Source organism: [Clostridium] polysaccharolyticum (assembly GCF_900111595.1).
GTDB classification, from domain to species: Bacteria; Bacillota; Clostridia; order Lachnospirales; family Lachnospiraceae; genus Clostridium_AI; species Clostridium_AI polysaccharolyticum.
In genome coordinates, this window is the sequence record NZ_FOHN01000022.1 from 1 (window position 1) to 48,119 (window position 48,119).

General features: G+C 36.8%; 35 protein-coding genes and 1 tRNA gene. 5 read left to right on the plus strand and 31 right to left on the minus strand.

Annotation, left to right across the window (positions count from 1 at the left end):
• A partial coding sequence (locus tag BMY85_RS12010) for an integrase core domain-containing protein (RefSeq protein WP_143066379.1) occupies positions 1-264 on the plus strand: 264 nt, incomplete at its 5' end.
• Between the two features lie 228 nt (positions 265-492).
• Here the strand turns inward: BMY85_RS12010 and BMY85_RS12015 are convergent.
• Positions 493-2,019 carry an AMP-binding protein gene (locus BMY85_RS12015; RefSeq protein ID WP_177180771.1) on the minus strand — a complete coding sequence of 509 codons (1,527 nt, stop codon included), beginning with the start codon at positions 2,017-2,019 and terminating at the stop codon, positions 493-495.
• A 480-nt stretch (positions 2,020-2,499) separates the two neighbouring features.
• On the opposite strand from BMY85_RS12015, the gene BMY85_RS12020 reads away from it, so the two are divergent.
• Both BMY85_RS12020 and BMY85_RS12025 read left to right on the plus strand, forming a co-directional pair.
• Positions 2,500-3,219, plus strand: a complete 720-nt coding sequence (locus BMY85_RS12020) for a tRNA threonylcarbamoyladenosine dehydratase (protein WP_092478524.1) — start codon at positions 2,500-2,502, stop codon at positions 3,217-3,219.
• A complete protein-coding gene (locus BMY85_RS12025) occupies positions 3,206-4,033 on the plus strand; it encodes a tRNA 2-thiocytidine biosynthesis TtcA family protein (protein WP_092478525.1) in 828 nt (275 codons plus the stop codon). The genes BMY85_RS12020 and BMY85_RS12025 overlap by 14 nt, the downstream gene beginning before the upstream one ends.
• Before the next feature lie 60 nt (positions 4,034-4,093).
• Here BMY85_RS12025 and BMY85_RS12030 read toward each other — a convergent pair whose 3' ends face one another.
• The 4 genes from BMY85_RS12030 to cysK form a co-directional block, all read right to left on the minus strand.
• Positions 4,094-4,924, minus strand: coding sequence for a MetQ/NlpA family ABC transporter substrate-binding protein (locus BMY85_RS12030; RefSeq protein ID WP_330387282.1), 831 nt, complete (start codon positions 4,922-4,924; stop codon positions 4,094-4,096).
• Between the two features lies 1 nt (position 4,925).
• Entirely contained in the window at positions 4,926-5,615 is a 690-nt protein-coding gene (locus BMY85_RS12035) for a methionine ABC transporter permease (protein WP_092478526.1), read from the minus strand.
• Positions 5,615-6,424: a methionine ABC transporter ATP-binding protein gene (locus BMY85_RS12040; RefSeq protein ID WP_092478527.1), complete on the minus strand. Its 810-nt coding sequence runs from the start codon at positions 6,422-6,424 to the stop codon at positions 5,615-5,617. Before BMY85_RS12040 ends, BMY85_RS12035 begins: the two co-directional genes overlap by 1 nt.
• A 195-nt stretch (positions 6,425-6,619) precedes the next feature.
• A complete protein-coding gene (cysK, locus tag BMY85_RS12045) occupies positions 6,620-7,546 on the minus strand; it encodes a cysteine synthase A (protein WP_092478528.1) in 927 nt (308 codons plus the stop codon).
• Positions 7,547-7,759: 213 nt separating this feature from the next.
• Here cysK and fliK point away from each other — a divergent pair, with 213 nt between their 5' ends.
• Positions 7,760-9,637: a flagellar hook-length control protein FliK gene (fliK, locus tag BMY85_RS12050; RefSeq protein ID WP_092478529.1), complete on the plus strand. Its 1,878-nt coding sequence runs from the start codon at positions 7,760-7,762 to the stop codon at positions 9,635-9,637.
• A 48-nt stretch (positions 9,638-9,685) separates the two neighbouring features.
• Here the strand turns inward: fliK and BMY85_RS12055 are convergent, their stop codons facing one another.
• From BMY85_RS12055 to argJ, 24 genes are all read right to left on the minus strand, one after another.
• Complete coding sequence (locus BMY85_RS12055; protein ID WP_092478530.1) at positions 9,686-10,120, minus strand: RrF2 family transcriptional regulator; 435 nt, start codon at positions 10,118-10,120, stop codon at positions 9,686-9,688.
• A 105-nt stretch (positions 10,121-10,225) separates the two neighbouring features.
• Complete coding sequence (locus tag BMY85_RS12060; protein ID WP_092478531.1) at positions 10,226-13,090, minus strand: rhamnogalacturonan lyase family protein; 2,865 nt, start codon at positions 13,088-13,090, stop codon at positions 10,226-10,228.
• A gap of 287 nt (positions 13,091-13,377) precedes the next feature.
• Positions 13,378-14,889: a methyl-accepting chemotaxis protein gene (locus BMY85_RS12065; RefSeq protein ID WP_177180772.1), complete on the minus strand. Its 1,512-nt coding sequence runs from the start codon at positions 14,887-14,889 to the stop codon at positions 13,378-13,380.
• A gap of 242 nt (positions 14,890-15,131) precedes the next feature.
• Positions 15,132-16,574 carry an Asp-tRNA(Asn)/Glu-tRNA(Gln) amidotransferase subunit GatB gene (gene gatB, locus BMY85_RS12070; protein WP_092478533.1) on the minus strand — a complete coding sequence of 481 codons (1,443 nt, stop codon included), beginning with the start codon at positions 16,572-16,574 and terminating at the stop codon, positions 15,132-15,134.
• Positions 16,575-16,586: 12 nt separating this feature from the next.
• Positions 16,587-18,053 carry an Asp-tRNA(Asn)/Glu-tRNA(Gln) amidotransferase subunit GatA gene (gatA, locus tag BMY85_RS12075; RefSeq protein WP_092478534.1) on the minus strand — a complete coding sequence of 489 codons (1,467 nt, stop codon included), beginning with the start codon at positions 18,051-18,053 and terminating at the stop codon, positions 16,587-16,589.
• A gap of 21 nt (positions 18,054-18,074) precedes the next feature.
• Positions 18,075-18,368, minus strand: a complete 294-nt coding sequence (gatC, locus tag BMY85_RS12080) for an Asp-tRNA(Asn)/Glu-tRNA(Gln) amidotransferase subunit GatC (protein WP_092478535.1) — start codon at positions 18,366-18,368, stop codon at positions 18,075-18,077.
• A gap of 378 nt (positions 18,369-18,746) precedes the next feature.
• Positions 18,747-19,010: a hypothetical protein gene (locus BMY85_RS12085; RefSeq protein ID WP_092478536.1), complete on the minus strand. Its 264-nt coding sequence runs from the start codon at positions 19,008-19,010 to the stop codon at positions 18,747-18,749.
• Positions 19,011-19,193: 183 nt separating this feature from the next.
• On the minus strand, positions 19,194-21,551 hold the full coding sequence (locus tag BMY85_RS12090) for a lipase family protein (protein ID WP_092478537.1): 2,358 nt from the start codon (positions 21,549-21,551) through the stop codon (positions 19,194-19,196).
• 84 nt (positions 21,552-21,635) lie between these two features.
• Positions 21,636-24,020, minus strand: a complete 2,385-nt coding sequence (locus BMY85_RS12095; RefSeq protein ID WP_092478538.1) for a lipase family protein — start codon at positions 24,018-24,020, stop codon at positions 21,636-21,638.
• Between the two features lie 364 nt (positions 24,021-24,384).
• Positions 24,385-24,470: transfer RNA gene (locus tag BMY85_RS12100), tRNA-Ser, on the minus strand.
• Between the two features lie 39 nt (positions 24,471-24,509).
• Positions 24,510-25,481, minus strand: coding sequence for a DNA polymerase III subunit delta (holA, locus tag BMY85_RS12105; protein ID WP_092478539.1), 972 nt, complete (start codon positions 25,479-25,481; stop codon positions 24,510-24,512).
• A gap of 224 nt (positions 25,482-25,705) precedes the next feature.
• Complete coding sequence (locus tag BMY85_RS12110; RefSeq protein WP_092478540.1) at positions 25,706-29,611, minus strand: endo-1,4-beta-xylanase; 3,906 nt, start codon at positions 29,609-29,611, stop codon at positions 25,706-25,708.
• 208 nt (positions 29,612-29,819) lie between these two features.
• A complete protein-coding gene (locus tag BMY85_RS12115) occupies positions 29,820-31,010 on the minus strand; it encodes a radical SAM/SPASM domain-containing protein (protein ID WP_177180773.1) in 1,191 nt (396 codons plus the stop codon).
• A 1-nt stretch (position 31,011) separates the two neighbouring features.
• Complete coding sequence (locus BMY85_RS12120; protein ID WP_092478542.1) at positions 31,012-32,196, minus strand: radical SAM protein; 1,185 nt, start codon at positions 32,194-32,196, stop codon at positions 31,012-31,014.
• Positions 32,193-33,395, minus strand: a complete 1,203-nt coding sequence (locus BMY85_RS12125; protein ID WP_177180774.1) for an MFS transporter — start codon at positions 33,393-33,395, stop codon at positions 32,193-32,195. Before BMY85_RS12125 ends, BMY85_RS12120 begins: the two co-directional genes overlap by 4 nt.
• A 302-nt stretch (positions 33,396-33,697) precedes the next feature.
• A complete protein-coding gene (locus BMY85_RS12130; protein WP_143066381.1) occupies positions 33,698-36,079 on the minus strand; it encodes a DNA internalization-related competence protein ComEC/Rec2 in 2,382 nt (793 codons plus the stop codon).
• 127 nt (positions 36,080-36,206) lie between these two features.
• Positions 36,207-37,151 carry a GerMN domain-containing protein gene (locus tag BMY85_RS12135; protein ID WP_092478545.1) on the minus strand — a complete coding sequence of 315 codons (945 nt, stop codon included), beginning with the start codon at positions 37,149-37,151 and terminating at the stop codon, positions 36,207-36,209.
• Between the two features lie 12 nt (positions 37,152-37,163).
• The gene (locus BMY85_RS12140; protein WP_092478546.1) at positions 37,164-38,582 is read right to left on the minus strand and encodes a sensor histidine kinase; all 1,419 of its coding nucleotides are present in this window, start codon (positions 38,580-38,582) and stop codon (positions 37,164-37,166) included.
• A 134-nt stretch (positions 38,583-38,716) separates the two neighbouring features.
• Complete coding sequence (locus tag BMY85_RS12145; protein ID WP_092478547.1) at positions 38,717-39,412, minus strand: response regulator transcription factor; 696 nt, start codon at positions 39,410-39,412, stop codon at positions 38,717-38,719.
• A 16-nt stretch (positions 39,413-39,428) separates the two neighbouring features.
• Positions 39,429-40,094: a helix-hairpin-helix domain-containing protein gene (locus BMY85_RS12150; RefSeq protein ID WP_092478548.1), complete on the minus strand. Its 666-nt coding sequence runs from the start codon at positions 40,092-40,094 to the stop codon at positions 39,429-39,431.
• A gap of 116 nt (positions 40,095-40,210) precedes the next feature.
• A complete protein-coding gene (locus tag BMY85_RS12155) occupies positions 40,211-40,645 on the minus strand; it encodes a DMT family transporter (RefSeq protein WP_092478549.1) in 435 nt (144 codons plus the stop codon).
• A 60-nt stretch (positions 40,646-40,705) separates the two neighbouring features.
• Positions 40,706-41,899 carry an aspartate aminotransferase family protein gene (locus BMY85_RS12160; RefSeq protein WP_330387284.1) on the minus strand — a complete coding sequence of 398 codons (1,194 nt, stop codon included), beginning with the start codon at positions 41,897-41,899 and terminating at the stop codon, positions 40,706-40,708.
• Positions 41,900-41,911: 12 nt separating this feature from the next.
• Complete coding sequence (gene argB, locus BMY85_RS12165; protein ID WP_092478550.1) at positions 41,912-42,826, minus strand: acetylglutamate kinase; 915 nt, start codon at positions 42,824-42,826, stop codon at positions 41,912-41,914.
• Positions 42,827-42,891: 65 nt separating this feature from the next.
• Positions 42,892-44,109: a bifunctional glutamate N-acetyltransferase/amino-acid acetyltransferase ArgJ gene (argJ, locus tag BMY85_RS12170; protein ID WP_092478551.1), complete on the minus strand. Its 1,218-nt coding sequence runs from the start codon at positions 44,107-44,109 to the stop codon at positions 42,892-42,894.
• A gap of 371 nt (positions 44,110-44,480) precedes the next feature.
• On the opposite strand from argJ, the gene BMY85_RS12175 reads away from it, so the two are divergent.
• Positions 44,481-45,704 carry an argininosuccinate synthase gene (locus BMY85_RS12175; protein WP_092478552.1) on the plus strand — a complete coding sequence of 408 codons (1,224 nt, stop codon included), beginning with the start codon at positions 44,481-44,483 and terminating at the stop codon, positions 45,702-45,704.
• A 202-nt stretch (positions 45,705-45,906) separates the two neighbouring features.
• Here the strand turns inward: BMY85_RS12175 and BMY85_RS12180 are convergent, their stop codons facing one another.
• Both BMY85_RS12180 and BMY85_RS15700 read right to left on the minus strand, forming a co-directional pair.
• A complete protein-coding gene (locus BMY85_RS12180) occupies positions 45,907-47,067 on the minus strand; it encodes a hypothetical protein (protein ID WP_092478553.1) in 1,161 nt (386 codons plus the stop codon).
• 14 nt (positions 47,068-47,081) lie between these two features.
• The coding region (locus BMY85_RS15700) for a hypothetical protein (RefSeq protein ID WP_177180776.1) at positions 47,082-48,119 on the minus strand (1,038 nt) is incomplete at its 5' end.

Consider the following 48,119-nt stretch of genomic DNA (forward strand, 5'->3'; position numbering starts at 1 on the left):
CAATTTACCTCGAAAGAGTTCAGCGATTTCTGTAAAAAGAAGAATATTCAGCAAAGTATGAGCCGTGCAGGCTGTCCATACGATAATGCTCCAATGGAACGATACTACAATACGTTGAAAAATGAGCATATAAATCTGTTCACCTATAAAACAAAGGAAGAACTGGACATGGCGGTAAAAGAGTTTGCTTATGTATGGTACAATCATGTGCGTCCACATTCCTATAATCAAGGGCGTACCCCATATGCAGCAAGGAGTGCATAAAATTTTATACACTAGTGTTACAATTTTGCTTGACTAGAACATATTCTATTTTTTAATGAATAAAATATCTTAAGTAAGAAACTTATACTAGTATACCACACTTTAATGTAAAAAACATAGATGATAAATCAAAAATATTTAAAAATATAGTATTATTTTATCTTTATATACATAACATGACATTTTTTCATCATATATTCTCTATTATTCTATTTTCCTTCATAAAAATCACTCTACTACTAATAGTATTCTCGAAGAATTTACATCTCCTCTTTTCACTTTTCCTGTGTTTCCCCGAGGAATTGCCTCGACAAAATAATATTTTTCCGGACATAGCGTACGCATTTTCTTTTGAAAAAACAGTTTGCGTATTTTCTTTATCATTTCTTCGCAATTATGGAGTTCCTTTGCCACCGCATATGCAACAATCTTTGATTCTCCATCACTCGCTTCAGTTGTTACAACTGCCTCCTTAATACCTGGCTCCTCCAATATTACCTCTTCAATAGGCAATGCACTTTGCCAGACACCATTTACTTTAAATATATCCGAATACCGCCCAACATACCATAAAAATCCATCCTCGTCTTTATAACACATATCACCAGTATTTATGCCATGCTCCGTCAGTACTTCTTTTGTCAGTTTATCATTTTTCCAGTACCTGCTCATTAAACTTCCACCTTTAACGAATAAGGTTCCTGCCTCTAAAGGTTTTGCTAATTGTCCTTCCTTATTTCTTATTTCTGCCATATACCCCTTAATGGCTTTGCCCATGCTTCCATACCGCATTGTATCTGCTGTATTGGAAATTACCACAGTCAGCATTTCCGTAGATCCGTAACACTGGTATACTTCTAATCCTGTTTTATTTTTCCAGTCAATTGCAAGTTTCTTCGGCAATGACTCTCCTGAAGAAGTGCATATCTTACAGCTTGCAAATGCAGTTTTATCCTCATTAATAAGCATTAATAAAGATAAATATACCGATGGAACTGCCTGAAACTTAGTAACATGATATTTTTTAATAATATCTGGAATATCATACATGTCATCTTCGCTGTTAATCACCAGACTTGCACCTTTGGACAAAGGAATATACAGTCCACCTAACCCATAAGCAAATGACATTTTTGAATGCGTATAAAATACATCACTGGAATTTGTATCTAAAACATATTTTCCATATGTTTCTGCTGCTACTGCTATATCCGCATGGCTATGCACTGCTCCTTTGGGTATTCCACTGCTTCCTGACGTAAACAGAACAAAGGCTTCATCATCCTTTTTTGTTACTGCTGCCTGAAAACAATCTGGCATGGAATAAATCTCATCTTTTAACTCCTCATAATTTCTTGCAATATTATTTACCCCTGTTTCTTTTAGAGATTCAAATAATCCTGAATTTGTAAAAATTTTTATAGCATCTGTTCGTCCAGCAATCTCCTCCACTTCCATTCCGGACATTTTGTGATTAATTAATACAGGAATTACTCCTGCTTTTAATGCACCCAAAAAAAGGAAAACAAATTCCGGACAGTCCTGCATATACAGGACAATGGCATCACCTGCCGATATATTGGATTTCAAATAATAATTTGCGTACTTATTAACATATGTATTTAAATCCCTGTATGTGTAGGCCACATCGTTATAGTACAATGCCACCTTAGTTTCCAAATCAAGTCCTAAGTTATCATGTTCTAATAAGTACTGGCTTGCATTAAATTGTTCTGGAATTTTCTCGTATATCATAACATCCTCCAATCTTAATAAATCTCTATTTCTCATTTTTATATCTGTTATGCTGTTTTTAAATGAAATATTTTCTAAGATTAACTATCTTTTGTAGAATGTCAAATATAATATTATAAAATGCTAAAAACTATAAAGACATATTAGAATTCGTGCAGCTCTCTCTCACGCACTAGAACATCATTAAGTATTAGTTAAAAAAATTTTTCCTTCAATAATACTTACTTTAACTGGAATTATATATTATAAGACATAGTATAACACATATTAGGGAAAAGTAGTATAAATTTATAAAAAGAATGTTTTTTTTTTATTTTCATCCATTCTATATCCTTCATTCACTTCTCTAATAAGATTTTGTCCTATATAAACATCTTTCACTCCCTGTAAATGCGATTTCCTTTTATTTCTACTCTTGCTTTTCCCACAGCTTCCGATATAATATTTCTTGTACTAATTACAATTTGAAAGGAATTTACAATGGAAACAGAATTTACAAGAACAGAACTCTTGTTAGGAAAAGATGTCCTTAATGCCCTTGCAAGCAAACGTGTTGCTGTATTTGGTGTTGGCGGAGTTGGCGGTTTTGCCTGTGAAGCACTTGCAAGAAGCGGTGTTGGTACTCTTGACCTATTTGATAAAGATACCGTATCCATAAGCAACTTAAACCGTCAGATTATTGCAACCTATGATACAATTGGTACCTGCAAAGTTGATGCCATGAAGAACAGAATTGCAGGCATTAATAAAAATGCAACGGTAAATACCTACCCTGTATTCTTTCTTCCTGAAAATGCAAATGAATATGATTTTTCCCAGTATGACTATGTAATTGATGCTGTAGACACCGTTACAGCAAAGCTGGAAATCGTGATGCAGGCCAAAAAAGCCGGAACACCTGTAATCAGTGCCATGGGGGCTGGCAATAAATTAGACCCGACCAGATTTGAAGTAGCCGATATAAAAAATACTTCTGTCTGCCCTCTTGCAAAAGTAATGCGGAAAGAATTGAAAAAAAGAGGCATCAATAGCTTAAAAGTGGTATATTCCAAGGAACAGCCTCTTGTTCCTAAATATGAAGCAAAACCTGATACCAGAAAAGTTGCACCAGGAAGTGTTGCTTTTATCCCTAGTGTGGCAGGATTGATTATTGCAAGTGAAGTCATAAAAGATTTAGGAGGACTAAATGGAACGTTATAAAGAGATCGAACGAAGCATCATCAAACGTTTCCGTAAAGAAATCTGGCGGAAATTCATATCTGGAATCAATGATTATGATATGATTCAGCCAGGGGATCGCATTGCTGTCTGTATATCAGGCGGCAAGGATTCCATGCTTCTTGCCAAATGCATGCAGGAAGTACAAAGGCACGGAAAAATGGATTTTTCATTAGAATTTATCGTAATGGATCCTGGCTACAATCAGGCAAACCGCCAGAAAATCATTGATAATGCCAACATAATGAATATACCTGTTAAGATTTTTGATTCGGACATTTTCAATATCGTACATGACATTGAAGATTCCCCTTGTTACTTATGTGCCAGAATGAGACGTGGCTACCTTTACCGTTATGCAAAGGAACTTAAATGCAACAAAATCGCCCTGGGCCACCATTTTGACGATGTAATCGAAACCACTATGATGAGCATGATGTATATGGGACAGTTTAAAACCATGATGCCAAAACTTCATAGTACCAATTTTGAGGGTATGGAATTAATCCGTCCTCTCTATCTTGTAAAGGAATCTGATATTAAATCCTGGGTTCGGTATAATAACTTAGATTTTCTGCAGTGTGCCTGCCGCTTTACCGAAAATACAGATAAAGGCACTCAAGATTCCAAGCGTCAGGAAATGAAACAGCTAATAGAACAGCTTAGAAAAGTCAGTCCCGTAATTGATATGAATATTTTCCAAAGTGCCCACAATGTAAATATTAATACAGTAATTGGCTACCAGTATAACAGTGAAAAACATGACTTTTTAGAATTGTATCCTGATATGAAATAATGCTTACGTGCAAAAGGCAGATGCCAAAGCCTATATATGGCTTGCATCTGCCTTTTTTACTTAAAATACTGGAATAACTGCTCCACTATATTTTTCCTCAATAAAACTTTTTACTTCATCACAAGTGATCGCTTCTGCCAATGCTTTTGCTTTTCCAGAATCTTTATTTTCTTCTTTTACAACAACAATATTGGCATAAGTGTCAGCACCTACCGATTTTGCATCTTCAATTAAAAGTGCATCTTCGTTTACATTTAAGCCTGCCTGCATTGCATAATTTCCATTAATAACCGAAAAATCAACATCTTCCAATACAAGAGGTGTCTGAGCAGATTCAATTTCCTTAAAGGAAACATTATGTGGATTTTCTACAATATCATTTATTGTTGCATTTAGTCCAGCATTTTCTTTTAACTTAATAATTCCGCCTGCTTCTAACATCTGCAATGCTCTTGCTTCATTTGTAGAATCATTTGGTACTGCAATTGTAGAGCCATCCTTTATATCCTCCAGGCTTTTCGTTTTTCCAGCATATAAACCATATGGTTCATAATGAACTTTTGCAATGCTAACCAGATGTCCTTTATTTTCTTTATTAAAGTCATCTAAGAATGGCTGGTGCTGGAAGAAATTTGCATCCAGGCTTCCATCTTCTGTTGCTTCATTTGGCTGTACATAATCTGTATATTCTTTCACTTTTACTGTATAGCCTAACTCCTTAATTTTTTTCTGGAACGCATCCGAGTTTAAAATTTCCGCATGGGGCTGAATGGTAGCTCCCACAATAATTTCTTTACTGCCGTTTCCATTTCTATTTCCACATCCAGTAAAAATGGAAATGCTCCATACAGCAGCAAGTGTCAGTGCAGCAAATCTTTTCATTTTTCTCATACTATTTCTCACCTTTCTTACGTTTATCAATTTTATTGGAGATGTATTGTCCAAGACTTTGTATCATCTGTACAATCAAGACCAAAAGCACAACTGTTGCAATAGCAACATCTGTTTTACTACGATAATATCCATAACGAATGGCAATATCGCCTAAACCGCCACCACCTACAGCACCTGCCATTGCTGTACATCCAACAATGGTAATAGCCCCAAGGGAAATCCCCAGTACAAGGGATGGCATTGCCTCAGGCAGCATTACTTTTCTTATTATCTGCATATCAGTAGCACCCATAGCACGTGCTGCTTCAATAACACCATAATCCAGTTCATTAAATGAATTTTCTACAAGACGTGCCATAAAAGGTGTTGCGGATACAATCAAAGGAACGATTACCGCATCTGGCCCTACTGTAGTTCCTACTAACAGTCTCGTAAGTGGTTTTATGATAACCAAAATAATAATAAACGGAATAGAACGCCCAATATTTACAATAGCACCTATGATTCTATTTACCACTGGCATTGGATGAATTCCATTTGGTGCAGTTACTACTGAAAGGATTCCGATTGGATATCCTAAAATACATGCTGCAAAAGTAGAAAAAACGGTCATATAAAGAGTATCTGAAATCCCCTCCCATAGCATCATTCCAAATTCTGCCATAAAATTTTGAAACCAGACTGCCATTATTCGTCACCTCCTAAAAGACGTTTTGTTACTGGTGACGACGGATTGGAAAATACCTTATCTGTATTACCAGTCTCTACCACACGTGACTGATCAAGTACAGCAACTTTATTACATATTTTCTTAACAACATCTATTTCATGGGTAATAATCACAATGGTAATATTTCTTTCTTTATTAATCTTTTGCAACAGCTGAAGAATTGATTCCGTAGTCATGCTATCCAGTGCAGAAGTTGCCTCATCACATAACAAAATAGAAGGATAGGTTGCAAGTGCTCTGGCAATAGCAATTCTCTGTCTTTGCCCCCCGCTTAACTGGGCAGGATAAGCATTTTCCTTATGATGCAAATCTACAATTTCCAAAAGTTCATCCACTGTTTTCTTCATATCAGCCTTTTTGGCTTTCTTTTTCCTAAAGTAGCTTAATTTTGCATATTCCTCTTGTGTATATCCATCGGGAAGATAATCCTTTGGCGGAATCAGCTCCAAGCCAAAACTGGCATTTCTACGGACATTTCTTTGCATATGCAGGTTAAAGCTCTGAAAAATCATTCCAATATTACGACGGTATTTTAACAATTCTTTTTTCTTCAATTTCGTTATATCCGTTCCATTTATTAAAATTTCACCTTCTGTTGGTTTTTCAAGTAAGTTTATGCAACGAATTAAAGTGCTTTTACCAGCACCGCTCATTCCAATAATACCAAAAATATCGCCATCCTCAATAGTTAGACTGATATCATTTAGAACTCGCTGTGCCGAACTGCCTGTCCCAAACTCTTTTACTAAATTTTTGATTTCTATCATTTTGTTCCTCTTTCTTCTATGTGATGTGATCTTCCAAACTGCATGGAAGCTATTCCCAAAGTGCTGGTTTGCCACATTTTTAGACAACATAAGTGTTTCTAGTATATAATTGATGTGAATGTTTGTCAATCTACTATATCCTTACAGTTTATCCACTTAATTTCACAATAGAAATAATCGTATCTTATTAAAAAATCAGAACAAATCCGTAGACAGATACCGTTCTCCTGTATCAGGGAGCAGTACTACAATCTGTTTTCCTTTATTCTCAGGACGTTTTGCCAGTTTTACTGCTGCATGCAATGCGGCACCTGAAGTAATTCCAACTAAAAGCCCCTCTGTCTTGGCTGCAGTTCTTGCAGCTTCATATGCCTCTTCTGTAGAAATGGTTATTACTTCATCGACCACATCGGCATCATAATTATCTGGAATAAAATTGGCTCCAATTCCCTGTAATTTATGTGGTCCCGGTTTTCCACCTGAAATAATAGGAGAATCCCTAGGCTCAATGGCAACTACCTTCACATCTGGATTTTTCTCCTTTAATCCTGAACCTGTTCCCGTTACCGTTCCTCCTGTTCCAACTCCAGCTACAAAAATGTCTACCTGTCCATCTGTATCTTCCCAGATTTCTTTGGCAGTGGTTTCTTTATGTACCGCTGGATTAGAAGGATTGGAAAACTGCTGTGGAATCATAGCATTCCCGTATTTTCCCTTCAATTCTTCGGCTACTCGAATCGCTCCACTCATACCTTCTGCCGCTGGTGTAAGTACAACCTCTGCACCTAATGCTGTTACTATTTTACGCCTTTCCAGACTCATTGTTTCTGGCATTGTAAGAATAAGGTGCATTCCTTTTGCTGCCGCTACAAAAGCTAATCCAATTCCCGTATTTCCACTAGTTGGCTCAATAATAACCGTTTCTTTATTAATCGTTCCATCCGCCAGAGCATCTTCAATCATAGCATATGCCACACGATCCTTTGCACTTCCTAAAGGATTAAAATACTCCAGCTTTGCAATAATCTCTGCATCATAACCATAATGTTCCTTTAGATTATCCAAAGCAAGTAATGGTGTATGCCCAATTAAGTCTGTTAATTTCCTTGCTATTTTTGGCAATCAAACCACCCTTTCTATTCCCTGTATTCATACTAATTTAGTATACTTTTTTATATCATATTTATACACCAAAGAATGGTTCTCTGTCAATATTTTTTTCATGCTCTATGTAAAAAATGATTTTTGACGATATAATATAATAGAAAAATGTTACTATAAAAACAAAATGGGTTTCCATTTTACATGGAATATAAATAGAAAGGTTGAGACACGATGGATTTATCAAGCAGGAAAATCGGCACTCCTATAAATCAGCGAAATACCACAAGCCAAGGAAATAGAACAATTGGGAAAATGCAGCATTTTGGTGACCGCGTTGCCATGAGACATCTGGCAGAAGGCCAGTTTATTAAGGGAGAAGTAACAGATTTAAGAAACAGCCAGGTTTCCATTCTATTAGAAGACAACACTCAGGTAGTTGGACGTTTAGACAATGTAAACTGGCTCTCCATTGGTGATGTTGGAACTTTTAAAGTGCAAAGCATTGAAAATGGTTCGATTAAACTGCAGGCCATCCCTTTAAGCGATTCTGAAATAGAAAACAATACGATGTTCAAGGCCTTAGAAGAAGCAGGTCTGCCACACAACAGCCGAAACCAGACCATCGTCCTGTCTCTCATCCGAAATCAGCTTCCTATTACCAAGCCTAGCATTCAGAATATTTTACGCCAAAGTTATGAATTAAAAGAAGCAAGCATCAGTACGATTGTCCTCTTAAACAAATATCACATTCCAGCTACTCATGAAAATGCATCCCAGTTCGAGAATTATTTATGTGGCAATCATGCTCTTTCCAATGAATTAACACAATGTTTAGACAATCTTCCATCTTTATTCAGGGAAATGGCTCTTTTTGCAGATTCCAGCATGCAGTCCTGTACTAAGGAATTCCTTTCACTGATTCATTCTTCAGAGGCATTTGCCACAGAACAGGCTGGTGAATCCTTTTACGAATTCACTTCTGGAAAAGTGAAGAATGAAATCCTCTCCATCTTAACTGATTTCGGTTTATCCAGTGAAGACGCAGAGGCAATGACACAAACCCCTGTTGCAATCTCTGCATTAGTAGATGCCATTGATGCTTCTTATAACAATGCATTATCAATTGATGCCAGAAACCAGAAAGAAGCAATGTCCTCTCTTTCACCAGAAGAATCAGCGAATCCTTTAGCCGTGCAGGAAGCATTATCCGAAATTCCAAAGACTATTGATGCATTTGACCACCCTGAATTCCAGAAAATACAAAGTGCATTTCAGGATTATTTACAGTCAAATCAGGTAATTGGAGGCTTCTTTGATGAAGAAACCTGTAAAAAACTTGCTCAGTTTCTAGAACAGAATCCTAATGCGCACACTCTCTCTGAACATGTAAAAACAGGTTCCGCAACTTTAAACCAGCTTATGGAAGGAATCGAACAGACTGTGCCTTTTGCAAAGACGGAATCCCTTCAGGAATTGTTTGTATCGGATGCGTTTACCTTTCTTGTATCCCACTCCTTGAAAAAACAGTGGGCTCTCTCTCCAGATGATATACGAAACAAAGACCGTATCGGACATTTTTATCAGAAGGTTTTAAATCAGGCAAAAGGAATCCAGAAGATAATGGAAAGCATTTCACCAGAGTTTTCTGAAAGCATTTCAGGGGAAAGTTTATCTTCTGTTAAAAACAACATCCAGTTTATGCAGCTGCTAAACAACATTTTTCCATATGTACAGCTGCCATTTCAGATGAATGGCCAGACTGGTAATGGTGAATTATATGTATACACCAAAAAAGAGGATTTAAAGAAAAATCCTCATCAAATCACGGTACTTTTACATCTGTCCCTTGAACATCTTGGGAAACTGGATGTACACATCACCAAAAACGGGCTTATCTTAGAAAATAAGTTTTACATTGAAAATGATCAGAGCAAGCGGCTTCTCAAGAAAAACATTCAGCTTCTAACGGATCACCTTCAGGAATTAGGCTATTCTGTAACCAATGATTTTAACTCAAAGGAAGCGAAAACCGATTTACTGCAGAGTTTTATTTCCCAGAAAGAACCCGCCCATGCCATAAAGCGTTATACTTTTGATATTCGTGCTTAAATGGAATATAGCGGACTTTCTTATCAAATAACAAAAGCTGTTATGCAATCAAATTACATAATAGCTTCCTTTTTGCATCTGTAAATCCACTAAGTCCTGTAATGTCATATGATCCACTACACCACTTATTGCATCATTTAACCGTTTATACACTTCTAAAGTTGCACACTGTTCTGCCCGGCTACATTGATTTACTTCATCATCTAAACAGGCAACTGGAGTTAAGCTTCCTTCTGTTAATCTTAAAATCATTCCAACCGTATAATCTTTTGGATCTTTTGCAAGGCGGTATCCTCCTTGTGCTCCCCTTACGCTTTTTACATATCCTGCGTGATTTAATATGGAAATGATTTGTTCTAAGTATTTTTCAGATATTTCCTGTCTCTGTGCTATGGTTCGTATACGAACTAATTCTCCCCCACTATTTAAAGCAAGATCCAGCATTAAACGTAATGCATACCTTCCCTTTGTTGATATTTTCATAGTTATCCTCCATGTTCTATTAGCATCTAGATAAATCATATCAGATTACTTCCAAAAAAACAAGGAGTGTAATGAAATACACTCCCTGTTCCTTAAGATTCCTTATTAGAATGCAGTATCTGTTCCTTCATAGCTATACCATGTACCATTTACCTTATAAGAAAGGGTATAGTTTAATTTAGAAGGTACAGAACCATTTCCACCATAACCAAATGTCGTGCTTCCATTCACACCAATTGCTGCATTGTAACTCTCTGGTGTAAGTGTAATTGTACTTCCTGATGCCGCCTTCTGTGCACACCAGATGCTATTTATGTCTGCTTCCTGTGCATTTAATTCAATTTTCCAGTCTTCCACATTGACTGTTCCTGCATTCTCAAGCTTTACACTCATGGTATAAGCTCCAGTCCAGCTGCTTGCAAAAGCATCTAAAGTTAATACGGATGTACTTGTGGCTGGTGCTTTGCTTGGTTCTGCGCTTGGGGCAATACTTGGCACTACACTTGGATTTGGTGCCACGCTAGGTGCTATACTTGGGCTTGGTGCCACACTAGGTGCTATACTTGGACTTGGTGAAGGTTTGTCTGTTCCGATTTTTTCAAAATACCATCTCTGGCAGGCATGTCCCGTATAAGGCCATTGCTGTACATTTGCTCCAGAATTAGTATAGGCATTTACTACCTCAACACAGCTCTGCGAACCTGTAATCTTAGTAAGAATCGCATAACTGCCATCTGTCTGCTGTACTAGTTCGAATTTCTGATTATCAGAACCTTGGCTTATATATAACGCAATGTTCGTACCATTATCTTTTCTTCTTCCATAAACATCCATTACAAATGTTTTTCCATCTCCAACCAAGGAATAGAACGTATAATATCCGCTGGCATCTTTTTCAATTCTCCAGCTATTGTAACTGCCTGCCGAAGAAGCCCCCCATTGCTGAATATTGGTGTCATTGGCAGCCACCCCATTATTTACATCCAGATATAATCCACTGTTTACATTACGGACCATATAAACACCATCTGTAAGTTCACCTGTTTCTGGCATTTGTGGCTCATTAGATGGAAATGCTGCCGAGCCAATGGATTTCAGCTTATAATTTCCAGCCGTATATATAGCTGGCTGGCTTGGAGTTCTCATGTCTTCACCAATATAATAGCTTGTATGTGGTGGCTGGTTGTATGCTACATTCTGCCATGCAACCGCTTCACGGTACTGACGGTCAGACATTAATGTATATAGCTTATGGCTGGTTACATCTGTTGTGGTATAGATACGAAGTGCTGTATCATCATTGGCTGCCCAGATAACTTCTTCTCTCCAGTCACCTAAAATATCTGCTGATAAAGTAGGAGTTGCTTTTGTTCCATTACAGGAATGTACATTTGCACCAGACAGAATTGTATCTACACGTTTTGTATTGGAATTCCATTTACGGATGGTAGTCTGGTCAAGGCCTTCCTGATACAAATCTGCATCCCATAACATAGAAAAGTTCTGTCCCAGTCCTTTTAAGTTAGAATCAATTACATTTCCTCTGCTATCATATGCGTTATCGGCTAAACATACATATGGCTGATATTCTTTTGCTGCATTTAAAATAAGTCCACGTCCAATATCTTTGGAACGTTTATAACTCCATAATGTAGTACCTGTTCTAGCATCTCTCATCTGAACGCTTTCAATGTTGGAAGCTTTATTTTCATGCACCATAAAGATTTCCTGACCTGCACGGTTTGGATCAAAATCCCCGCAGTGCAATGCATCACCATGGCCTTGTCCTGTTCTGTAAAGCCCTCTTCCATTGTGATCAATTACACATGCACCATATACGATTTCATCAAATCCATCGTTATCTACATCTGCAATTGATAAGGAATGGGCTCCTTCACCACGGTAATTTGAATTCTGGGAACCATCAGCTGTAAATGTCCACTGTTTTGTAAAGTTTCCATTTGCCCATTTGTATGCTACGAGCATAGATTTTTCATAATAACCACGACATTCAATCAAACTTGGTGTTCTTCCATCTAAATAAGCCACACCACATAAAAAACGGTCTACACGGTTTCCATATTTATCTCCCCAGTCACTTACATTGCCACGGGCTGGCTCATAATTAATAGTTTTCATGGCCTTACCTGTTGCCCCGTTAAACATTGTCAAGTATTCATTTCCTGTTAGTATGTAGCCACTGGAATTACGGTTGTCTGCATAAGCATTTCCTATAACGGTTCCTGATCCATCTTTTGTTCCGTCTGCAGTTTTTAATGCCAGTTCCGCTTTTCCATCTCCATCAAAGTCATAAGCTGCCATCTGGGTATAATGGGCACCAGCACGTATATTTTTTCCTAAGTCAATTCTCCATTTCTGAGTTCCATCCAGTTCATAGCAGTCTACATATACATTAGAAGTATAGCCAGATTGCGAATTGTCTTTTGCATTAGACGGATCCCATTTCAGAATAATCTCATAAGCACCATCTCCATCAACATCAGCAACCGTGGCATCATTAGCAGAATACGTTACTGTAGTTCCATCCTGATATACATTGGCTGGTTTGTTCAGTCTAACATCCTTATACTGGTTTCCCCATCCTTTCACCACATCAGATTCTGTTACTTCTGTACCATTTACCACACTTCTTACTATGTAGGAATTATTTGTATTGCCGCCTGCATCAAAATAGTTGGTTGAATCTGTGATTGGACCAGCAATTTTAACTCCATCACGGTATACGTTAAATGATGTGGCATAGTTTTCTGTTCCTAATAATCTCCAGGATAGGAAAATGCCATTACCTGATTTTACTGCAACTAAACCTCTGTCTAATGATTCCATCTGCCATGAGGAAGCTGCTTCCACTTTGTTACTTGCCTGTGGAACTGCGGTAGTGCAAAGGCTTGCTACCATCACAGCCGCACTGGCACCTGCAACGAAATGACTCCATGTTCTTTTTCTCATAACCCTTCTCCTTATCATCTTTTTTAGTCGCAAACTCTGTACAGAGGGCTTTTTGTCGTGCTCTGTAAGGTTTACGCTATAATTTATTTTATACTATTTAAAGAAAGATTTCTAGATTCTCTCTGTTTTTATTCCTATTATGTAGATTTCCAGGTATGTACTGTCATACTGTATAGCCTTACCGTAATTACGCCTCCATTTTGCTTTTAACAAAAAAACATACATGTACTTTTACCATCTTAATGATAGTCTGTTACATGTATGTTTTATCCATTTATTCCTATCTGCTATCCTTGTACAACAACTGCCAGTTCTTCTGCCATAGCCTTTATGGCATCTACCAGCTGTTCCAGCTGATTTGTAGTAGATATGCCTGTTTTTACTGATTTGGACACTTCATCCAAAGAATTCTGGTTATCTTTGCAGATTCCCGTAATAGAATCAACAATGTCAACAATAATGCTTGCACTGCTTTCAATATTCTTCGTATTATTCAATATCAGCTGCATGCGGGCCGCCATGTTTTTCGTCGCATCCATTACTTTCTGGGAAGAATCTTCTGTCTTTAAGATTACTTCCTTTTGTTCCGCATGCACTGCTGAAGTCTGAGTCATTGCATCTACTGCTATTATATTCTGCTGCAGAACTTCCGCTATAATCTCTCTGACATTTTCAAGTGTTCTCTGGGTCTGCTGTGCTAATTTACGAATTTCTTCTGCTACAATTGCAAAACCTTTTCCTTGTTCTCCCGCCCTGGCAGATTCAATTGCCGCATTTAAGGAAAGCAAATCTGTCTGTTCGGAAATCTCTGCAATAACGTCTACAATGCCATCAATTTTCTTCGTTTTATCTTCCAGCTGACGCATAGCTTCCTGACAGATTCCAATACTGTCTGTTGCCTGTTCCATTCCTGCTGTAACCTGCTGCATATATGTTCTATTCTGGTTAGACAGTTTTTCAATATTGGTAAACATGTCTGCTACTTCTTCACTTTCTTTCGCTAAAACCCGAATATTTTCATAGATTTGTGTAGTATTGCCTTCAGCTTCCTCTAATTGATCCATAGAATTATTAATGCCAACAATAACGGTATCTGTATTTTCTGAGATTTCATTATTTACTCGAATTGTACTTTTAGTAGCATCAGTCAATGTTTCCACCTCATTAACTAACCCTTTAGAAACTTCTGTAGATTTTTCAGATAATTTTTTCATATGTAAGAGCATTTTTTCCTGAGCTTCTGCACCCATAAGAGAACTAACCATATTATCTGTCCTCTTTCCTAGTGAAACAAATATAAATCCAATAGAACCCAGCATTAAAACATGTGGAAAACAGTTTTTTACAAATAATGATTTTACACCATAATAATTACGATCCTGCACAGTATTTAAAAAATAAGCTAAAATTTTTGCTGCTGTAGAAGCAAGCACTCCAAGAACCAGTGCAAGCCAGTTGAGTTTTGGATTAAAATATACCGATGCCAAAACCATAGGAAGGAAAAACATAATCGTGACGTAAAAATTCAAGGCTGTCCCAAGAAACAAAATAAACACACACGAGCCTATAATCGCCACATACTTCATCCACCACTCATTTTTCTTAAATACATGAAGAATAATTGTTGGGAGCATAAGTAAAACGATGCTGCCTACACATGAAACTACCATAACACGCTGCTCAACTGAGAATATTCCTACTGAATTCAGTGTAACTGCTAAAACTGCACATACTCTCATAACCTTTGCAACATAAACATTTGCTGCTAGTTCATTTTGCACATTTAGATTATTATCCATCCTTATCCCCATTTCATAAATATTTTACTTATATTCTATCTCTTTTTTCTAAAAAAGTACATATTTATTTTATACTTTTTTAAAGATTTTGGTAAATTTATTTGCTATTATAGGCTTTAACAGGTATTATTCTCTTAAAAACGCTAAGCAATACGAAAAGAACTGCCAGAAAATCCTCTTAAATACTAAGATTATTTTCTGGCAGTCCCCTCTTTTTACCTCTGCCTGCTATTATCTATATATTACATTGCATCTAAAATTTCTGTAACAATCTGATTTACCATGCCTGGATCTGCTTTTCCCTTCATTTCCTTCATGGTCTGTCCTACAAGAAAGCCCATCGCTTTCTTCTTGCCTGCTTTGTAATCTTCTACGGATTTAGGATTATTCTCAATAATCGTCTGAATTGTACTACGCAAAGCCCCTTCATCGTTTACTGATTTTAATCCATGTTCTTCTACATATGCTTCTGGATCAATATCATCTGTAAATATCTTTTCAAATACTTCTTTTGCAACACCTCCGTTAATCGCTTTGGCATCTACTAAACCGATTAATTTTGCAAGATTTTCAGGAGAAAAACGAATATCTTCTGGCTCCATAGAATGCTCTTTCAATAGACGCATTGTTTCTACCATTAACCAGTTGGATACTTTCTTTGCATTCTTACAGATTGCAACGGTTTCTTCAAAGATATCCGCCATATGCTTGGAGTTCGTAATAATAGAAATATCATATTCTGGAATATCATATTCTTCTTTGTAACGTGCCATTTTTTCATCACGTAACTCTGGCTGGTTCTCTTTTGTTTCCTTAAGCCATTCATCACTTATTACAATGGGAACCAAATCTGGCTCTGGGAAATAACGGTAATCCTGTGCATCTTCTTTTGAACGCATTGCATAAGAGTAGCCATTGCTGTCATCCCATCTTCTTGTTTCCTGAACAACCTGTTTTCCTTCTTCAATTAAATCAATCTGTCTGTTCTTTTCTGCTTCAATGGCACGTGCGATAGCTTTAAAAGAGTTCAGATTCTTCATTTCAGTTCTTGTACCAAATTTTTCTGCACCTGCTTCACGAACAGATAAGTTTACATCCGCTCTCATAGAACCTTCCTGTAACTTGCAGTCAGAAGCTCCAAGATACTGAATGATTAATCTTAATTTATCCAGATATGCGATAACTTCCTCTGCACTACGCATATCTGGCTCAGATACGATCTCAATTAAAGGTACACCTGAACGGTTGTAGTCTACCAAAGAGCAGTCATCCCATTCATCATGAATTAATTTGCCTGCATCCTCTTCCATATGGATTTCATGGATGCCGATTGTTTTCTTTCCACCTGCTTCTGTTTCAATTTCAATTCCACCATCATGGCAGATTGGTAAATATAACTGGGAAATCTGATAGTTCTGTGGATTATCCGGATAAAAATAATTTTTACGGTCAAATTTGCAATACTGGTTAATCTGACAGTTTGTAGCAAGACCTACTGCCATAGCATATTGTACTACCTGTTTATTAAGAACTGGAAGGGAACCTGGCATACCTGTACATACCGGACAGGTATGGGAGTTTGGAGCACCACCAAATTCTGTACTGCAGCCACAGAAAATCTTTGTCTTTGTTGCTAATTCTACATGGACCTCAAGACCAATGACGGTTTCATATTGTTTACTCATTTCTTTCCCCTCCTATCGTTCTGCCATGCCTGGACGCTCATAACTTCTTGTCTGTTCAAAGCTGTAAGCAGCACGGATAATGTTCTTTTCTTTAAAGCAGTCACCAATCAGCTGTAAGCCGATTGGAAGACCTTTAGAGTCTTTTCCACAAGGAACAGAAATGCCTGGAAGACCTGCTAAATTTACAGAAATTGTATAAATATCACCTAAATACATCTTAATGGGATCCGATAAACTCTCTCCTAATTTTGGAGCCGTTGTTGGTGCTGCTGGTCCTAAAATTACATCGTATTTTGCAAATGCATCATCAAATGCTTTCTTAATTAATGCTTTTGTTCTAAGGGCCTTTAGATAATAAGCATCATAATAGCCTGAACTTAATACAAAGGAACCAAGCATAATCCTGCGTTTTACTTCTGCACCAAATCCTTCAGAACGGGATTTTTTATACATATTATGAAGTCCTTCATAATCTTTTGTACGGTAACCATATTTAATGCCATCAAAACGTGCTAAATTGGAACTTGCTTCTGCAGAGGCAATAACATAATAAGCTGGAATTGCATAATCTACTAAATCCAAATCAAATTCTTCCAAGATAGCACCTTTTTCTTCTAATTTTTTGGCAGCCGCCATAACTGCTTCTTTTACTTCCAGATCAAGACCTTTTCCAAAATATCCTTTTGGAATACCGATTTTCATTCCTTTTACATCATCTACTAAAGCAGAAGTAAAATCATAATCTTCTCTCTTAACAGAAGTGCTGTCTTTTGGATCATACGAAGCAATCGCTTCTAAGATAGTTGCACAGTCTGTTACATCTTTTGCTACTGGACCAATCTGATCAAGAGAGGAACCATATGCAATCAATCCATAACGTGATACCGTTCCATAGGTTGGCTTGATGCCTGTTACACCACAGTAAGAACTTGGCTGACGAATCGATCCGCCTGTATCAGAACCTAATGCGTATGAACATTCTTCTGCTGCAACGGCTGCACAGGAACCACCTGAAGACCCCCCTGGTACATGTTCTGTATTCCAAGGATTCTTCGTTTCACCAAATGCTGAAGTTTCCGTTGTGCTTCCCATAGCAAACTCGTCCATGTTTGTTTTTCCAATAATTACAGCTCCAGCCTTTTCTAGATTAAGAACAGCTTCTGCTGTATAAGCTGGTTTAAAATTATATAAAATCTTTGAACTACATGTAGTTAAAAGCCCTTCTGTACACATATTATCTTTAATAGCAACAGGTACACCTGCAAGCGGGCCTGTCAGTATTCCATCATCAATTAATTTCTGCACTTCTTCTGCCCTCTTTAAGACAGCTTCTCTATCCGCTACTGTTACATAGCTGTTTACTTCTTTTTCCAAAGCCTCCACCTGATCAAGGGCAGCACTGCAGGCCTGTACAGCTGTAACTTCTTTTGCTTTAATCTTTTTGCCTAATTCTACGGCCGTTAGACTCATTAAACTCACAGCAAATTCCTCCTATTTATCTTAATCCACAGTCTTAGGAACTTTAAAGCTCTGTTCCTTTTCCTCTGGTGCATTGGCTAAAACTTCTTCATGTCCATCTCCATTGGTTACGACATCTTCACGGAAGACATTTTTCACTGGAAATACATGCGACATTGGTTCTACCCCTGTTACATCTAATTCATTTAACTTGTCAATATAATCCAACATACTGCCCATATCTTTTTTCGCATGTTCTTTCTCTTCTTCATTCAATTCCAGCTTTGCTAAGATTCCAACATACTCAATTGTTTCATCTGAAATAATATTAGCCATAGTATTGCCTCCTTTTATTTTAAAAAGCATCATCGGCACGCTCAAGAGCTCTGTCCTCTTTCATGAAAAAAGTCCCGGAAACATGTAAACTCTTAGACATGTCTCCGGGACGGGATATTCGAATCCCGCGGTACCACCCGCGATTGAAAAAATCATTTTCCACTTTGCACTTAACGCGTGTTACGCATGCACCTGCTATTTTCAGGACATGAGCTCCAGAGTGTTCTTCCATCAGCCATTCAAACCATGCACATTTTCAGTCTATGACGTGCATTCCCTGCCATTCTTTGAAGCAAACTGACTTCCGTCTCTTTCCTTGCCTTTAAATCTATGATATAGATTAACATATCAGCCAAAGAATTGCAAGCAGTTCTTCTTTTATGAACTTTCAGGCTTATCTTCTTGGAGCAGAACTTCTCTTGTTTTTTCCTCTATTTTATTTTCTGAACCCAAAGTTCTATCCAGTATACTTGTGAAATACTCACCAATGGTCTGGTATACAAACCCCTTTTGGAACAAATATGTTTCCAGATAAGGATACATTGCTCCAAAGCTTTGGGAATCCTCTTTTATTTCACAAATACTGCATTGAGAATTATTGTCTTCACAGCAGCATAACGCTAAAAATAATAAGTCAAGCATTTCTTCACCCCCTGCTCCCCACAGCCCTTGTAATCTCTCATTCTTTTATTATATGTAGGTTTTACAGCAAAGGTGTATAAAACACTCTAATGATTAAGAAATGATGTGAAACAGACTCTCCTATCAAACAAAAAAAGTTCTCACAGATATCACCTATGAGAACTTTAAATTGAATTTAATGTATTAAGAAAAGTTTGATGCGGCTGCATGCTTCGCAAGAATATAATAGCCTTCTGTATAATGAGGATGTTCTAGTCCGCCAATTCCAGAAGAAATCAACGCTGTTTTTGCATCTTCATAATGATCTGCGATATTAAGTTCCACAACAAAACGGTATATAGAGATTTCATTGGACAGCATAGCTGCTATCAGCTGCATAAAGTAGCATGGACTCTGGCAATTGTCAAAATCCCAGCCCCAGAATGCTTTACCTTTATATCTAGTAATTCTGCAATATGGCAATGCATTATTAGGAATCTTAGCAATTGCCCCTTCCCTGCTTTTTTCAGACATGCCTCTATTCTTAATCGTTATATCATTACTGCTGCCATCTCCATGACATTTACAAGTAAAGGCATACGCTCTATTTCGATTTGGCGTAACACTAGCAAGTTCATCAATGGTATCTTCCAAACCATAAGTATCTGGATTATAATCAAAAATGTCTGTCAGGTCTTCCCATTCTTTTTCGTATTTGCTGGCAATGCTTTCAATGCTTGTTCTTCCATAACGTCGAAATCCCCATGCAGTACATGGAAGATAAGGAACAAAATCGTCTTTATTTACTACATTAAAAATATTTGTATATCGGCTGGTTGTGGCAGCACTTTTCGTAGTAGTATTAGGCGTTGCAAATGTATATGTATATACTGTGCTGCCTGCATCCGTTAACTTAGCACCTAAAATATTGGCTACTGCAGCTCCACGTGAATGTCCAACTACCCAATATGCCTTTGTATTACTGCTAGAACAATAGTTGCTTACATAATCCTTTATGTATCTTTGTATACGAACAGCCACTACATCAAATCCTTTATGATTTGTGGAATCTGTCCAGTCGGCATACTTACTGAATTGTGCAGTATTTCCAACATCAAAATTGCTCGTCCATTCATCAATTGTACTGCCTGTTCCTTTAACGGAAACAGAAATAATATCTTTTGTGATTCCTTGATAAGTTACAGTCCTGTGTCCTATATAGAACGTAGACACATCATAATCACTGTAGATGCTGCGCAGATCTACTTTTCTCACATCAGACAATCCTTGATAGTTCATTAAAGAAGTAAAATCATAGGTTCTGTTACTTGTTTCATCTGCATACTCAAATCCATATGCCATATTGGCATAAATTGAAGATATTTTACATAACTGGCTGTTAAAAGCAGATGGCGCACCGAAAAATGCTCTGTAATCCATTGCATAATCTACATGAGAATTAATATCAAATCCTCCGTTTTTTACAGTTCCTGCAAAACCATTATCATTTGGCTTTGGATCCGCATAGTCTGCAATACCGTCATAATCTGAATCTGAGCCATCATAGCTTAAGGCAAGCAATTGTACCTTTTTTGCACTTTTCACTGCCATCTTTGTACTTAGAAGAGACACTTCTTTGCTAGTACTATCTTTTGCACTAACTACAAAATATGTTCCTCCTTCCGTTATTTTTGCCGTTACCTTCTTTAAGGAAACCGTGGTATCCAGATAGGTAATCACACCGTCATTGAATCTGGCTATTTTATAGTTCTTTACTTGTTTCCGTGTTGATTTTGGGCAGTAAAAAGATAACTTCATGTCTACTGGCTGGTCATAGTCTTCAACAACTTCCACTGGTTTACCGATTACCTTATCTTCTAATCCATCTAATACAGCTGTAGCACTTTCAATCCGGACTCTTTTTGCTATCAGGCCAGGAAGATTTCCTAAAAGACTAGGAATGGCAAGATTTTCTTTTGAAACTAAACATTCCTCAATATTTTCACTTTGCAGAATCTGAGAAAAACGTCTCTTGCTGTCCTTCTCCAGACTTCTTGTATATTTTTTCATTGGACTTAACTTTAATTCTACTTCTTCTCCATCAAGCAATCCGTCTCCATCGCTGTCCTCTATTTTTGGTGATGTCAAATATACGTTTACTTCCAGGCCATCTTTCAAGCCATCTTCGTCCGTATCGGATTTTACAGGATCCGTTCCCATCTGGATTTCCAAAAGATTACTAAGGCCATCCTTATCTGCATCTTCCGATCCATCGGATTTACCACTGCTATTGGAGTCTTCTTTCAATGGATCTGTTTTTATTTTGGTGATCTCCACCAAATCAGATAACCCATCTCCATCTGTATCTGCTAATGCTTTGTCCGTTCCAAAAAACTCTTCCAGATAATCTTGCAGACCATCTTTATCTGTGTCTTTTTCAGCTTCCTGTTCTTCCGTCAACTTACTAGCAGCCTCTGCTTTCAGTGATACTGGAGTAATACTGTTAACCCCTAATACCAGTGCCATCAAGATTGCCGTATTCCGTAAAAACCTTTTTCTCATAAACGTACCTTCCCTTCTGTTCGTTATTTTTTTGCCTAATCTATATTACTGTGAAAAAGTGTGCTTCCCATTAATACCTGTTTCTTATGAGAAATTGGATGCTGCTGCATGTTTTGCTAAAATAAAATAGGATTCTGTATAATGTGGATGTTCAAGTCCTCCTATGGCAGATCCAATCAATGCAGTCTTTGCATCCTCATAGTGATCTGCTATATCAAGTTCTACTACAAAACGGTATTTTGAAATTTCATTTGACATTAATGCCGCTAAAATCTGCATGAAATAACTTGGTGTCTGGCAGCAGTCGAAATCCCATCCCCAGAATGCAGTACCCTTATGTCTGGTAATCTTACAATAAGGCAGTGCATTGGCTGGAATTTTAGCAATCGCCTCTTCCCTGCTCTTTTCTGAAGTTCCATAATTAGTAATTGTAATATCATTTTTACTTCCATCTCCATGACACTTGCAAGTGTATGTATAAGCCTTATTTCTTGTAGATAGAACTTTGCCTAACTCCGCAATGGTATCATTCATGCCATAGGTATCAGGATTATAATCATAAATTCCCGTTAAATCTTCCCATTCATTTTCATACTTGTCTGCAATGCTCTCTGTGCTAGTTTTTCCATAACGACGGAATCCCCATGCTGTACATGGAAGACAAGGTACAAAATCATCCTTGTTTACTATATTGAAAATGCTTGTATATCTGCCTGCTGCAGAAGCACTTTTTGTAGTCGTATTTGGAGTTGCAAATGTATAGGAATATGTAGTTTTGCCTGCATCTACAAGCTTAGCTGCTAAAATATTAGCAACCGCTGCTCCACGGGAATGTCCAACTACCCAGTATGCTTTTGTATTGCTTCCCGAACAGTAACTGCTTACATAGTTGTTAATATATTTCTGCAGACGAGTAGCAGCAACATCAAATCCCTTATGATTTGCAGAATCTGTCCAGTCTGAATAACTGCTGAATTTAGCAGTTGTTCCAATATCAAAATTACTTGACCATTCAGCAATTCCTCCACCAGTTCCTCTTATAGAAACAGCCACAATATCTTTGGTAGTACCAGAATACGTAACGGTCCTATGTCCAATATAAAACTGCACCAGATCATAATCAGAATAGCCACTTTTCAAGTTATAACATTTTACATCAGACATTCCTTGATAACTCATTAAAGAGCTTAAATTAAATGTCCTGCCGCTTGCCTGGTCTGCTATATTAAAACCGTAAGCTAAATTAGCATAAACGGAAGACACTTTACATAACTGGCTGCTAAATGTAGATGGTGTTTTAAAAAATGCTCTGTAATCCATTGCATAATCGACACGGGAATTAATACTGAATCCATCATTCTGTACTGTACCAGTAAATGCATTGTCATTTGGCTTTGGATCTGCAGAATCGCTTACTCCATCGTAATCTGTATCTGTACTGGATACTGCCAGGACTTTTGCCAAAACAGCACTGCTAGACACACTCTTAACAGCTTTTTTAGCAGCTTTTTTAACAGCTTTTGCAGTTAAAACAGTTGCCGAAGAACCTGTTTTCCCATTAGTACTCAGAACAAAATAAGTTCCTCCCTCTGTTATTTTTGCAGATACATTTTTTAATAATACTGTAGTATTTAAATATGTAATCTCGCCGTCTTTGTAATGTGCAATCTGAAATCCTTTTACTTGTTTCAATGTGGATTTCAAACAGCTAAAGGACAGTTTCATGTCAAATCCGTCTTCATAGTCTGAAACAATTTCAATTGGTTTTCCTACCATATTCCCTTCTAAATCTCCTAGCACAACGGTAGAACTTTCGATTCTGATTCTACGCTCCATCAATCCCGGAAGATTTCCCCACAGGCTCGGAATTGCAAGATTGTCACTGGCACATAAGCTTTCTTCAATGTTTTTGTTCTTTAAAACCTGTGAGAAAAGTTTTTTACAGTCCTTTTCAATATTCCTGGTGAATCTCTTAAGCGGGCTTAATTCCAGTTCTACTTCTTCCCCATCTAATAAGCCGTCTCCATCGCTATCACATAAGATTGGCGAAGTCTTGTACACATTTACCTCTAATGCATCTTTTAAACCGTCTTCGTCCGTATCTGCTTTAAAAGGATTTGTTCCAATAGAAACTTCCAAAATATTGGATATCCCATCTCTGTCAGCATCTTCTTCCCCATCGCTAATACCATTTCCATCGGTGTCCATTTTCAAAGGTTCTGTTTTAAATTTCATAATTTCCATATAGTCTGACAGACCATCGTTATCTGTATCCTCTAATGTCTTATCTGTGGCAAAATACTCTTCAAGGTAATCTTCAAGGCCATCCTTATCTGTATCTAGATTGGCTAGTTGTTCTTCTGTCATGCTATCGGTCACTTCAGCCTTTACTGGAATGGCATTTATGCTTGTTGCACCTAATACCATTGCCATCAGAACAGCTGTACTTTTAAAACTTTTTTTTCTCATAAAATATCCTCCTCTAATTTGGATTATTATTTTATTGTAAGCTATTTCAGCAAATTTTTATAGGGGAAAAGCAAGATTTTCATATTTTTTTGTGATGTTTTATCAGAAAAACTAGAATAAACTGTATAAAAGCTTGTATGATTTGTATATTTCTTACCAGATAACTTGCCTATAAATCTGGTGGACTTAACAGCAAGTCTGAAATTTCTTTTCCCTCTCTTAACATCACTTTTTTTCTAGTTAGTGTAAAGAGTATATTAATAATTATACTTTTTTATGACAATTATTCAATTATTCTTTTTTGAGTTAAAAATAAGAATATGAGAACATACAGAATTTTAGACTTCATGCTTTCCCAGAAAAACGGAGACGGTGGGATTCGAACCCACGTGCCTGTTAAGGCAAAACGATTTCGAGTCGTTCTCGTTATGGCCTCTTCGATACGTCTCCACATTATGAATAGAATTTATCCTTTGCCACAATACATACTTACCTTTGGCTAAACTTCACAATTAACAGCTCCACAGCCATCTGATCGGCCATAAGGCCGGTTTTAACCTGTGCTTCCATCTCGGCACAGTTTTTCAGACTGGCAATCAGCCCCTGTTTTGTAAAACGGTCCGCCTGAGACATGTATTTGTGTACTGCAAATGGCGGTACTCCAGCCTTTTTGGCAACATCATTCCGATTCTGTCCCTGCAGTTCCTTCACCTGTAACAGAATGTTAAAATGTCTCGTGATTAAGAATAAAATTGACATTGGCTTTTCCCGTAATGCCAGCAAATCGTAATAAAGGCCTAATGCCTGCTTCTGCTTTCCAGAAGCAATCGCATCTATCATTAAGAAAATCTGATTTGAAACCTGTGTAACACAGACAGCATCAATATCTTCTGCCGTAATGACCTCTTTATCCATTGCATAACAAACCAGTTTTTCAACTTCCTGCACCATGCCTTCCATATCCGTTCCGGATTTATTCAGGAAATACATCAAGGTATCCTTTGTTATCTTCTTGCCCGAACGATTTAAAAGCTGTGCAACCCATAGCTGAACATTTTTTTCATCCAAGCCATCCATCTTAGCAATAACACCGATGTCTTTTACCGCTTTATACAAACGGTTTCGCTTATCCACCTCTGATTCCACAAAAATAATATAGCAGTAATCCGGCATTGTTTTTATATAATCCGCCAAGTCATTGGCTGATTGAAACAAACCGCTATTCTGAATCAGTATAAGACGGCGTTCACTAAAAAAAGGCATTGTTTCTGCAACTTCTATTACTTTTGGAATTTCAATTGACTTGCCTTCAAAATAAGTATAATTCATAGTATCTTCATCACCAATGATTCCTGTCTTTAACTTATTTTTATATAGCTTTTTTAAATATTCTTCTGTACCATACAGCAAATAGCATTGCTTAAACTGCTTGAGCTTGATATGTTCTTTAATAATTTGCATAAGGCACTCCTAACTACTCAATTGAATTTCCTCTTGTTTTCCTAACGGAAATACCTATACTATTGTAACCACATTCGGGAAAAGAATCAAGTGTAAATTTTATTTTCTGGAAATATTCCAAATGTCTTAGACACATCCGCTTTCCAATCCATTTTTATACCTTCTTGCCCAGAGAAAAAGGACAGTCTGACAAAATGACAGACTGCCCTTTATAAAAGCTATCCTTATTTTACTGTAATCGTTGTCTTATAATTTCTTGACCATCCATTACTGGTTTTCACTGTAGCTGTAATTGTTGCTTTTCCTTTGCCTTTTGCAGTTACTTTACCATCTTTTGAAACAGTTGCAACAGATTTCTTGCTTGTCTTATAGGTAATCGTTGCACCATATACTGCTTTATGTTCTGCTGCTTTGAAATTCTTAAAAGAATTCATTGGTACTAAGGTATCTGGTAAAACTGGCACTACAGACTTTGTACTTCCTTTTTTCAAAATAACATCTTTTGCAGCCACAACCTGAGCCAGAACACTCACTTTTTCTGAATCCTTAGCTACTGCTGGCAATAATACATAGTCTGCACCTGCGGCTACATTTAGTACTACATAGCCATTGGCATCAACTTTGTAATTGCAGCTTGGCAGACAATATAGTTTCTTGCTCTTTTTATCTTTACGGTATAAGTATAACTTCGTTCCCGCCTTAAATCTTTTTTCCGCTTTTACTTTTACTTTTGCTTCCATCGGCAGTTTGTTCTTATGTTCCATTGCAACTAACATTCCACCTGAATATCCAGCAGATTTTGCTGAGCCTGTTGTAACGCCAAGTTTTATATCTTTCATTTTTACAGAAGCACTATAATTATCAGAAGCAAAGGTCCATGTGCATAACTCTTTTCCATTTCTATCTATTACGTGTAAGATAACATCTTCCCCCTGTGAAAGATGTTTCTTTAATTCTACCGCCTTTACAATCACATCTTTCACTTTTGATATATTTACATTCACTTCATGTACTGGTTTTCTGGATGGTTCAATGCTTGGTTCTGGTGATGCTGGCGTACTTGGTTTTGCCTCTTGTTCTTCGTCAATGCCAACCCTTCTAATCTTTAGATTATCTACATATAAATCAGAATTCCCATCTGTTTCAACATAAAGCTTTAATGCAGTTAAATCACCCTTTGGTAAATTCACAATAGTACGAACCGTTTTATATTTCCCTGGCTCTGATGCAACCTTTGCATAATTAGGCCATTCATTGTTAATATCTCCAGATAAGCTAATAGTAGCATCATCTGTCTTAACATCCAAAGAAATTTCCACTTCCATACCTAAATAAGCAGATACATCAAAACAGGTTCCATAATAAGTTTCCTCTCGATTTGTTAATAATACCGCATGGTTTCCTTTTCCATCTTCTACTTTGGAAATAGTTCCTGCACCACCCCAGCGAGTTGTGAAATTCAAGCCTTCGCCTTCTACATCATCTACATAATCAGCAATGCCCACACAAATATCATCTACATAAAAATCTGCACTTCCATCTGTTTCAATGTACATATTAGCAGAAGTTGCTTTATTAGAAATTGCTATACGTCCTGTAATTTCAGTCCATCCGCCTTTGACAGCTTTTACACGGGCAATTTCCACTGGCGTGTCTCCATCTAATCCAAGTCTGATTTCAGAATCCTCTGTTTTTACATAAGCTTTTACATTTACAGTCTGCCCAACATATTTACTTACGTCAAAACTCATAGTAGCTTCCTGTGCATCACGCATTACTTTTAAAGATTTGCTTCCACTTCTCTTTACCGTATCCGTTACGGCCACAAAAGGCATATGTCCTACCCCTCTGGCTTTTGCAATATGTGTGTCCTCCTCAAAACCTTCTTCTAATCCAACTAATTTTACTTTCACCTGATCAATGTAAATATCACTTAAATCAGATGCCTCAAAATAAAGTTTTAATGCAGTCAGATCAGAAGGCACTTTATATTCTCCTTTAATACGGACCCATTTCCCGTTAGATGTGGCAGAGGCAATATTTGGCCATTTTCCATCAATATCAGCAGATAGTTTTACTTGTTCTGCATCACTCTTAACCCATGCTGAAACTGCAATTCTCTGTCCAACAAACCTTGACACATCAAAGGAAGCACCATTCCAAGTTGAAGTTCTTCCAGTATCTGCCAAAGCGCCATTGCCCTTATAGACAATTTCATGCTGTACAGCAAGTTTACCGTCTCCACGTGCTGTAAATCCTTCAACGTCTTCCCCTTCAAAATTCATATTTATATCTGAAAAATCTGGTGCAACATATTCTGGTTCCGGCATTTCTTTTCCTGTTACTGCATTTACGATTCCATCAAAGGCTAATTTTTTGGATAAATCAGAACGGAATATAAGTGGAGAGGATTCTTTCTTCCATGAGTTATCATCTGTTAATCCCCAGATCGTAACACTTGTTAAATTTACTCCTTCCTCTCTCGCTTTCACTAATGCCTTAAAGAAGTTGTTAAAGAACAATGCCTGATAATAATCTGCATTGACACCTGCAGATGTCTGGCCTACATCAAGTTCTGTAATATGTACTTCACCGACTGCTTCGCTATACATACGCATTGCCGTTATAAAATCGTTAATGTTGGTTGTATCGGTTACGTGAGACTGCATTCCCACACCATCAATATAACCTTCTTTTTTAATATTATGACCGTTAATATCCTCTGTTAAGATACGGATAATCGCATCTCTTTTATTAGCCTGAAATTCATTATAGTCATTGTAGAATAACTTAGGCTTGATACCTGCTACCCCGTTCTCATCTTCTGGATCCACATGATAAACGGATGCATACTCTTTTGCATATTTATCTACTGCTTCTCTTGCATATCGGAAGGAGTAATACATAAAATCAGTCCCCATTGTCTGATACCAGTAACTATTTCTTAAATCATACTGGTTTGTTCCAGGTTCGACTGCTTCATTTACCACATCCCATGCATAAATAACATCACCATAACCATTTTCATACATATATTTTATAGTGTTATGAATATAGCTTTCCAAACGTTTTAACATAACTTCCTTGGATTCATAACAGCTTGGATCTAATACCTTTTTATTAGCATCTTTATAAACCGGATTATAATCTTTACAGAAAATAGCATCTGGACATTGTGAGTGCCATACCAGTACGTGTCCTCTGACTTTTATACCATTGTCTTTTGCCCAGTCAAGCATCTCTTTTGCCGCTTTATTGATAACAAATGGCAAATTCGTATCTGTTGCTTCTTCACTTTTAAATCCCATGTTATAATCTGGTTTTAACTCATTGCCAAATGTCAAACTATTAAATTCCTGTTTAATCAATGCTTCTTTTGCTGGATTGCCAATTTCACTTAACTGGTTGTTCCAGTTGCTGATTGCTTCCGAAGCAACACCCATTTTAAAATATGTTTTATATAAATCTTTTAATATCTCATATTGCGTAACATCTACATAAGCAGGTTTTACAGTCGGATCTACATACTCACCTTCTACTGTAATAGACACATCATCAATAAGATAATTTACATCTTTTGGTGCTTCAAAATAAATTTCTGCTTTGTCGCAGTCCTTTGGAATCTCATATGTCCCATCAATTGTAATAAACTGACTGCCAGTAGCAGTTCCGCCAGCTACATACTGGTAATCATCATCTGCACCAGATTTTGTAATTTTTATTGTTGCACTTAGCTGATTTTCCTGTGCTTCCAAAGCTTCATATGCTGCCATAGCCGCACTTACCTTTACTGTATTCCCTCTAAACTTTGTTACATCATAAGAATAGCCAAAATAATTTTCTTTACGATCACCTACTTGTAACGCTTTGGAACCCCCTGCCCCATTTTCAGATAATGCAAATGCTGGACTTCCAAACTGAGAACCGATTCTCTGGCTTACATTTTCGTATTTATTAAAATCTTCTGTAATCCCAACAGTTTCTGCCTTTACTTGTACATTGGCAGGAACTGTTCCATTCGGAATCATGCCACCTGCCATTGCTGCTGCCATTGCTGCTGCAAAAAGCTGCTTTGCCTTTTTTTTGCGTGAAATCATTTGTTTTCCCATATTTCCACCTTTCCTTCCCATGATACTAACTTCCCAAACAGAATACTTTCCCCTTACTCTTCGTATGGAATACCCCAACTGCTTAATACTCTTTTATAATATCATTGGAGTCATTTTGCTTCAACTGAAAAATTGCTATGTAAAATTGCATAAAATGCAAAAGTTGCTAAGAAATTTCGACATATAAATCCTTGCTTCCAATAAATTAGATATCTTCTTCATTTAATTATTACCGAAACAAATGAATTAAAAACTGCTTTGATATATCTGCATTTTCAATAAAAAATGTAATCAAATTTTTCATATCTTTACATGTTGGAAATGCCTTGTTCAAATGCTGATCAAACTGATATAATTCCCCATAATTTCCTTTTGTGCAAAATGGGAAATAATCACAAGATATACATTCTTCTTTCATTAATTCATACTTAATTTTCATTTTTCGCAATTCGGAACACAAGTATTCAACATCTGGATCGTCATATACATTTCCAAGTTTAAATTCTTCATATATAAGCTGATCTTGTACATAAATATTTCCATCATAATTCATATATAAATAAAATTTTGTAAAAAAATATGGTGGTTTCTTTATAAATAATGCTTCCAGCGTATGAAAAATAATATTAGACTTAAGCATTGGAACAAATCTCGGTTCATTTTTCATTATTTTAAGAAATGCTTCAAATACTTCAAGATCACTTACATAGTTTTCGTTATAAAACTTATCGTCAGAAGCATAACCTAAATGATACAATGTTGAATAGGAAAAATTTTTCACACCTAAGCCATCTAAATAAAACAATATATCCTGTATCTTATCTATATTTTTTCTTGTTATCACAGACTTGACAGATATATTTGCTCCATTTACAACTAAGAATCTAATATTCTCTTCAATAATTTTAAAGTTTCCTCCTCTTAACTCTTTATTACTAGCTGGATCTATATTATCCAAACTAATTCGGAATTCCATAGTATGTGACTGATAGATTTCTTTTAATTCTTCACTTTGTAACACTTTCGTATTAGTACCATTTGTTGATACTCTGATTACAATATTCTTCTTTTTCAAATACTGGCATAATTCTATAAAATTCCTATATAAAGTTGGCTCTCCTCCTATTAGCTGTACCGTCTCCAAATGATTTTCTCCCATATTTATATTAATCAGTTTATCCAAAAAATTAGTTAATACATTTAATGGTATCTCTAAAAGTTTTTTATCAGAATGAATGGATTTATAACAATATGAACAATTCAAATTACAATTATTTGTTATTCCAATTGATACATGTTTAACTAAATACTCATCAACACAAATTCTAGAAGCTGGAAATCTTCCTTTGCATCCTTCCCTTCTAATTTCATCATAAAACCATGAATTATCATTTCGATTAACTTGTATTTTTTTCATCATTCTACCCCACATAAATATTTTTTAACATTTCCACCCCATACTCTCCTTGACTCATTAAATAGACTACACATTTCCGCATAATATCACAAGTTGGAAATTCACTAATAAGAGTTCTATCTGTCATATATAATTCACCGTAATTTCCAAGATAACAGTAATCTTCCGCATAACACATCTCACAACTTTTTCTCTGCAACTCAATTTTTTTTATAATTTCCCAATAATCTTCTCTAAATGTATCAATCGTACCTAACTCAAATTCCGGCACAATAAGTTGATCATTTATATATATCTTTCCATCATAATTTAAAAAAGGATATGTACGACGATACTTCTTTGTTTGCTTTATGAATACACTTGTGATCATCTGTGCAAATGGTGTTTGCATCAGCATCGGCATAAATTCAAAATATTTTTTCTTACACATCTCTTTTATCATCATATCATGAGTAACAGAAGAAACTACATTGTTCTTTTGGCAAGTCCGCAACTGATATAAAACATTATAATTCCACTTTTTTATTCCAAGACAATCTCTTACAAAACATAAAATATCATATAAATATGGAAAATTATTATCCACAATAATACTCTTTACAGATGTATCAATATGATTTGATACTAATCCATGAATATTTTCAACTATTTTTCCAAAACTTCCTTTCGTTCGATATAATTCATGTAACTCAGATGTATGTCCATCTAAACTTATCCTTATATGAACCCTTTCCTTACATAAATCTATAAATTCTTTTTGTCGTAATATAGGCAAAGTTCCATTCGTTGCAATATTAATATGATATCCTCTTTGTTTTATAAGAGCAATAATATCTAATATATCCTTTCTCAAAAGCGGCTCACCCCCAAACAATTCCATAATTTTTGGTTGTGTCTTATCCTGTCTCTCTTCTAAAAAATCCAGAAACTTTTTTATTTCCGTAATTGACAAGTTATTAAATCCTTGATTTAAATGCTCCTCCTGATAACAGTATTTACATTTTCCATTACATCCAGACATAACATAAATGTTAGGATGATTAAAAAAACTGCTTTTATTACTTTTTCTTTCTATTGGAATATTACTCAACATACTACTCTTATATTTTTTTTCACTATCTATATACCATCCATACTTACTATGAATATGCAGATACATTCCTTTTTTTACTTCTATTGTCTTAATCAATTCGATCCCCCCTTGTATTTTGGCGCTCTTACATTTAAAACTACTATACACAATATTAATAAAAGCATCATGATACCTTCAAATAGCTTAATGTATAAGCCTTTCAACATAATAGGAGAAATGAAACCCGAAAACATAATTGTCATTCCACAAAACAAATTATATATGCCTTTTAATTTTGGAATATCCTTCTTTTCTACCTCATTTTGAAAAATAATCTGACAAAATGTATTATATCCGCCTCCAAATATTGAATATATAACGATAATACACAATAAATATTTAATACCTGACAAAAAACTAGAAACTATCACACCTAATACACCTATACATAAAAAAATATTGATAACTTTCTCTCTTTTTTTAATTTTAAAGAAACCAGCTATATAAGATAAAACAATTGTAAAAACATAAAATAAACATGTTAAAACGCCAATATATTCAGCTTTTATTGCGTAATACTTGAGAGCTGCCTGAAATACGATATTATATGATGCATAAAAAAATGATATTATGCTGCTTACTATTAAAATCTTATATACATATGGATAATTCTTTTGAAAAGAAGTGATATTTTTCAGAATACACTTGGACATCTTCCCGACTGCCACCTCATCTTGCTCTATCTTTAACATTTTTATAAGAAATGCAGCAATAAAAAAGGAAAAAGAATTAAGCAATAAAAAAGAACCTATATCTAAAACCAGAAGCAACCCCGTCGAAACAAGTGATACCATCACACTGACTATATTATCAGTTGTCATTAATCTCGCTATCTGCTCATTTTTCCTACACACTTCCTTTATTACAACATCCTGATATATTTTATAAAAAGTATATATCAAACTACACAAAGTCTCATATGTAATCAAAACAAAACTCGGCACGCTGTCCGACATATGAAATGCAAGAAAAAATAATAACGTAATTACGCCATACAATATGTTCAGTCCTGCCAAAACATCTTTAGTTTTTTTATGAAATACAATATTTATTGCAAAAATAGAGCAAATAACCCTAATAGCAGCATTAAACATAACAATCAATCCTGCAATATATGTCGAATTTAGATAGCATGCTATCATCGCTATCATGGCTATCTCTTGAAAAGAATCTCCCACATTACTTACTATTCGGCTTCCATAATACAATTTGTAATTTCTATTCACTTTTTTCACTCCAAAATCAAGATGTTCCATACTCATCAAGAACACTTATTTTTTTCTAAATATAACAATAAAAAGGCACTATTTTTAAAGTGCCTTTTTATTGTCTCAACTTACTCCATCCATACGCAGTGACCTGCATCGCCTCCAATTTCTACCTCAGCTCCAATAAGTTCTTCTAATGTTTCATATTGATTTTGCATATATTTTCCCCTCCTTACACAGTATATTATTTAGTTATCTTTAATAAACTTAAATACTGCCAACATTAGTTTAAAACATTAATCTTTATATATTTCTATAATTATAGTATTTATATTAGAATTTGTCAATATTTACCTTCTGGCTTTTATACATATTGCTCCATTTACATCCGTTCGACGTACTTCCCCCTTATACTTTTGCAACCTGTCTAAAAGTTCTTTATGAGGATGCCCGTACCGATTCCCTTTTCCACAAGATATAATTGCCATCTTAGGTCTTGTTGCATCTAGCCACTCTTTACAGCTAGAGTATTTCGAGCCATGATGAGCTACCTTCAGCACATCATATTCCTTTCCATTAAAATATCCAGATGCCAGCACACTCTTTTCGCCAATTTCATCTATATCCCCTGTAAAGAGCATACGAAAACTTCCATACTGAAGTTCCAGTACAAGTGAAGCTGAATTCCTGTCATCCACTGCAAATTCATAAGGCGGATGCAGGCATTTTATGCTTAGGTCTTTGGTTTGAATCTTTTGCCCTCGTTCCATATACATAACACGTATTCCAGTCATTTTTGCCAGCCGTACCATTTCTATATATGCCTCATCTGCCATGCTGATAGAGGGAAGGACAAGCGTATTTATCTTTACAGAACCATATTTCCTGCTTATTTCTATCATTTCTTTGATCCCATTTACGTGATCTTCGTCCATATGAGTTAAAAAGCAATAATCTAATTCCTTTATACCACTATATTTTAAAAAAGGAAGGATACGATACGTTCCAACTCCCTTCACGCTTGTACTTCCTCCATCAATCATACAGGTTACTCCCTGCCTGTCTTGAATAACTATTCCATCTCCTTGTCCCACATCTAACACGGTAACCTCTAGTCCATTTACGGGAACATTCAGGCAAAGTATCACAGTCCCTATAAGAAGCAGCATGCCAACTTCTTTCTTTTTCTTGCATTGTACATGCCATACAAATAATAGAACGCAGAAAACAAAGAATACTATCTGCCATTTTTCTGGGCAGCCTGTCAATAAAACCTGCCCTGGGATTCCAGCAAATTTTTTGCACATCACCTGATAGAACACTAATATTCCATGAACGAGGAGTCCCAGCATTTTTCCTATAGGAAGCCATATTGAACCTCCAATGCCGATGAAAACCGCCAGCAAAATCAAGATAGACGAAACTGGAATGATCACTAAATTAAGAATCGGTGCTAAAACAGCAACTTCATAAAAAGAACACAACATAACAGGAAGCGTAAGACATTGTATACAGCAGCTTGCCAATAAAGAGGACCGAAACACTCTGCTTACCCGATTGAGAAATACACCCAAACTATGATATTCCGATTTTTCTTTCCTCTGCATCTTTTTCTCATAATCCGGAACAAGCCAATTAAGATAATCCCTACAGACAGGATAAAACCAGACCGCACCAAATACTGCTAGAAATGATAGCTGAAATCCACTTTGAAAAAGCTGATATGGCTGCTGCAAAAGAATAACCAGACCGCTGACAGCTATGGCTGAAATAGAATCGTAGGTACGGCTTACCAGGCAAGCAGACAAAGAAAGGCACATCATAACAACAGCACGGTTTGTAGATACACTAAAACCTGTCATAATGCCATACAGATAGACCAGTACCATGCATACGATGGAAGCAAAATTATGATGGAGACCCATTTTTTTTAACAACTTAAATAAAAACAAGCCTATCATAGAAATATGCAAGCCAGAAATGGCTAAGATATGGGATATTCCCGCTTTTTGATACAATTCTTTGATTTCTTTTGTCAACTCACTTTTTTCACCAAGTACCATAGCATGTAAAATCTCGCTGTCTTCTTTTTCCAGTGCCTTGTTAAATGTACTGCTTACGCTCTGTTTTCCATTATATATCCACTTATACATCGGAATTTTACTTGGTTCATTTTTCTCTATTTTCCCATTCCACACTCGATAACAGATTCCTTTTGCCTTATAATAGGCTTTCATATCAAACTGTCCAGGATTTGTAGCTCTATCAAATTCCGTTATAATCCCTTTTACCAGCACATGATTTCCAATGAGGCATTCCACAAAAGAGTCCTCTTGTACTACTAATTCAGTTAAAACACTAACCTTATTATCCCTTTGAATCCTTACATCTGTTAGATATATTTCCTGATACGATGCCTTTTCCAGCACATTTTTCACAGTTCCCTTCACATAAAGTTCACAGTTTAAAAAGGAATCTGACAGATGATTTATTTGATCATTATAATCTGGAAGATAAAATCCTAGAAAAAAAACAATTGGAAGTACCAAAAGAAATGTATCGGTTTGAATTGCATATTTGACTTTCAGATAATGAAAAAGAAGAAAACAGATCAGACTTATAATAAAAAAAATCGGAATAAAATCAAAAACAGAACATATATATTTATTACAGACGATACCTAGCATAAAAAGGCATAGTATCCAAATTGAAGGTCTTTTGACCATTGACATTCCTCCCAAATAAACAGCCTGCTGTTTCCCTAGACGGCAGGCTGTGTTTTAATACTTACATTACTAGAACAAATGAAACTATAACAACACAAAAAGAGATAACATTTATGGCCATCTCACAGCTCTATCACTCCACAAGATCCAGATTCCGCTCAAAGAACCCGTCAAATCCGCTCATTTCACGATATGCTGGAACTGTTTTTCCATCTATCATAAACTGCACTTTATTAATGCTTGACATTTCACAAAGGGAATTCACGATAGAATATATCACTACTTCATCTGTTACATGGGAAAGTTTTTTCATAAAATCTTTATTCAGATACACGTAACAGACTCCATCACGAATAGCAGTCTTTTGTACTACAGTCCCTTTGGGAATGGTTTTCTTTACGGCCTCTTCCTCGATGTTCTCAATTACATCTGGACCATCAATCAGTCTTTGGATAATCAGCTGTTCTAAGGATACCGTTCCATCGTAAGTTACCCTGACATCCACCTCCTTTAAGGCATTTCCCTTTTCATTGGCAAAATAAAGACTCATATTAACATTCTGGCTGAAATTTGTTTTTTTGCCTGTATTATCAATAAAGTCCTGTGCCGTCTCAAATCCATAGGTTTTATCTACCGACCGCATCAATGGCTGATCTTCAACATAAACAGCAACGCAGTCCACACCTTCAATCTGGCACATTGTCTTCACTACTGCTGCACGAAGAAATATTTCAGATATCTTAGACAATTCTGAATACTGTGAACTGAAGTGCAGAGTCAGCTGGCCATCATCATTTAATTCAAATGTCAAAAGTTCTACTGCATCTGGCTTCACTTTCTTGTATTTTAATGTTTTTGGTTCTTTTGATAATGCATTCATTAACTCTACAATAAGTTTTCCTGCATCTGTTTCCCTGGTTCTGTAAGTTACCCTGACAAGCTCTGTCTCTTCACTGTTACAGTAATAGATATCATAAGGCTCGCCTGCTTTTTCGGAAACTTTATTTTTATTGCATCCAAATAATGCCAAAATAGATATAGCTGCCAAAAGAACAAAACTTTTCTTGTTTTTCCACATATAAAACACCTCCTATGCGATATAGGTCAAAGGAATCCGGACAGTAAATGTCGTTCCTTCCTGCTCTTTGCTATAAACTTTAATTGCTCCACGATGCATCAGAATGGCATTTCTTGTAATGGATAATCCAAGACCTGTTCCACCAGTCTCTCTGGAACGTGCTTTATCTACACGATAGAAACGTTCAAAAATAGAGTCCTGTGCATCTTCTGGAATTCCTACTCCAGAATCCGCTACTTTCAGATAGAAGAACTTATGGTCAGCATTTAAAGATACATGTACCCAGCCTTCATCAAAATTATATTTAATCGCATTTTCAATTAAGTTATTAATGGCAAGAGAGAGTTTCACTTCGTCTACTTCAGCCATTACTGGGCGAAAAGATTCAAATACCAGTTCAATAGATCTTTTATTGGCAATTGGCTGTAAACGCTTTAATATCTGTTCCACCAGTTCGTTGATATTAATGCTTGCAATATTCATTTCTCCTGCTGTCTTATCCATTTTTACTAGTGAAAGAAGGTCTGTTATAATCTTGTTTTCCCTCTCAACTTCTTCTGTGATATCTACAAGAAACTCCCGGTATAATTCATTTGGAACATCCTCCTGGCTTAACAGAGAATCTGAAAGCACCTTAATAGAAGTAATCGGTGTTTTTAATTCATGGGACACATTGGACACGAATTCCTGTCTGCTGTCCTCTAATTTCTGAAGTCTGGATAACATATGGTTAAAGGAATCTGAAATAGTCTCCATTTCCTTAAAACCTTTAAACTCAATTTTCTCATCCATTAAGCCATCAGACCACCGGTCAAAAGAGCTGGTCATCTGTTTCAACGGTTTCAAATAAAAATTGCCGTATAATATAGCACAGGTACAGACTAAAATTGCTAACACAAGAAACATAAGAACTGCTGCCTGCTGTAAATTATCATATATGTCTTGAATTCCAACGATAGAAAAACTAGTAATAATGCCGCCTACAACTTCTTTGGTATCTGTATTGATAACTGGATACGTTAATTCCACATACTGATTCTCTCTGTCTAAGTATTTTCCATTCGTTCCACGAACTGCCTGTACGGCCTCTTCTGAAATTAAAGTTTTCCCCTCTTCCAAGCCATAAGTATCATATCGAATAGCAAGTCCACTATCCACGATTAGTATTCTTCCTTCATAAATATCCGCCACCTGTGCAATTTCACTTAAGATGCCATTGATATCTGGTGACTCAGCAGAAGCAAAAAATCCATTGGACAGAAGCAAATTAGAAATAATGGTAATATTATGTGCCAATTCCGATATTTTCTGATCCGTTGCCCGTCTTTCATAGGTTTTCAGCAGTAATTGGGACATTGCAAAAATCGGCAGTATCCCGATTAGTATGCAAACAGTAATCAGCTGCAGTTTCATGCTCTGGAATATTTTCATTTTTTGTTTTATCTTCTTAAAGATGGCACCTCACCTGCCCTTTCTGTATAATTTTTTCACAAATCAGCAAATAAGAAGTTCCTAAGAACTTCTTATCTGGAAAATCCTATTCATTTCTTAAAGCAGGCGAACTGCTAATCCTGAAAGAAATAACCAACACCCCATTTGGTATGTATATACTGAGGCTCACTTGGATTACTTTCGATTTTTTCACGAAGCCTGCGGATATGCACATCCACTGTTCTAACATCACCTGGATAGTCAAATCCCCAAACCGTATTTAAAAGGTTTTCCCTGCTATAGACCTTATTCTTATTAAACATCAGAAGCTCAAGCAAATCAAATTCTTTTGCTGTTAAGTTTACTTCTTTATTCGCAATATAAACTCTTCTGCCTTCGCAATCTACTTTTAACTGTCCATAAGAAACCGTTTTGCCCTGTTCTTCTTCTTTCTCTTTCTTATTGCTGCCGCTTCTTCTCATAATTGCTTTAATACGTGCTTTTACTTCTAATATATTAAAAGGTTTGGTAATATAATCATCTGCACCATATTCCAATCCTAGTATTTTATCCATATCATCACCTTTTGCAGTCAACATGATAATTGGCATCTGGGAAAACTCCCGAATCTGCTGACACACTTGAAAACCATCTAGTTTTGGCAACATAACATCCAGCAAAATTACATCATATTCTTTTTTTCTGGCTGCCTCCAATGCTTCTTCCCCATCATAAGCACAATCCACATTCATTCCATCTTGTTCTAAACTAAAACGGATTCCTTTTACAATTAATTTTTCGTCATCAACGACCAGCACATTCTTTCCCAATTCTTTCACCTCGTTATTAAATGGAAATTAAGTCTTTTATTTTCTGGTAAACACCATCCTTAATTCCTTCTACATTCTTTAATTCTTCTATTGCCTGAAACGTTCCTTGTTCCTCCCGATAAGAGATAATGCTCTTTGCTTTTGCTTCTCCTATCCCTGGTAACGAAGTAAGCTTATCAATATCTGCAGTATTGATGTTGACTTTATCTGATGCGTCATCTTCACGGCTGTCCAACAGTTTTTCACCGTCAGTTCCATTTCTTAAAGCCTCTCTGGTCTCCTGTTTCGTTGGAACATATATCTTATCCGAATCAGAAACTGCCAATGCCAGATTCAGATACGTATCATCTGCATGTCTGGTAAATCCTCCTGCAGACTCTATCAGATCCAGAATTCTTGCACCTTCTTTGAATTCGTAGACACCAGGATTCTTCACAGCTCCACAGACATAGCTGAAATATTTTTTTCCAGCATTTCCTGCTCTGTCCTTATCCGAAACCTGCGGTGCCTGCATGGTAACCGCCACCGCTTCGTCCAAGGTTAAAGTCTCCTGTATGTTCTTTGAATTTCCTTTGGAACCATACCAGAAAGCAAGACACAGGATACATGCTGCCATTAAAATAAGACCTTTCTTAGCAGGTAACACTTCACTTAACACACTCGTTTTTCTCTCTCGTTTCATATTGCCTCCTTATGAAGGATACCTCTATACCATTTCACAATGAGACACAATCTTATTCTACATAAATGCTAATTTTAATACAATACCTTTTTTATATTTTCTTCTTTTTCTTACGCTCATTCCCACTTAAACAGGAAAATCCCGCCGATAATCACTGCCAGGCCAAATACCTTTCTCCATTGGAAATCCGCCTTATCCATTCCGAACATACCAGCCAGTTCAATGACATAAGCTGCTGCAAGCTGGGCCGTTACAATAAAAATGGCCGCTCTTGCTGGCCCTAGGCTGGCAACACTTTGAATTACAGTATAAGTAATAAATGCTCCCATTATGCCACCTAAAAGCATGTATTTATTATCAATCTTACATACAGACAACAAGTTTACGTTTCTTTCTGTAATCAGCCATGCTGCAATACATACCACAAAAGCACTAAACTGTACAAAACTTGAAGCCACCCACACACCTGTCTGCTTTGTCACCCCTGTGTTAAAAACACCTTGCACACTCATAAGTGCACCGGATAAAATTGCAATTAAAATGCCCCACATATGATTCTACCTCCTTATCTTAGTTAGTATGAATCATCTGCAAGGCATTTATACGTTTCCTTACTGTAATGCTTTAAATGCTGTTTCCAGTTTAGAAACCATTTCGTCCACATGTTTCTTCTCAATGATTAGTGGCGGAACAAAACGAATGATATTGGCTCCTGCTGCAACAAGAATCAATCCATTTTCTATGGCCTTTTCTATTACAGGTCCAACAGGCTTTGTACATTCCAGCCCCTGCATCATTCCTTTTCCACGACGTTCCTTGATAAACTCATATTTCTCTGCAAGTTCATCTAACTTTTCTTCCAGATATGGAGCCACTTCTTTTACATGCTGTAAAATATGTTCCTTCTCGTATATTTCAAATACCTTTCTGACTGCTGATAATACAAGCGGGTTCCCTCCATAAGTAGTTCCGTGGTCACCTGGTACTAAAATATCTGCAGTTTTTTCATTGGCAAGAAAAGCTCCTACTGGAACCCCGCATCCAAGTGCTTTTGCAGTGGTTACAACATCTGGCTGGATTCCATAATTCTGGAATGCATACATTTCACCAGTTCTTCCCATTCCGCATTGAATTTCATCACAGATCATCAAAATATCGTGTTCATCACATAATGCACGAATTCCTTTGATAAATTCTTCCGTAGCCGGATAGATTCCACCTTCTCCCTGTACCGTCTCCAAAAGGATTGCACAGGTCTTATCAGAAATCAGTGCTTTTACACTTTCTAAATTGTTGTATTCTGCAAACTTAATTCCTGCATTCATTGGTCCAAACGGTTCCTGATAATGTGCATTTCCTGTTACCGCTAAGGCACCTAAACTTCTTCCGTGGAAAGAATGGTTCATGGAAATAATCTCGCTGTCTTTATTTCCTTTCAGGTAAGCATATTTACGAGCCAGTTTTACAGCTCCTTCAATGGCTTCTGTACCACTGTTGGTAAAGAACACCTTTTTCATGCCAGAAGCCTTTACTACCTGTTCCGCTGCGTCTTTCAAATTGGCATTATAGAACAGATTGGATGTATGAACCAGCTTGTCAACCTGTTCCTTTACAGCATCATTAAGCTCTTTGTTGTTGTATCCAAGAGCAAAAACAGCAATTCCTGCACCAAAATCCAGATACTCTTTTCCCTCTGTATCATATAGATACATTCCATTTCCTTTTTCCAGCACCACTTTATGACGGTTATAGGTATGAATCAGATACTGTTCTGCTTCCTCTATTGCAGTCTGCATATTTTCCATTTTACCAGCCTCCTATTTCACTAGTTCTTCCTCTTCATGAGGATATAATGCTCTGTGATCGTCTATAATTGCAGTTCCAATCCCTTTTTTCGTAAAGAACTCAAGCAATAGACAATGTTCCTTTCTTCCATCTAAGATATGTACTCTGTTGACTCCGTTTTCTACGGCTTCAATACAGTTATTGATTTTTGGCAGCATGCCGCCACTAATGAAACCGTCATCTATCATCTGTTTTGCTTTCTCCAGTGTTAAAACGGATACTAATGTTTTACTGTCATTAGGGTCCATGCAGACACCTTCAATATCTGTTAAGAATGCCAGTTTTTCTGCACCAATGGCTTTCGCAACCGCACTGGCAGCTTCATCTGCATTAATGTTATAAGACTGATAATCATCTCCAAGACCGATTGGAGCAATGACAGGGATAAAATCATTATCTATTAAAGAATCAATTAAGGTTTCTTCTACATACTCTACGTTTCCAACAAAACCGATATCTTCTCCTTCTACTGTCTTTTTGGTACAACGTAAAGTTCCACCATCTTTTCCACAGATGCCAGCAGCTTTTACTCCTAACTGTTCGATCATCTGGACTAAGTTCTTATTTACTTTATTTAAAACCATTTCCGCAACTTCCATAGTTTCTGCATCGGTCACACGTAATCCTTTGACAAATTGAGATTCTTTACCGATCTTGCCAAGCCATTTACTGATTTCCTTTCCCCCACCATGTACAATAATAGGCTTCATCCCAATCAGTTTTAACAGTGCCACATCTTTAATAACACTCTCCTCTAATTTTGAATCCAGCATTGCACTTCCGCCGTATTTAATTACTATCTTCTTATTCGTAAAATCTCTTATGTAAGGCAGTGCCTCAATTAACGTCTGTGCCTTAATCAATATTTCCTGCATATATTCATCCATATCAATTTCCAAACCTTTCTTTATTCTTCTCTTATCTTATAAGTTCTTACAAGTGAAACTGCTTCTTAAGAGCGGTAATCACCATTAATTTTAACATAGTCATAAGTTAAATCACATCCCCAGGCAGTTGCATTGTATTTGCCCATTTTCATATCCGCAGTTACTGTAACCTCTTTATCCGATAAAATTTTTGTTGCAAATTCTTCACTATAATCTGTTGCAAGGCCATTTTCTGCAAGTTTCAGTTTTCCAGATTCACTCTCTACCCACAGGTCAACAGCCTCCGGATTAAATTCTATTCCCGAATAACCTAATGCACAGATAATCCTTCCCCAGTTTGCATCACTTCCAAATACTGCTGCTTTTACCAGATTGGAAGTAATAACTGCTTTGCTTAATACTTTTGCAGATTCTTCTGATGCAGCATTTTTTACGGTTACCTCTAACAGCTTGGTAGCACCTTCACCATCCGCCGCCATTAATTTGGCCAATTTCACTGCTACATAGCATAATGCTTCTTTAAATGCTTCATAATCTGCATTTTTTTCGGTAATTTCAGGATTTCCTGCTTTTCCATTGGCCAGAATCATGTAAGAATCATTAGTGGAAGTATCCCTGTCTACGCTAATCATATTGAAAGACACGTTTACTACGTCACGAACTGCTTCCTGTAATAATTCTTTGCTCATAGCAACGTCAGATGCTGTCACGCAAAGCATTGTTGCCATATTCGGATGAATCATGCCAGAACCTTTCGTCATGGCCCCGATTGTAACTGTTTTTCCACCAATTTTGACTTCCACTGCACATTGTTTGCTATAAGTGTCGGTTGTCATAATGGCTTGTGCGGCCTTGTCGCCACCTTCAGAAGAAAGGGATTCTGCCAGCAATTTAGCTCCTGCTGTTACTTTGCCAACTGGAAGAAGCTGTCCAATTACTCCTGTGGAGCAAGTAAGAATATCATCTGTTTCTACGCCTAATGCTTCTGCTGCAGCTGCTGCCATAGCTTTATCTGCTTTCTTTCCTTCTTCCCCTGTACAGGCATTGGCATTTCCCGCATTTAATACCACGCCTCTGACTGTTTTTCTTGTCTTTACGATTTCTATATCACGCTGCACCGGAGCTGCTTTTACAGCATTTGTTGTAAAAACCCCTGCAGCCACTGCATCTACATCACTAAATACCAGTGCCATATCATTTCTGCCGTTTTTCTTAAGCCCTGCTGCAATGCCTGCCGCTGTAAAACCTTGCACTGCTGTCACTCCGCCAATGATTTCTTTCATATGTAGTCCTCCTTTTCCAGATTGCAATTTCCATTGCTAATAATTATACAACAGCAGTGTATATTATGCAACTCTTTTTTCTCCCCCTTTCCCTCACATTCCATACCTCTACTAATATAAGGAAGAGTCCCCATGCATAGCATATTGATTTTCTTACAATTTCCTTATATTTCGTGTGATTGCGATAAATTTGCACCCCTTTTTAAAAAGTCCAAATTTACACTTGCATATTAATAAAAATTGTTGTATATTTATAATCAATAAAGCAAATGCATAAACATGCATGCATAACCCATTGCATTGCATAAACCTGCAGGCAATCCCAATTGCTTATGACATATTGCATACAATCAAAAACGGAGGTAGAAATTATGAAAGAAAAAGTAATTCTTGCTTATTCTGGTGGACTTGACACCACTGCAATTATCCCTTGGTTAAAGGAAAACTTTGATTATGATGTTGTTTGCTGCTGTATCGACTGCGGTCAAGGCGAGGAATTAGATGGCTTAGAGGAAAGAGCTATCTCTTGTGGAGCAGCAAAATTGTACATAGAAGATGTTATTGATGAATTCTGTGACGAATATGTAGTACCTTGCGTTCAGGCAAATGCTATATATGAAAACAAATATTTATTAGGAACCTCCATGGCTAGGCCAGTTATCGCAAAAAGATTAGTAGAAATCGCTAGAAAAGAAGGTGCTACTGCAATCTGCCATGGTGCTACTGGAAAAGGAAATGACCAGATCCGTTTTGAATTAGGCATCAAGGCACTTGCCCCAGACTTAAAGATTATTGCTGCCTGGAGAAATGATGCCTGGACAATGAATTCCCGTGAAGAAGAAATTGAATACTGCAAAGCACATGGTATAGATCTGCCATTCTCCGCCGACACAAGCTACAGCCGTGACCGTAACTTATGGCACATCAGCCACGAAGGTCTTGAATTAGAAGATCCAGCCTGCGAACCAGACTTTGATCATTTATTAGTGTTAGGAACTACTCCTGAAAAAGCTCCTGAAGAAGGCGAATATGTTACCATGACATTTGAGGCTGGTGTTCCTAAGAGCGTAAACGGAAAGGAAATGAAAGTTTCTGACATCATCCGTACTTTAAATGAATTAGGCGGAAAACATGGAATTGGTATTGTTGATATCGTTGAAAACCGTGTTGTTGGCATGAAATCCCGTGGTGTTTATGAAACTCCTGGCGGAACTATCTTAATGGAAGCCCATCAGCAGTTAGAGGAACTGATCTTAGACAGAGATACTTACACCATGAAAAAAGTAATGGGCAACAAACTGGCTGATATTGTATATGAAGGAAAATGGTTTACACCACTGCGTGAAGCAACTCAGGCTTTCATTGAAAGTACCCAGAAATACGTTACTGGTGAAGTTAAATTCAAACTTTACAAAGGCAATATCATCAAAGCTGGTGAAACATCCCCTTATACATTATACAACGAAAGTATTGCTTCTTTTACAACTGGTGACTTATACGATCATCATGATGCAGAAGGATTTATTAATTTATTTGGTCTTTCTAGCAAGGTTCGTGCTATGAAAATGCAGGAAGTAGAAAAAAAACAAAAATAATTACCAGAACTACCAGCAAAACGGGTGGTTTTCTCTGAGGCTATAAGTCTCTAGCAAAAGGCTAGCGTCTAAAAACGCTAGCCTTTTACTTCGTTTACGCCATTATGCTTTTGACTCACCAAAGCCCTTAAATTTTATACTTCTTATTATATTGCGGAATATAAAGTGTCTTTATTCTTTCCTTCCTTACACTATGAACCTATCAATATTTGACTGTTGGTACATATAGATCATTCATATTCGCCACATCCTTCGGATCAAGCTTGCCACAGTCTCCAGCAATCACCACTGTTCCATCGGATTTTAACCCCACTGAAATCCAGTCTCCAGCAGCAATTGCTACAATGTCGTGCCAGCCAGAAACATCTAGCTGCTTATGTGCATTTCCTCCAGTAGCAACTACACTTCCGTCACGCTTTAATCCCAACAGACTGTAACCGCTTTGGGAAATGGCAATAATATCATTCCACCCAGATACATGAAAGGCATGGGGATTTTTAACCAGATTGCCATCTGGACCTTTTATTTCCTCTTTGGAACAAATTACTGTTCCATCGGATTTCAGTCCAACTATTGGTCCTCCAAAAACATCTGCGATATCTACTATATCTGTCCAGTCGTTCACTTCATCATCCACAGTTCCATCTACGCCATAATATTTATTATAATCCGCAATATAAACTGTGCCATCTCGTTTCAATGCTGCAATTCTTCGTTGTCCCGTTACCACCTTTACAACATCCGTCCATGTGGAAATTTCTTTTTTAAAATAATTGAGTGCTTCACCATACTTTTGGGAAAACGCTTCTATTTTTCCAGTTTTAGACAACAAAACATAATTATCAAAATCCGTAGATATTGCTACAATGTCCTTGTAAGATTTTAATTTTTCAATAACATAGATATAGGCGGGATCTGGATCATTTGTAGAATAAACGTTCCCCTCCTTATCCAATCCATCCAGTCGTTCAAATGCACAAGAAAGACTTATGATATTATTCCAATCAGAACACTCCGAATATATAGGCTCTTTATAGATTGTAGTATCAACTGCTGTTTTTACCTTTCCACTGTTATCAATAGCTGCCACCCCAATATCTAAATTAGCAAGATACGTTCCAGAGATAAGATAGCGAAGCTGCTGCAGTAAATCTTCCGCCTTTTTGTCATCCTTAATTTTAGATAACATCCCTATGGCTTGGGGATATTTTTTCTCCTCAATACTGGATATGGCTTTCTTTATTACAGCCTCCTTATGTTCTGCTTCTGTGGCTTCCGTCTTTTCTTTAACCATTCCACAGCCACTTAACAGACAAACAGTAAGAACTAGGAAAAGAACCTTCTCTTTATTTTTCATAGACATTGATTTCTACTCCTTTAATTATAGTAAACAGACTGGATGTTTAACGTTTCACTTTTATAGGAATGAAGCACATTAAACATTCCAATGGAGGAATAGTATGTAAAACCTGCATAACTGCTCTTGCCAGTAAATGCCGCCAAATCCCCCGGAAACCTTACATTGCTCCAGCCAGAGTTTGGCTTTGAAGCAGTGTTTAATGCACCTTTATTATAACATTGATAGGTAACACCTAATGGTCTTGGAACAATTGTATCATATTCTTCAAAAGAACCGCATACATTTATCAGGCAGGCAAGCATAAAAGCTTCCCGATATGCTTCATTTGCTGAAGGAGTTATCTTATCTTTTGCATTTCGACTATTTAATGAAGCAAAAGCCCCGCTTTTTGTAAGAATTGAATACAGATTCGGTGTGGATGTATTGGAAAAGGTACAGGCCTGTCCTTTCATTTTCCTATATTTATCTTCCAAAAGCCGGTTAATAATAACCCATGCAATTCCTTGCCTGTTATAGTGCAAGTACGTTTTCATATTGATATTATTGTTTGTATTGGTATTTTCTGCATAGATGATCCGGGCAGCCAGTTTATAATGCATAGCAGGACTGCTAAAATCAGTATACCATGTGTTGCTTCTATAAGCATCTACATTTGTACTTAACGCAGCATCATATTTTTTCGTGGCAGCGTACAGAAGCTGTGATTCCAAAGTTCCTGGCAGGCTTAAAGGCGAAACTTCCTTTTTGTCAGCCTCTGTACTTTTCCCCCTGCTTAATCTTTCATACTGATCCCCAAACAGACCTTCCATATCCACATAACACGTATCATCCACTATTTTGTTCTTCTTGGGATCGTAGTAGCTTCCTGCCTGGATACAGAACAGCCCTGTCTCCGGATCGTAACATTCCCCATCATATCTTAGGGAATTTACACAGCCCACAAACTTATCTCCAGAGTTGTCCTTATGCTCTATTTTCTTTTTTCCTCTGATCTCATAGATATGCCTGGTTGTTCCGTTTTTGTCATAGTCATACGTGCAGATTGTCTTGTTGTT

What these genes read in the sequence shown, in the direction of transcription:
- gatB (WP_092478533.1), bottom strand. Translation starts at nt 16,574, where the DNA reads ATGAGTAAACAATATGAAACCGTCATTGGTCTTGAGGTCCATGTAGAA.
- BMY85_RS12015 (WP_177180771.1), bottom strand. Translation starts at nt 2,019, where the DNA reads ATGATATACGAGAAAATTCCAGAACAATTTAATGCAAGCCAGTACTTA.
- BMY85_RS12095 (WP_092478538.1), bottom strand. Translation starts at nt 24,020, where the DNA reads ATGAGAAAAAAAAGTTTTAAAAGTACAGCTGTTCTGATGGCAATGGTA.
- BMY85_RS12025 (WP_092478525.1), top strand. Translation starts at nt 3,206, where the DNA reads ATGGAACGTTATAAAGAGATCGAACGAAGCATCATCAAACGTTTCCGT.
- BMY85_RS12115 (WP_177180773.1), bottom strand. Translation starts at nt 31,010, where the DNA reads ATGATGAAAAAAATACAAGTTAATCGAAATGATAATTCATGGTTTTAT.
- BMY85_RS12055 (WP_092478530.1), bottom strand. Translation starts at nt 10,120, where the DNA reads ATGAAAATATCAACAAAGGGAAGGTATGCATTACGTTTAATGCTGGAT.
- holA (WP_092478539.1), bottom strand. Translation starts at nt 25,481, where the DNA reads ATGCAAATTATTAAAGAACATATCAAGCTCAAGCAGTTTAAGCAATGC.
- BMY85_RS12150 (WP_092478548.1), bottom strand. Translation starts at nt 40,094, where the DNA reads ATGAAACGAGAGAGAAAAACGAGTGTGTTAAGTGAAGTGTTACCTGCT.
- BMY85_RS12035 (WP_092478526.1), bottom strand. Translation starts at nt 5,615, where the DNA reads ATGGCAGTCTGGTTTCAAAATTTTATGGCAGAATTTGGAATGATGCTA.
- BMY85_RS12125 (WP_177180774.1), bottom strand. Translation starts at nt 33,395, where the DNA reads ATGGAACATCTTGATTTTGGAGTGAAAAAAGTGAATAGAAATTACAAA.
- BMY85_RS12085 (WP_092478536.1), bottom strand. Translation starts at nt 19,010, where the DNA reads ATGCTTGACTTATTATTTTTAGCGTTATGCTGCTGTGAAGACAATAAT.
- BMY85_RS12130 (WP_143066381.1), bottom strand. Translation starts at nt 36,079, where the DNA reads ATGTCAATGGTCAAAAGACCTTCAATTTGGATACTATGCCTTTTTATG.
- BMY85_RS12090 (WP_092478537.1), bottom strand. Translation starts at nt 21,551, where the DNA reads ATGAGAAAAAGGTTTTTACGGAATACGGCAATCTTGATGGCACTGGTA.
- argB (WP_092478550.1), bottom strand. Translation starts at nt 42,826, where the DNA reads ATGGATGAATATATGCAGGAAATATTGATTAAGGCACAGACGTTAATT.
- argJ (WP_092478551.1), bottom strand. Translation starts at nt 44,109, where the DNA reads ATGAAAGAAATCATTGGCGGAGTGACAGCAGTGCAAGGTTTTACAGCG.
- BMY85_RS12155 (WP_092478549.1), bottom strand. Translation starts at nt 40,645, where the DNA reads ATGTGGGGCATTTTAATTGCAATTTTATCCGGTGCACTTATGAGTGTG.
- BMY85_RS12180 (WP_092478553.1), bottom strand. Translation starts at nt 47,067, where the DNA reads ATGTCTATGAAAAATAAAGAGAAGGTTCTTTTCCTAGTTCTTACTGTT.
- BMY85_RS12020 (WP_092478524.1), top strand. Translation starts at nt 2,500, where the DNA reads ATGGAAACAGAATTTACAAGAACAGAACTCTTGTTAGGAAAAGATGTC.
- BMY85_RS12110 (WP_092478540.1), bottom strand. Translation starts at nt 29,611, where the DNA reads ATGGGAAGGAAAGGTGGAAATATGGGAAAACAAATGATTTCACGCAAA.
- BMY85_RS12030 (WP_330387282.1), bottom strand. Translation starts at nt 4,924, where the DNA reads ATGAGAAAAATGAAAAGATTTGCTGCACTGACACTTGCTGCTGTATGG.
- BMY85_RS12040 (WP_092478527.1), bottom strand. Translation starts at nt 6,424, where the DNA reads ATGATAGAAATCAAAAATTTAGTAAAAGAGTTTGGGACAGGCAGTTCG.
- BMY85_RS12135 (WP_092478545.1), bottom strand. Translation starts at nt 37,151, where the DNA reads ATGTGGAAAAACAAGAAAAGTTTTGTTCTTTTGGCAGCTATATCTATT.
- gatC (WP_092478535.1), bottom strand. Translation starts at nt 18,368, where the DNA reads ATGGCTAATATTATTTCAGATGAAACAATTGAGTATGTTGGAATCTTA.
- BMY85_RS12065 (WP_177180772.1), bottom strand. Translation starts at nt 14,889, where the DNA reads ATGGATAATAATCTAAATGTGCAAAATGAACTAGCAGCAAATGTTTAT.
- BMY85_RS12140 (WP_092478546.1), bottom strand. Translation starts at nt 38,582, where the DNA reads ATGAAAATATTCCAGAGCATGAAACTGCAGCTGATTACTGTTTGCATA.
- BMY85_RS12060 (WP_092478531.1), bottom strand. Translation starts at nt 13,090, where the DNA reads ATGAGAAAAAGAACATGGAGTCATTTCGTTGCAGGTGCCAGTGCGGCT.
- BMY85_RS12160 (WP_330387284.1), bottom strand. Translation starts at nt 41,899, where the DNA reads ATGGAAAATATGCAGACTGCAATAGAGGAAGCAGAACAGTATCTGATT.
- BMY85_RS12175 (WP_092478552.1), top strand. Translation starts at nt 44,481, where the DNA reads ATGAAAGAAAAAGTAATTCTTGCTTATTCTGGTGGACTTGACACCACT.
- fliK (WP_092478529.1), top strand. Translation starts at nt 7,760, where the DNA reads ATGGATTTATCAAGCAGGAAAATCGGCACTCCTATAAATCAGCGAAAT.